The sequence below is a fragment of the Mesorhizobium sp. WSM4310 genome, assembly GCF_007003935.1.
Lineage (GTDB): Bacteria > Pseudomonadota > Alphaproteobacteria > Rhizobiales > Rhizobiaceae > Mesorhizobium.
In genome coordinates, this window is sequence record NZ_VFTA01000002.1 from 283,200 (window position 1) to 337,395 (window position 54,196).

Genomic DNA, 54,196 nt, shown 5'->3' on the forward strand with positions numbered 1-54,196 from the left:
GCATCCGGTCGGCATCGTGCTGGCGGCGGTCCTGTTCGGCATGCTCTATCAGGGCGGCGCCGAACTCGCCTTCGAGATGCCGGCGATCAGCCGCGACATGATCGTCATCATCCAGGGCCTGGTGATCCTGTTCGCCGGCGCACTCGAACACATGTTCAGGCCTTACATCCAGGCGCTGTTCGCCTCGTTCAGTCCGAGATCGGTCGGCATGGAAGCGGTCAAGGGAAAGGGCGCCTGAGATGGATGTCTTTATCGCCATCGTGCAGATATTGGACTCGACCATCCGCTTGTCGGTGCCATTGCTGCTCGCCTGCCTCGCCGGCCTCTTTTCCGAGCGCTCCGGCATCTTCGACATCGGGCTGGAAGGCAAGATGCTGGTCGGCGCCTTCGCCGGCGCCGCCGCAGCTTCCGTGTTCCATTCGGCCTTTATCGGCCTCGGCATGGCGATCCTGATTTCGGTCGCCTTCGCCATGGTGCACGGCTTCGCCTCGATCACCCACCGCGGCAACCAGATCGTTTCCGGCGTGGCGATCAATTTCATCGCCGCCGGATCGACCATCATCCTCGGTCAGGCCTGGTTCCAGCAGGGCGGGCGCACGCCTGCTCTGCAGCCGGGCGAGCGGTTCGACGCGATTGTCTGGCCCGGCGCCGAGGCGGTCAGGGACGTGCCGATCATCGGGCCGATCTATGCGGAACTGATCTCGGGCCATTCGCTGCTGGTCTACCTCGCCTTCCTGATGGTGCCGTTCACCTGGTGGGTGCTGTTCCGCACCCGCTTCGGCCTCAGGCTGCGTGCCGTCGGCGAGAACCCGGCCGCCGTCGACACCGCCGGCATTTCGGTCGCCTGGCTGCGCTACCGCGCCCTGATCTGCACCGGCATCCTCACCGGCGTCGCCGGCGCCTATCTGTCGATGGTGCAGAATGGCGGCTTCGTGAAGGATATGACCGCCGGCAAGGGCTACATCGCGCTGGCCGCGCTGATCTTCGCCAAGTGGAAGCCGGTCAACGCCATGTTCGCTTGCCTGCTGTTCGGTTTCCTCGACGCGGCGGCGATCCGCCTGCAGGGATCACCCTTGCCGATCATCGGCAAGGTGCCGGTGCAGTTCATGCAGGCCTTGCCCTATATCCTCACCGTCATTCTGCTCGCCGGCTTCATCGGCAAAGCCATCCCGCCGCGTGCCGGCGGCGTGCCCTACGTCAAGGAACGCTAATGCATGTCGCCCAAAAGTGACCTCGGTTTTGGGCGAACGACATGCATAAAACAGAGAGTTAAAGCGCATCGCCTGAATCCGTTTCGACGCGACGCGCTTTAAGGGTTGACGGCCCGGCGCGTGCCTCGCGCCGGGTTTTGGACACGATCATCGGAGAGAACAGCTGAAATGTCGCATGATCTGTTCGAAGCGGCCAGAGCCGCCATGGCCAAGGCCTATGCGCCCTACTCGAAATTTCCGGTGGGCGCGGCCTTGCGCACCGAGGACGGACGCGTCTTCACCGGCGCCAACATCGAAGTCGCCTCCTATCCGGAAGGCTGGTGCGCCGAGACCACCGCGCTCGGCCACTACATTATGGGCGGCGGTGGCAAGATCGTCGAAATCGCCGTCCTTGCCGAACGCATGGCCAAATGCTCGCCTTGCGGCGGCTGCCGCCAGCGGCTGGCCGAATTCTGCCAACCGGACACAAAACTCTACCTCTGCGACAATACGGGCGTGGCCGAGACCGTGACCATGGGTGACATGCTGCCCTATGGTTTCCGCGGCGACATCTTGAAATGAGGAATTGGCTCAAATGAAGAGCGGGCTGCAATGACCGAAAAGGCGGTGGACCATCTGATCGAAAGGCTGGACGGCCTGGCGCCGTCGACGGCACTGGTGCTGGGATCGGGCCTCGGTGTCCTTGTCGACCGGATCGAGCACCCGATCCGCGTCCCCTATGCCGACCTGCCCGGCTTTCCCAGGAGCGGCGTCAGCGGCCATGCCGGCGAAGTGGTGGCAGGCCTGTTTGCCGGCACGCCGGTGCTGATGCTGTCCGGCCGCGCCCATTACTACGAGCACGGCAACGCGGCGGCGATGCGCCCGGTGCTGGAAGTGCTCGCCGGCATCGGCATCACCAAACTGATCCTCACCAACGCCGCCGGTTCGGTCGACCCGGACATGCCGCCAGGCTCGGTGATGATGCTCACCGACCACATCAATTTCTCCGGCAGCAATCCGCTGATCGGCGAGCCCAGCGACCGCCGCTTCGTCGGCCTGACCGAAGCCTATGATGCCGGCATCCGCAAGGCGATCGAACGCGCCGCCAAGGCAACCGGCACCGCGCTGCACAAGGGCGTCTATATGTGGTTTTCCGGCCCGTGCTTCGAAACGCCGGCCGAAATCCGCATGGCGCGCATCATGGGCGCCAACGCCGTCGGCATGTCGACCGTTCCGGAAGTCATTCTCGCCCGTTTCCTTGGCCTGCGCGTCGCCGCCTGTTCGGTCATCACCAATCTGGCGGCCGGCATGACCGGAGCCGAGCTTTCGCACCAGGAGACCAAGGACATGGCGCCGGTCGGCGGGTCGCGGCTGGCAACGGTCCTGCACAGAGTGTTCCGCGACGGACTGCTGGAGAGCTGATGCTTCCGCAGGAAATCATCCGCCACAAGCGAGACGGTCACAGGCTCTCGGCCGGTGAAATCGCTGCCTTCATCGGCGGCGTGACCTCGGGCGCCGTCACCGATGGCCAGGCCGCGGCTTTCGCCATGGCGGTGTTCTTCAACGGCATGAACCGCGACGAGGCCGTGGCGTTGACGCTGGCCATGCGCGATTCCGGCAATGTGCTCGACTGGTCGGACCTGCCCGGCCCGGTCACCGACAAGCATTCGACCGGTGGCGTCGGCGACAATGTCTCGCTGATGCTGGCGCCGATCGTCGCCGCCTGCGGCGCCTATGTGCCGATGATTTCGGGCCGCGGCCTTGGTCATACCGGCGGCACTCTGGACAAGATGGATGCGATCCCCGGCTACATCACCCAGCCCGATCTCGCGTTGTTTCGCCAGGCGGTGCTGGAAACCGGCTGCGCCATCATCGGCCAGACCGCCGATCTGGCGCCCGCCGACCGCCGGCTCTATGCCATACGCGACGTCACCGGCACCGTGGAGTCGGTCCCGCTGATCACCGCCTCGATCCTGTCCAAGAAGCTGGCCGCCGGTCTGGGCTCGCTGGTGCTCGACGTCAAGGTCGGCAATGGCGCCTTCATGGAGAAGTCGCGCGACGCGACCGCGCTCGCCAACAGCCTGGTCGAGGTCGCCAGCGGCGCCGGACTGAAGGTCTCGGCGCTGATCACCGGCATGAACGAACCGCTGGCCTCGGCCGCCGGCAATGCCGTCGAGGTGCGCAGCGCCGTCGATTTCCTCACCGGCCGTCTGCGCGACCGGCGGCTGGAGGATGTGACGCTGGCGCTGGCCGCCGAAATGCTGCAGTCGACGGGACTGGTGTCGTCCAACCAGGATGGCTTGCGGCGCGCCACCGAGACGCTCACCAGCGGCCGCGCCGCCGCCACCTTCGCCCGCATGGTGGCGGTGCTCGGCGGCCCCGCCGATTTCATCGAGAAGCCGGAAAAATATTTGGCCGTGGCAGCCACGGAATTCGCGGTCAGGGCGACGACGGACGGTTTCGTCACCGGTATCGCCACCCGCGACATCGGCCTTGCGGTGGTTGGCCTGGGCGGCGGGCGCACGAGGCCTGACGACAAGATCGACCCCAGCGTCGGCATCACCAGGCTGCTGCCCATAGGCGCGGAAGTCCATGCCGGAGACCCGCTGGCACTGATCCACGCCCGCTCGCCCTCCGATGCCGAGGCGGCCGCCGCCACCGTGGTTTCGGCCTATGCGATTGGGCCGTCAAAGCCGGCCGCCGACAAGTCGGTCATCCGGCGGATACTTCCGCGCGGCTGACTACTGAACGAGCAGCAGCGTGCCATTCTCGGCCTGGAATTTGCCAAGCCGATTGAGGAAGCTCATACCGATCAGGTTGATGTGCAGCGCCTTGTCGTCGAGCACGATGGTCTGGACGTCATTGACCGTGATGCTGCCGATCTGCAGCCGGTCGATCATTGCCACGGCGGCCTTGATCGAGCCATTGGCGGTGCTGACCTCGTGACTGAAGTCGGAAGGGTTCAGCGACAGGCCAATCCTGCGTGCCGTCGAGGTGTTGATGGCGACCAGCGTGGCGCCGGTATCGATCATGGCGTCGACCTGACGTCCGTTGAGCTTGAAGGCCGACGAAAAGTGTCCGCGCTCGTCCGCCGTGACGACGACCTTGCGGCCGAGCGCCAACGGCGCCGCCGGCTTGTCGGGCACCGATGCCAGATTGACGTCCTGTTGGGTTTCGATCGCGGGTTTGCTCGTCGCCGTCGATTTCAGCAGGTTTTCGATGATTTGCGGGTTCGACCGATACACAACCGGTATCGATGCCGATGTACCGGCGAAAACGCCAAGGATGAGAAGCTTGCGCAGCATGGATCGGCCTTCGTGAGAGCCAATCGTTTAGCCCCGGCATGGTATTTGCCGCTTTAACGGGGGCTAAAACCGCGCCGTTGCGTAAATATTCGGTAAACAGTACGAGGCAACTTGGCCTGCTGCTATTTCGTCCCGTACATGCGGTCGCCGGCGTCGCCGAGGCCGGGCATGATGTAGCCCTTCTCGTTGAGCTGGCGGTCGATAGAGGCCGTGAAGACCGGAACGTCCGGATGCGCCTTGGTGAAACGCTCGATGCCTTCGGGCGCCGCCAAAAGGCAGAGGAAGCGGATGTTGGTGGCGCCGCGCCCTTTCAGTTTGTCGATCGCCGCGATCGCCGAATTGGCCGTCGCCAGCATCGGATCGACGACGATCACCAGCCGGTCGGCGAGATCGCTTGGCGCCTTGAAGAAATATTCGACCGCCTCCAGCGTCTCGTGGTCGCGATAGAGGCCGATATGGGCGACGCGCGCCGCCGGCACCAGGTCGAGCAGGCCTTCCAGCAGACCGTTGCCGGCGCGCAGCACCGAAGCGAACACCAGCTTCTTGCCCTCCAGCGTCGGCGCTTCCATGGTCTCGATCGGCGTTTCGATGGTCGTCGTCGTCAGCTCGAGATTGCGCGTGACCTCGTAGCCGAGCAGCAGCGATATCTCGCGCAACAGCCGCCTGAAACCGGCCGTGGACGTCTCCTTCTTTCGCATGATGGTCAGCTTGTGCTGGACAAGCGGATGGTCGACGACGGTGACGCCCTTCATGATGTTCTCCTGATGCGTGTCGCCCGGCGCGCGGACGCGCTTCAGGCAGCTGGAACGACCCTAGCGACTATGGACCGGCCAAGGAACCGCTTGGCCGTCATCGACCACAGCTTTGTCGGAAGAAAGTCAGCGCGCCGCGCCGTTCAGCCGGGCAAGAAGTGCCGCCTTGGTCTTCCTGTCGACAAAGGCGGCTTCGATGGCGGTTCTGGTGACGGCGGCAAGCGCCTTTTCGTTCATGGCAAAATGCTCCGCCGCGATATCGTATTCGCGCTTGATCGAGGTCCAGAAATAGGGCGGGTCGTCGGAGTTGAGCGTCACCTTGCAGCCGGCGGCCTGCAAGGCGGGAAACGGATGGTCGGCAAAACTGTCGAACACCTTGAGCGCGATGTTGGAGCCGGGGCAGCACTCCAGGACGATGCCTTCGTCGGCGATGCGCCGGACAAGATCCGGGTTCTCGATAGCGCGCACGCCGTGGCCGATGCGCGAGGGGCGGATATGGTCAAGCGCCGCCTGGACCGTCTCCCAGCCCGTCAGCTCGCCGGCATGGATGGTGATGCCGAGCCCGGCCTCGCGCGCGATCTCGAAAGCCCTGACATAGTCCTCCATCTCGCCCACGCGTTCGTCGCCGGCAACGCCGAAGCCAGTGACCAGCGGATTCCCGCAGCGCGCCGCGAAGCGTGCCGCCCGTTCGATCGATTCCACGCCGACATGGCGCACGCCGGTGACGATCATGCGGCCCTCAATGCCGGTCTTGGCCTTGGCGCGCAGCATGCCTTCGCCCAGCGCATCGGTATAGGCCTTGGGCGAGAGCCCGGCTTTCGTCGCATGGTCCGGCGAGGTGAAGACTTCGGAATAGATGGCGCCATCGCGGGCAAGACTGGTCAGATAGTGATCGGCCAGCCGCGCGTAATCCTCTTCGGTGCGGAACAGATCGGCGGAAAAATCGTAAGCCGCGAGGAAGGACGTAAAATCGTGCCAGACGAAGGAACCGTTCTGGATATAGGGCGAGGCATCCTCGCCGTATTTCTGCGCCTGGCGGATGACGAGCTCTGGCGCCGCTGCCCCTTCAATATGGCAGTGCAGTTCCGCTTTCAAAGGCATTCAAACATCCCGTCGGTCAGTCCAGGTCTTGAAAACCCACCACCTGGAAGCGCGGCTGAACACCGCGCCTTAAACAATAGCGCCCACAGCATCGATCGGCTATGGTCCCGCCGGTTTTATGACGGATCAAAAAAATGTCAGTTGAGAGAACCACGGCCGCGGGCGGCATGGAAACCTCCTATGGTTTCAAGCGTGTGGGGGAAGGCGAGAAGCAGTCCCTGGTCAACGATGTTTTCCACAAGGTCGCCAATCGCTACGACCTGATGAACGACCTGATGTCGGCAGGCCTGCACCGGCTGTGGAAGGATGCCATGGTCACCTGGCTCAACCCGCCGAAGCGGCCGGGCTGGAAGGTCCTGGATGTGGCCGGCGGCACCGGCGACATTGCCTTCCGCATCGTCGATGCCAGCCATGGCAGCGCCCACGCCACCGTGCTCGACATCAACGGCTCGATGCTCGCTGTCGGCCGCGACCGGGCCGAAAAGAAAGGCCTGTCCGGCAACACCGATTTCGTCGAGGCCAATGCCGAGGAACTGCCCTTCACCGACGCCACCTTCGACGCCTACACCATCGCATTCGGCATCCGCAACGTGCCGCGCATCGATGTCGCGCTCGCAGAAGCGTTCCGCGTGTTGAAGCCCGGCGGCCGGTTCCTGTGCCTGGAATTTTCCGAGGTCGAGATGCCGTTGCTCGACAAGGCCTATGAAGCCTGGTCGTTCAATGCCATCCCCAAGATCGGCAAGATGGTTACCGGCGACGGCGAGCCCTATTCCTATCTGGTTGAATCGATCGCGAAATTCCCCAACCAGCAGAATTTCGCGGCAATGATTTCCCGCGCCGGTTTCGACCGTGTTTCCTTCCGCAACTATTCCGGCGGTATTGCCGCGCTTCATTCGGGCTGGAAGCTTTGAGGCTGGCCCGCATTTCCCATTCTCGATATGGCTCATGCCGGCCTCAAGAACCGGCCTTGGTGCGGCCATGAGCAGCGTCGGCGCCGGTTTCAGGCTCGCGCGGGCCGGCTGGGTGCTGGTGCGCGAGGGCGTCATCGCCGCCCTGCCGGGCGAGGAACTGTCAGGCCTGCCGAAATTCGGCTGGCGGCTGGCGCGGCTGTTCACCCGCCGCCGCGCGCTCGCCTATGAGCGCAGCGACCGGCTGGCGAAGGCGGTGGTCCGGCTCGGCCCGTCCTATGTCAAGCTCGGCCAGTTCCTGGCAACGCGGCCCGACGTCGTCGGCAACGATATGGCGCTCGATCTCGCCATGTTGCAGGACAAGATGCACACCTTCCCGAGAACTGAGGCGGTAGCGGCCATCGAAGCCTCGCTCGGGCGCAAGGTGAGTGATCTCTACGCCGAGTTCGGCGACCCCGTCGCCGCCGCTTCGATCGCCCAGGTCCATGCCGCCGAAGCCATCCATGATGGCGCTGCCGCCAAGGTCGCGGTGAAGGTCATCCGGCCCGGCGTGCGCCGCCGCTTCTTCCAGGATCTCGAAAGTTATTTCCTCGCCGCCCACCTGCAGGAGAAATACATCCCCTCCTCGCGCCGCCTGCGGCCTGTCGAGGTGACCGAGACGCTGGCGCAGACAACCAAGATCGAGATGGATTTGCGCCTCGAGGCGGCGGCGCTCTCCGAACTTGGGGAGAACACCAAGGACGATCCGGGCTTTCGCGTGCCATCCGTCGACTGGGAGCGCACCGGCCGTGACGTTTTGACCATGGAATGGGTCGACGGCGTCAAGATGAACAACATCGCAGGCCTGGAGGAGGCCGGCCACGATCTGAAGGCGATCGCCGCCAATCTCGTCCAGTCATTCCTGCGCCATACGCTGCGCGACGGCTTCTTCCACGCCGACATGCATCCGGGCAATCTGTTCGTCGAGGAGGACGGCACCATCGTCGCCGTCGATCTCGGCATTGCCGGACGTCTCGGCAAGAAGGAGCGCCGCTTCCTCGCCGAAATCCTCTACGGCTTCATCATGCGTGATTATCTGCGCGTCGCCGAAGTGCATTTCGAGGCCGGCTACGTGCCGCGCCAGCACAATGTCGCGGCCTTCGCGCAAGCGATCCGCGCCATCGGCGAGCCGATCCACGGCCAGCCGGCCGAGACCATTTCCATGGCCAAGCTGCTGACGCTGCTGTTCGAGGTGACCGAACTCTTCGACATGGCGACGCGGCCGGAACTGATCCTGTTGCAGAAGACCATGGTCGTGGTCGAGGGCGTGGCGCGCACGCTCGATCCGGGCTTCAACATGTGGAAGACCGCCGAGCCGGTGGTCGGCAGCTGGATCGCAGGAAACCTTGGCCCCCGCAGCATGATGATCGATGCGCGCGACGGCGCCAAGGCGCTGCTGACGCTCGCTCGCCAGGCGCCGGAGCTTGCCGCGCGCACCGACCGGCTGTCGCGCGAGATCGACCTGATGGCCGAGCACGGCCTGCGTTTCGACGAGACCACGGCGCGTGCCATCGGCAAGGCCGAGGCACGCTACAGCCGCTCCGGCCGCGTCGCGCTGTGGGTGATCGCGCTGACGCTGGTCTGTATCGCATGGAAGATTCTTTAGACCTGAAAAAACGAAGGGTGAGCCCGCAACTTGCGGCAAATTGATTGCATTGCTATCATCGCCTTCGGCCGGCATGAGCAAAGTGCAATCACATGGCAAGCATCACGATCCGCAACCTTGACGATGAGGTCAAGGAGTTGCTGCGCCGATTGGCGGCGGAAAACAACCGCTCCATGGAGGAGCAGGCCAGGGTGATGATCCGGGCCGCCGTCGACGGTCAGATCGGATCCGGCCGCATCGACCAGATCGAAAACACCTTGCGCGAACTGACCAGCATGCACAGTGCGGCGACCGCGGTTGCGGCCCCTGCGGGCAAGATCCTTCCGCGGGGCACGCTTTCCGGCAAGCGCATCCTGCTTATCATCGGTGGCGGCATCGCCGCCTACAAGGCGCTGGACCTGATCCGCCGGCTGCGCGAGCATGGTGCGGCAGTAAGGGTGGTGATGACTGCCGCAGCGCAGGAATTCGTCACCACGCTGTCGGTTGGCGCGCTGTCGGCCGACCACGTCTTCACCGAACTGTTCGACCGCAATGACGAGCACGATGTCGGCCATATCAGGCTGTCGAGGGAGGCCGATCTTCTGGTCGTGGCTCCCGCCACCGCCGATCTGATGGCCAAGCTCGCCAATGGTCACGCCAACGATCTGGCCTCCACTGTGCTGCTGGCCACCGACAAGCCGGTACTGATGGCGCCGGCGATGAATCCGAAAATGTGGTCGCATCCGGCCACCCGCCGCAACCGCGCGACCTTGGGCAAGGACGGCGTCACTTTCGTCGGCCCTGCCAGGGGCGAGATGGCCGAAAGCAACGAGGCCGGTGAAGGCCGAATGGCTGAACCGCTGGAGATCGTCGCCGCAGTCGAGGCGCTGCTCGATGCCGGCCCCAAGCCGCTGGCGGGGCGTAGGATCATCGTCACCTCCGGCCCGACGCATGAGCCGATCGACCCGGTGCGCTATATCGCCAACCGTTCCTCCGGCAAGCAGGGCCACGCCATCGCCGCCGCATTGGCAAGGCTTGGCGCCGATGTGCGCCTCGTCTCCGGTCCCGTGAGCATCGCCGACCCGGCTGGCGTGAAGACTATTCATGTCGAACGTGCGCAGGAAATGCGCGATGCGGTCGAACAGCTTTTGCCCGCCGATGCCGCGGTGTTCGTCGCCGCCGTCGCCGACTGGCGCAGCGAGAATTCGGCCGGCGAAAAGATCAAGAAGGTGGCGGGCCAAGGACCGCCGGTGCTGCGCATGGTGGAGAACCCCGACATCCTGGCCGGCGTCGGCCATCACAGCCAGCGACCCGGCCTGGTCGTCGGCTTCGCCGCCGAGACGCAGGATCTCTTGCGCAATGCCCAGGCCAAGCTCGCGAAGAAAGGCGCCGATCTGATCGTCGCCAACGATGTGTCGCACGAAAGCGGCATCGGCCCTTCAGGCGTCATGGGCGGCGATCGCAACCGGGTGCGGATCGTGTCGAAGGCCGGCGTCGAGGAATGGCCCGAAATGACCAAGGACGAGGTGGCGGCGCGGCTCGCCACCCTCATTGCCGAGCGGCTGAAAACGATCGTCGTTTGACGTGTATTGGAGCAATTCCAGGAAAAGTGTGAGCGGTTTTCCCTGGAAAAGCGCGCAGCGCCTTCCCTAGGGAATTGCGAACATCAAAGACTACACGCGACGCCAGCTGGACGCCGCGCATCAGATTCCGGACTGAGCGGTCAGTTTGACAAGAGCTCCGCCGTACGGGCGAGCGCGCCGCCGAAACCGTTGAGCGGAATGGAAAAGCTCACCGCTTGTCCCGTATCCGCCGCGAAGGCGTCGATCTTCAGCGTCGTGCCATTCTTGAGCAGCGGCGTGACATTGGCGTCGAACGCCACCGGCACCAGGCAACCGACGGCCTGGCAAGTGTTGAATGCCAGGCTGCCGTCCAGCTTCTGGTCATCGATGGTCAGGGTGACGCCTTTGGCGAGCGCCAGCCCAAACGGCAGGGCAAGAGTGCCTGTCGCCTCGTCGCCGGTCTTGCTCGACAGCTCGATCGCCAGCAGCCGCTGGTTGCTCTGTTTGTTGAACTGTTGGTGCGACAGGCTGCAGACCTTGTTCGTGCCCGATATCTGGCAATTGACCGTCCAGTCGCCATGGGTTTCGGACAAGGCCGATGCCCCGCCCGGCAGTTGTGGCGCATCGGCCGCGGCGGGCGGAGCCGCCACCTTGTCGCCTTTGGTCTGCGCGGCCACGGCCGGCACACCGGCGATGCAGGCCGCACCCAGCATCGCAACCAAATACGCGTATTTCCTCATCAAGACCTCTCCCGCCCGGCTCCGCCTCGAGCCAGCCTGGAAACTGACCTTGAGAGGCGCGCTGACTGCATTCTGTTTGACCGTTTCCCCGAAGACGCCATTGTCCCTGGCGGACATGCCGGCGCCATTCAGCTCGAGGCCGGCGCCGACCCGATAGAGCGGCGAATCGATCGCTTCCGTCAAGTGCAATGCGAGGTTGCCGGGCAGATTCTCCGCCACCGCGAAGCGGCCTTCGATCTCCGCTCCTTGTGTTGGAGAAGAACTCTGCCCCCGGGCCTTCCATAGAGGCGATGCTGGCGCGATGTCCGTGCCGGTCTCCAGCGCTGGCGTCGCCTGCAATCCGTGGCCGCTGGCCGGATGGCCGGGACAGGGCGGGGTCACGATTGATTTCAAGGCGATCGATGGACCGCCATGGCATCACCGGACAAACACCCTATATTGCGGGAATGAACAGGATTTTTAGCAAGAATGTGCCGATGTCGGCGCGCCGACTATTGATGAGACTTGCGTCGGCGGTGCTGGTCGCTACTTTTTTAGCCGGCTTTGCGCTGCACGCTTCCGCGCAGGTGGCCAATCCCGCGATCAACAGCAACGCGCCGATCCAGCAGAACGATCTGCAGGCCTTGCAGAGCCGCATTCAGCGACAGCAATTCCAGCAGCAGCAACAGCAGTACCGCGACCAGGACCGCGTGATCGTCCAGCAGCCACCGCCGGTCGTGCCACGGGTCCGGCCGGGCTGCCAGACGCAGATCATCGGCAGCACGGCCGTGAGCAATTGCCGCTGACAGGCGGGCTTCTTTTATTTAGCCGACTTACATGGTAGGGGACCTTGAGGGTGCCCCTGCGGCAGTTTGGGTTTGCAAAGGCGCCGCGTCACGCTATGGGGCACTGACCGACTGGACTATTGCAGATGAAAACCACGAAGAAGAAGGCCGCACGCCGGGCCAAGAAAGGGGAAAGAATCCGCCAGGTGGCGGCGATCCCCTTTCGCTTGACCGCGGATGGGAGTTTCGAGGTGATGCTGGTCACGTCGAGAACGACGATGCGCTTCATCGTCCCCAAGGGATGGCCGATGAAAGGCAAGAACGGACGCAAGGCCGCCACCATCGAGGCGATGGAAGAAGCCGGCGTGCTTGGCAAGACCCTGAAGCAGCCGGCCGGCACCTATTCCTACTGGAAGCGGCTGGCCAACCGCTTTGTCCATGTCGATGTCATCGTCTACCTGCTTGAAGTGACCGAGGAACTGGCCAACTGGCAGGAGGCCAAGCGGCGACAGCGGGCATGGCTGACGCCGGCCGACGCGGCGATGTTGATCGACGAACCGGATCTTTCGACGCTGGTGAAGACCCTGACACTTCCCCAGCCCACGCCGACCGATGCAACCTGAGGACAATTCCTCAGCCGCTCCTACCACCCTTTTCGGGAAGAGGGCGTACCGGCATGCCGGTATAGACCCACAACCATTCGCGCGGCAGCGGCCCCTTGTTGCGCTCGCTTTGCTGCGACTGTTCCCAGGCGTGCGCCAGGATGCCGACGGAACGTGACAGCACGAAGAGCCCGCGCGTCAGCGGCGGCGGGAAGCCGAGTTCGCATAGATGACGGCCGTGGCGCCATCGATGTTGAGCGGTATCCCCTTGCCCTTGCGGCGTGCGACCTCCGCCTCGATCGCCTCGGCGATGTCGGCGAACCCTCCATTGACGACTCCACGCGCGGCAAATTCGCGGGTCAGTTCCGGCAGGCGCGGTGCGCGCGGATCGACCGGGTGAAAGCGGTGGCCGAGCCCTGGCACATAACCCCTTTCCTCGACGAAGAACCGGTCGAGCCGTGCCGAGACCGCCTTCCCCAACGCCGCCCCGCCATCGATCGCCTTGGCGATATTACCGTAGAAGGACAGCGCCTGTTCGCCGGCGCCGCCATGCACGTCGCCGAGTGCATTGCCGACACCGCAGGTTGCCGCCATGCGGGCGATTGCGATCGACGACGCCTGCGGCCCATGGTCGACGGCAGCGCCCAGCGCGATGCCGAGCAGTGCGGCCTGGTCGCTCTATCAGCGTTCGGTCGTGGCGGTCGACATCCTGCTGCCGATCATGCGCGACCTTTCCGAGCACAGCTGGGAGAGTGTTGCCTTCTATGTCCGCTTGGGCGACGTCCGCACCTGTCTCTACCGCGTCGAATCCAAGCACCCGATCCGCTACACCATACGCGAGGGCGACCTGTTGCCTTTGCTCGTCGGTTCGGGCGGACGCGTGCTTGCGGCATTTTCCGGCGAGGCAGGCGAGCCCTATGAGACCATACGCCGGACCTGCCTCGCCGTCGGGGACCGGGACCCCGAGACGGCGGGCGTCTCGGCACCGGTGTTCGGACCGGGACGCGTCCCGCTCGGCGCTTTGACGCTGGCTGGGCCGAGCACGCACGTCGATGCCGCCTTCCTTCAGCGCATGAAACGGCCGCTGCTCGAGGCGGCGGCCCGCGCCACTCGAGCCTTCGGCGAGGATGCCTCGATGCTCGAAAAGGCACGTCTTGCAGCGGAGGCCCTGCCCTAACCCGCGCGGTTATAGGCCGAAAAGGACTGATAAGCTTCGAATACAAGCCGATTCAAGTTCAAACAGTCAATTGACGCCGCGTAATATTCAGTCACCCAACTCAAGAAAAGGCTTCAAAGCGAACGGAGCTATTTATTGGCTGTTAAGTCCCTCGTGATAAGCGGTTGTCGTCGCCATTTGCGCGACATGAGGGGCAGAGAATCGTCTTAACCGACGGGTGAAACAGTCGGACAGACGCGCTGACAGGATCATGGCACGTCCGTGAATTCGAAGACGCCATCATCGCTGGACGCCAGCCCCCGTCTTCTCGGGCTCGTCTGGCCGTTCATCGCCGTCGTCCTCGTCCAGGCGCTGGTCGCCAGCCTCAGCCTGTACACGCTTTCGGCGGTTCGCGCCTATGTCGGCGGGGAAAGCCAGTGGTCCAAGGGGCAAAAGCACGCCATCTATTTCCTCAGCCTCTATGCGGATACCGGCAATGAGGCGTTCTTCACCGAGTATCGCGAAGCGATCGCCGTTCCGCTTGCCGACCGCTCGGCCCGCCTGGCGCTCGAGCAGCCCGAACCCGATGCAGAGGCAGCGCGCACAGGCTTTCTGCAAGGCAGAAACCACGCGGACGACGTTGCCGGGCTGATCTGGCTGTTCCAGAATTTCCGGAAGTTCAGCTATCTCGATACCGCTATTCGGCACTGGGCGGCGGCCGACACAATGATCCTCGCCATCCAGCGGCTCGGCGATACGATGCATGCGACACTCGGCAAGGGGCCGGCGTCGACAGCCGAGATCAGCGCCTGGAAGGCGGAAATTCATCGGCTCGATCGTCAGGTCACTCCATTGTCCAAGGCCTTCTCGGACAGTCTCGGCGAGGGATCGCGCTTCATCCAGATGCTGCTTACCTTTGCCAATCTCGTCACTGCCGCATTGTTGATCCTGCTTGCCGTGTGGCGCACGCGCAAGCTCCTTGCGCAGCGCCAGGCCTTCCAGCTGGCGCTCAATGCCGAGCGCGAGCGCGCCCAGATAACACTGGCTTCGATCGGCCAGGCCGTCGTCAGCACCGGCCGCGACGGGCGGCTCGACTACATGAATGCGGTTGCCGAGAAACTGCTGGCCTGCCCGCTCGGCGCTGCAAGGGGCAAACCCATCGCAGCATTCTTTCGCCTCATCGACAAGGGCACCGGCGTTGAAGAAACGCAGTTGGTCGAGCGTCTCCTGGCCGGCGAAGCGCGCCGTTCCAGCGCCCGTCCACAATTGCTGCAGCGGCCGGACGGCTCCGTTGTTCCCGTCGCATTGACCGGCGCACCGTTGCTCGTTTCCGGCGAGGTCGTCGGCGCCGTGCTCGCCTTCCACGACATGACGCGCGAAGAGGATTACATCGAGCGGCTTTCGTGGCAGGCCTCGCATGATGCGTTGACCGGGCTCGCCAACCGGCGCGATTTCGAAAGCCGGCTGGAAAGGACAATCGTCGAATTGCAGGGCCAGCCCCGGCAGCACGCCTTGATGTATCTCGATCTCGATCAGTTCAAGCTTGTCAACGATACGTGCGGCCATGCGGCGGGCGACCAGTTGCTGCGCCAGATCTCGGCGCTGCTGACCTGCGAATTGCGGCCGGGCGACGTGCTGGCACGATTGGGCGGGGACGAGTTCGGCGTGCTGCTCGTCGATTGTGAAGCCGACGAAGCGTGCGACATCGCCGAACGGCTGCGCGCGGCTGTGCAGAATCTGCATTTCGCCTGGGATGGCAGGACGTTCAACACCAGCGTCAGTATCGGCATGGTGGAGATCGCCAATGCGCAGGTGACGATCGCGGAAACGCTGCGGGCCGCCGACGTCGCCTGCTACATGGCCAAGGACAAGGGCCGCAACCGCGTCCAGGTCCACAACGAGGGCGACGTGGACTTGCGCGAGCGTTTCGGCGAGATGGCCTGGGTGCAGCGTCTGCACGCCGCGCTGGTGCAAGACCGTTTCCGGCTTCATGCGCAGGAAATCTGGCCGCTCAACGACGACATCGTCGAGGTGGGAGCGCATATAGAGATCCTGTTGCGGCTGACCGACGAAGACGGCAGCTTCGTCACCCCGCAGAGTTTCATTCCCGCGGCCGAGCGCTATGGCCTGATGCCGTCGATCGACCGCTGGGTGGTGCGCAACACCTTCCGCATCCTGGCCGCCCGGCAGGCCGATCCGCGCACGCCGCCCATCGCAACATGCGCCATCAATCTTTCCGGCGCGACGTTCGGCGACGAAAGCTTTCTCGGCTTCCTGGGCGAGCAATTCCTCATCCATGGCATTTCGCCTGCCATGATCTGCCTGGAGATCACCGAAACCAGCGCTATCGCCAATCTCACCAACGCCATGCGTTTCATTGCCGATCTGCGCGGCTTGGGCTGCCGCTTCGCGCTCGACGATTTCGGCTCCGGCATGTCGTCCTTCGCGTATCTGAAGCACCTGCCGGTCGACTACCTCAAGATCGACGGCAGCTTCGTCAAGGACATGCTGGACGACCGCATCGACCGCGCCATGGTCGAGATGATCCACCACATCGGCAAGGTCATGGGCAAGCGTACCATCGCCGAGTTCGTCGAGAGCGACGGTATCGTCGCCGCGCTGAAGACCATCGGCGTCGACTATGCCCAGGGCTATGGGATCGCCAGACCGACGCCGTTCGATGCCTCGACGGTGCTGCTAGGCCGAGGCGTCACGCCGGCCGCCGAAAGCGTCGATCCATGGGCCGATCTGGCGCGGAAGCTGCGCCGCAAGGCGGGCTAGTCTACCTGATCTGCAATCCAGGTTCAGGACAGCCGCTCCAGCAGCACGGTCGGCGCGTCATGATAGGTGGTCCGCAACACCTCGCGATAGCCGACCTTATCAGCGACATTCAACGAGGCGGTATTCTCGGGATCGATGATGCAGACGGTTTTCACCCGTCCGAAGGTTTCTTCGCCCCAGGCCAGCACACGGCCGACGACCTCTGTGGCAAGGCCCGCCCCGTGCACTTCCGGTGCCAGCGCCCATCCGGCCTCTGGAATGCCTTCGATCGACGGTTCCATGTCGCGCTTCAGATCGTGAAACCCGGCCTCGCCGACGAAGCGGCCCGTCGCCTTCTCCTCGATCGCCCAGAAGCCGTAGCCGAGCAGCGACCACAGGCCGGCATGACGCAGGAAGCGCATCCAGCTTTCCTCGCGCGTGCGCGGCTTGCCGCCGATGAAGCGGGTGACGGCGGGGTCGCCCCACATCGTTGCATAGGCGTCGAAATCCTCCAGCCGGTGTGCCCGCAGAATGGTTCGCTGCGTTTCGATGACGGGAGTGACGGTCACTTTGCGGTTGTTCATTGGATTTGCCTTGCTGATCTTGTCCGCGCTTAGCAAATTGCCCCTGCGGTGCAAGGGCCAGCGGAAGACGCGCCATCATCCAGAACAGCGGCCGAAGCAGATCTTCAGCCGCGCCAGGCCATGTTCATGTAGACACCGCCACGTTGCAATTCGTCCAGCATCTGGTCAGCCGCTTCTGCCTGGTGTCCGGGCGCTTGGCGCGGGCAATCCAGCCGAGATAGTCGTTCTTCTGGTAGTCCGGCCGGGCCTCATAGGCAGTCTTATCAGCCCGCGTTCCGTCAAGACGGCGTGGATCAGGTCAGACATCGGATTCAGGGGGCGTTTCAGTCCGGTCATGCCTGCGAACCTGCCTGGACCGAGCGTCAACGCCGCCTATGACCAGGGAGCAGCTTTCTATGGGAATTCTGCCCGACGGTGTTAATTTCCCGGCAGGCTGATTCAGCACATTTGCGGCGCGACCTTTTCAGACGCGGGGCTGGTGCTCAACCCAGGAAGAAACATGGACACGACCGACCTTGTGCTTGCCATTATCCATCATCTGCTGGTGTTTTCCCTGGCAGGGATCATCGGCGCCGAATTCGTGCTGATCCGCGGCGACCTGCCCGCCGTAACCCTCAAGCGACTCGCCGGCATCGACCGCCACTATGGCATCATCGCCTCACTCATCATCATCGTCGGGATCGGCCGTGTCCTCTGGGGCCTCAAGGGATGGGAGTTCTACATCTACAACTGGATGTTCTGGGCCAAGATGGCGGCATTCGGCATTGTCGGCCTGCTTTCGATCATCCCGACCGTGCGCTTCATTTCCTGGAACCGGCAGGCCAGCGCCAATCCCTCCTTCGCCGTGCCGGCGGGCGAACTGGCCTCGGTAAAGACCTATATCCGCGCCGAGGCCTTCGTCTTCCTGCTGATCCCGGTGTTCGCGGCGGCGATGGCGCGCGGTTACGGCTACCAATAGATCTGGAATAGAACGAGAGCGGACAGAGGTCCGCAATCGGCATTTGCCGAACCCGCTCGACGATCGACCGTTTCGGATCCGGCCTTCTGGCTCGAACATCTATCCGTTGCATGCCGGCTGCCGCGGATATCCCGGTTTGCCATTTGAGTCCGATTGCAATCTATTGGCCTGCGCTGGTTGTTGTTTCATTCGCGGCCGGCATTGAGAGGAGTTCCGCGCAGCGGTTATTCATATCCCGGGAGGAGAATTACGATGCGAAAATTTGTTGCCGCTCTGGCCGCCGCTGCGGCCCTCACGCTTTATTCGTTCGCCGCCGACGCACAATCCTATCCCGAACGCACCATCACCGTTGTCGTGCCGTTCGCGGCCGGCGGTCCGACCGACACCGTCACCCGGCTCGTCGCGGAAGCCGTGTCGAAGGATCTCGGCCGGCAGGTCATCGTCGAGAATGTCGGCGGCGCCGGCGGTACGCTCGGCGCGGGCCGCGTCGCCAATGCCGATCCCGACGGCTACACGCAGCTCCTCCATCATATCGGCATGGCGACGAGTGCCACGCTCTACAGAAAACTCGCCTACGACACGCTGAACGCCTTTGAATATGTCGGCCTGGTGACCGAAGTGCCGATGACCATCGTCGGCCGCAAGGAACTCCCGCCGACCGATCTGAAAGGGCTTGTCGACTACGCCAAGGTCAACAAGGACAGCATCACCGTCGCCAATGCCGGCATCGGTGCGGCCTCGCATCTGTGCGGCATGCTGTTCATGAGCGCCATCGGCACGCCGCTGGTCACCGTGCCCTACAAGGGCACCGGCCCGGCCATGACCGATCTTCTCGGCGGCCAGGTCGACATCATGTGCGACCAGACGACCAACACCACCAAGCAGATCCAGGGCGGCACGATCAAGGCCTATGCCGTCACCTCGCCGGAGCGCCTCGACGTGCTGAAGGATGTGCCGACGACGATCGAAGCCGGCCTCCCCGCGGTGCAGGTCGGCATCTGGCACGGCCTCTATGCGCCGAAGGGCACGCCGGCCGAGATCACCGACCGCCTGTCGAAATCGCTCCAGGTCGCCTTGAAGGACCCGAACGTCATCGCCCGCTTCGCCGAACTCGGCACCAGGCCGTCATCGGAGGCCGACGCGACGCCGGCGGCGCTGAAGGCAAAGCTGGAAAGCGAGATCGCGCGCTGGAAGCCGATCATCGAAGCCGCCGGCCAGTACGCCGACTGATGGCTTGAACCGGGCGCCAGCGGCGCCCCGTTCGCTTCGATCCGTTTTCACCTGCAACGGCATGCCCGCTCCAAGGGTCAGGAAGGACCGCCATGAAACCTTTCGCAATCGACAGGACCAACGGCCTGTGCGCCGCGCTGTTCATCTTCTTCGGCGCGTTTTTCGCGCTGCAGTCGCTCAGCCTCGAAATCGGTACCGCGCTGCGCATGGGACCGGGCTATTTCCCGCTGGTCCTGGCGATCGTGCTGATCCTGCTGGGCGCCATCATCCTGGTCCAGGCGATAAGCGTTGAGGGCGAGCCGATCGGCCCCATGGCGTGGCGCGGCATGTTGTTCATCCTGCCGGCGCCGATCTTCTTCGGCCTGACGGTGCGCGGCCTCGGTTTCGTGCCGTCGATCTTCCTGACGGCGCTGATCGCCGCTTTCGCCAGCTGCCGCATGAAGGCGCTCACCGCGCTCGTGCTGTCGGCTGGCCTGACGCTGTTCTCGATCCTCGTCTTCAGCTACGCGCTCGGCCTGCCCTTCCAGCGCTTCGGCCCCTGGCTGCCCTCATAGCTGGCATTGTGAGGCGCTGACATGGACTTGCTCAACAACCTCGCGCTCGGCTTTTCGACCGCCTCGACGCCGGCCAATCTCGGTTTCTGCCTGATCGGCGTCCTGCTCGGCACGCTGATCGGCGTCCTGCCCGGCATCGGCGCCACCGCAACCATCGCCATGCTGCTGCCGATCACCTTCCAGATCGGCGACCCGGTTTCTTCCCTCATCATGCTCGCCGGCATTTACTACGGCGCACAGTATGGCGGCTCGACCACCGCCATTCTCATCAACATGCCCGGCGAATCCTCGTCGGCCGTCACCGCCATCGACGGCTATCAGATGGCCCGCCAGGGCCGCGCCGGGGCGGCATTGGCGATCGCCGCGATCGGCTCGTTCTTCGCCGGCACGGTGTCGACCTTCCTCGTCGCCGTCTTTGCCCCGCCGTTGACGGCGATAGCCCTGCGGTTCGGCGCGGCGGAGTATTTTTCGTTGATGATCGTCGGCCTTGTCTCCTCCATCGCGCTTGCTCACGGCTCGATCGTCAAGGCGCTGGCGATGGTCGTGCTCGGCCTGCTGCTCGGCATCGTCGGCACCGACATCTACACCGGCGCGCCACGCTTCACGCTCGGCATCCGCGAATATGCCGACGGGCTGAATTTCGTCGCGGTGGCGGTCGGCGTCTTCGGCATCGCCGAGATCCTGCGCAATCTTGAAAACGAGCATGAGCGCTCGGTGCTGATCAGCAAGGTCTCCGGCCTGATGCCGACCCGCGACGACTTCAAGCGTATGGCAGCACCCATCGTGCGCGGAACCATCATCGGTTCGGCGCTCGGCATCCTGCCCGGCGGCGGCGCGGTGCTTGCGGCCTTTGCCTCCTACACGGTCGAGAAACGCGTGTCGAAAACCCCGCAGGAATTCGGCAAGGGCGCCATCGCGGGCGTCGCCGGACCGGAATCGGCCAACAATGCCGGCGCCCAGACCTCCTTCATCCCAATGCTGACGCTGGGCATTCCGGCCAATCCGGTGATGGCGCTGATGATCGGCGCCATGATCATCCAGGGCATCGTACCCGGCCCCAATGTCGCCACCGAGCAGCCGGCGCTGTTCTGGGGCGTCATCGCCTCGATGTGGATCGGCAATCTGATGCTGATCATCCTCAACCTGCCGCTGATCGGCCTTTGGGTGAAGCTCCTGACGATCCCCTATTACGTGCTTTTCCCGATCATCATGGCGTTCTGCTCGATCGGCGTTTACAGCGTCAACACCAATGCTTTCGATCTTTATGCCGTCGCCTTCTTCGGCCTGCTCGGCTATGTCCTTACCAAGCTGCGCTGCGAACCGGCTCCCCTGCTGCTCGGCTTCGTGCTCGGCCCGCTGCTCGAGGAAAACCTGCGCCGCGCCATGATCCTGTCGCGCGGCGACCCCAGCACCTTCGTGACGCGGCCGATCAGCGCCGGCCTGCTACTGGTGGCGCTGGCCGTGCTCGTCATCGTCTTCCTGCCCTCGGTCAAGAAGAAGCGCGAAGAAGTGTTCGTGGAGGAGAGTTGAAGCCCGGTCAGCTTTGGGCCTGAACCGCGTCCAGCGGATCGAGCGGAGCGATCGGCACCAACGGCGCCGGAATGCTGGTCGTCTTCTCCTCAGCCTTGCAGATATCGGCGATGACGCAAGCCGGGCAGTCCGGCTTGCGCGCCTTGCAGACATAGCGGCCATGCAGGATCAGCCAGTGATGCGCATGGCGCATATATTCGTCCGGGATGATCTTCAGCAGCCCTTGCTCGACCTGTTCGGGTGTCTTGCCGGGCGCCAGGCCGAGCCGGTTGCCGATCCGGAAAATATGCGTGTCGACCGCCATCGTATGCTGGCCGAAGGCCATGTTGAGCACGACATTGGCGGTCTTGCGCCCGACGCCCGGCAGCTTCACCAGTTCGTCGCGGTTGTCGGGCACTTCCCCGCCATGGTCACGGATCAGCGCTTCTGAAAGCGCGATGACGTTCTTGGCCTTGTTGCGCCACAGACCGATGGTCCTGATGTAATCGCCGACCTTGGCCTCGCCCAGCGCCAGCATCTTCCGCGGCGTGTCGGCGGCTTTGAACAAGGCCCTTGTCGCCTTGTTGACGCCGGCATCCGTCGCCTGCGCCGAGAGCACCACCGCCACCAGGAGCGTAAAGGCGTTGACATGTTCGAGCTCACCCTTCGGCTCCGGCCGCTGCACGGAAAAGCGGCGGAAGATCTCGTGCACTTCCGCCGGACTGTAGCGTGACGTCCGCCGCACCGGCCGTGGGCGCGGCCTAGCGTTCGAGCCGTCACGTCGGCCGGCTGGCAGGTCTTTTTCGGGCATGGAAGAATCTTTGGACTTGGGGCTCGCCATTTCCCTCCTATAATATCCTGTCATGAGCGACACAAACGCCTCGTTCCAGGCTGACGAGCCCTTCTTTCACGCATTGCTGACCCCGCACCGGTCGTTGGGCAGGACGGGCTTCCTGGTCCTGATGGGCGCTTTGTCGTTCGGCTGGCTGGCGACCGGCGCGTTCTTCCTGTCGCGCGGCGCATGGCCGGTATTTGGCTTCTTCGGTCTCGACGTGGTCGCCGTCTACATCGCCTTCCGGGTCAACTACCGCGCCGCCCGCGCCCGCGAGGAGGTATCGGTCTCGCGTACCACCCTCGACATCCGCAAGACGGCCCCTTCCGGAAAATCGGAAGCTCACCGCTTCAACCCGTTCTGGGCACGGTTTTCGGTCGCCCGCCACGCCGAGATCGGCATCACCAAAATGACGGTCGAAGGCCAAGGCCGGAACGTGCCGATCGGCGGCTTTCTCGATCCCGAGTCCCGCGAGAGCTTTGCCACCGCCTTTTCGCGCGCGCTGGCGACCGCCAAGGCGCGCTGAACGGCTCTTTGTTTTGACGCAATTCCGGACGGAAAACCGTTCACACTTTTCCTGGAATTGCTCTAGAACCGATAGCGCAGAAGCCTGCCGACCTTGCGCAGCGCCGGAATGTGTTTCCACAGGCGAACGAAAAGTTTGGCGGACCAGCCCATGCGGGCGGCGTGTTCGGGCATGTAGGCGGAAATATCCTCGACGAACCGCAGTTTCGGAACCGCCAATTCCAGCTCGTGCGGATCATCGATCGCCCAGTGAACCTCTGCGCCAGTCGCCTTGATGGTGGGATTGAGACGAAGCAGCGTCAGACCGAAACGGCTGTAGGCGTCGAACATCAGCTCGCCGCCGGCAAGGTGCGAGACAAGCCGCGAAACCAGGCGCAGCCCTTCGTCTGCGGGAAGATAGGGCGTCAGCCCTTCCGCCACCACGATGGCCGGGCGGTTGCGGGGCACTTCGGCCAGCCAGCCGGGCTCGGTCACCGACGAAGCGATGAGATGACAACGGTCGCGGGACGGGTAAAGTTTTCGCCTGAGTTCGATGACCTGGGGATAGTCGACATCGAACCAGTCCACGCCTGGCGGCGGATCGACACGGAAGATGCGCGTATCGAGCCCGCAGCCCAGATGCAGCACGATGGCGCCGGGATTCCTCGCCAGAAAATCCTCGACACGAACGTCCAGCGTCTTGGCCCGGATCGCCAGGCCGATGCCGAGATTCTCGTCGACCTTGAGCCTGGAGAAATCATAGTCGATCTTGTGCACCGCCTCGTCGGCGAAATGATCCCCAAGCAGTGAATGGGGCAGCCGGCTCTCCAGCGCCTTGCCGTACAGCGTCATCAGCAAGGTTTCCTTTGCCCCGGTCAGATGCACTTTCTCGCCAGTCATGAGCGACTCCTGGCATGAGCATGATCCCGAAAAGTGGATACCGGTTTTCGGAAAAGATCATGCTCGAACACAAAGAGAGAGCCCCGTCCCGACCCATCGGGATGGAACAGGCTCTCGAAACCCCGAGTCTATCTGGGTATGCGCGGCAAGAAGGCAAGTTTCGGGTGGCGATCGCCGCCCCGAGGGGCGATATTCCTGGCCAAGGAGACAGTTCGATGAGCACACAGACAGCCGTCCTCAAAAAGGACGTCACGCCGCAAGGCAGCGACTACGAGATCGTGCGCCGCGCCATCGAGAAGATCAGCCTCGACTATCGCGACCAGCCTTCGCTCGAGGAGCTTGCCGAGGAAGTCGGCGAGACGGCGACCGGCCTGCAAAAACTCTTCACCCGCTGGGCCGGCCTGTCGCCCAAAGCCTTCCTGCAGGCGGTGACGCTCGACCACGCCCGCCGGCTGCTCGATTCCGGCATGCCGCTGCTCGAAACCTCGTTCGAACTGGGCATGTCCGGCCCTGGCCGGCTGCATGACCTGTTCGTCACCCATGAGGCAATGTCGCCGGGCGACTACAAGACACGCGGCGCCGGCCTCACGATGCGCTACGGCTACCATCCCTCGCCTTTCGGCACCGCCCTGATCATGGCCACTGACCGCGGGCTTGCCGGCCTCGCTTTCTGCGACCCCGGCGAGGAGCGCGCCGCCTTCGCCGACATGTCCAGCCGCTGGCCGAACGCCATCTATGTCGAGGACCTGGCCGCGACCGGTCCTTACGCCGCGCGCATCTTCGATCCGACGCTGTGGCGTCCCGACCAGCCGCTGCATGTCGTCATGATCGGCACCGACTTCCAGGTTCGCGTCTGGGAGGCGCTGCTGCAGATCCCGATGGGCAAGGCCCGCACCTATTCCTCGATCGCCGCCAGCATCGGCGCGCCAAGCGCCAGCCGCGCGGTCGGCGCCGCCAATGGCGCCAACCCGCTCTCCTTCGTGGTGCCTTGCCATCGCGCCATCGGCAAGTCCGGCGACCTCACCGGCTACCACTGGGGCCTGACCCGCAAGCGCGCCATCCTTGGCTGGGAGGCGGGCCAAGTGTCGTCGTAAATATCGTTTTTCCAGTTTCCGGCGAATAAATTTACAGATCTTGGATAGCAGAAAGTATTACTTGGATTCTATCGGAAATTCACGTTACAACCGGTGACAACCTTCGGTTCTTTATAAGATGTTATTTCCGCGAATTATTTAAGTTTACGCTAAATTAACCACGATAAAGCGATCATGACTCCTGTTAATTCGGGCGATCCGACTTAATAGGAGGTCTCGATGAAGTTGTTTCGCACCGCCTTCGGTGCAACCCTGCTGGTCGCGTGTCTGGGCCAGCCTGCATCGGCTGCGACGCAAAATGTCATTTTCAATGGCACGATCACCCCGACCTGCACGCTTGTCATTGCCACCAATGGCACGATGACGGTCAGTCCCGACCTCCAGACCCTCAGTTCCCACAACAGCGGCGGCTCTGCCGGAACCGTCACGCTGACGACGACAGGCGGCGTGTCGCTGAGCGTCGATCCGGTTACCACCACGACAGTGCCATCGGCCGACACGACGTCGACCACTTGGACGCCAACCTACTCTTCCGCCGGTGCGCACTCCATCGTCGAGACCGGTTCCGCTACCGCCATCAGCACACCCGGCGCCGACCTCGTTTCGGTCCATCTCGCCGGCACCAAGGGCGGCAGCAACCGCTTCGCCAACGGCAACTATCAGGCAACGGTAACGCTTCGCTGCGAGTAGCGCCCGGGGAAGGAGGCATCCTTGACACCTTTTCGAACCCTGGCGACGGCGCTGGCCGTCGGCCTGATCCCTGCTGCCGCGGCGGCGCAGTCGATGTCGCCGATGCGCGGCGAGGTCAACAGTTTCACCGACGTCTTCGCGGTCCGCGTCTTCCCGGCCAATCCATACGACCAGAAGATCAAGATCGAAATCCACGTCTACGATCAGGATTTTCAGCCGGTGGACGCCAGGATATCACCGGCTGCCTTCCAGCTCGGCGCCCAGGCCTCCCGTCCCGTCCTTGTGGTCGTGCCCTTCGGCGGCGCCGCCGAGCGTAAAGTGCGTATCTGTACGGAAAGCATCCCCTTCCCCAACCAGCAGACGCAGATAAGGGCGCAGATATGCGGAAAGTTCTTTGGGCACCGCAAGTCCTGACGCTGGCACTCGCGGTTGCTGTCACAAGCACCGTTCCAACTCAGGCCCAGGACCAGATCTACAATCTCAACCAGAACGAGAACGGCTTCAATTTGCCCGGTGTCACCTTGCCCCAGGGCCAGGACGAGGTCCATGCCGCGGACGGCACCACTTGCCGTTCCGCCGTTTCCGGTTCTGGTGCCTATGTCGATCTCGGCGTTATCAGAGGCAACAACCAGACGGACAATGGCGTCGCCACCTACGGCCGGGTGGTGATCCCGATCGGGCGTACGCCGAAACGCCTCGACTGCAGCCGGCTGTATGAACTGGAGGTCCAGCGCCTGCAGATGGAGCTGAAACTGCTCAAAATGGGCCTCGGCGGCGACGGCCCGACAGGAAGCGTGGCCACGAGCGCTCCCGCGACCGCGGCCGCATCACCTGGATGGGCCAACGAAGGCTGGACCATCAGGACCGGAAACAGCGATGGCAAGAAGAAGAAGAAAAAATAGCCCCGCGCTGCTTACCATAGCAGCCCTTGCCGGCTTCAGCCAGCCCGCACCGGCGGCGATCATCGGCACCTGCACCATCATGGTCGGGGCATCGGGGACGATGACCGCAAATCCTGCCATAAGCATACTGGGTTCCAAACAGGCAGGCGGATCGAGCGCCAGCGCCACCGTGGTGGCGAGCTCGCTTCTGTGCACCCTGCTCAACCTGCTGGACTGCTATTCGGTTTCGGCGCCGGCGCCTGCCGCATTCTCGTCCGCGCCGAGCGGCGGCGGCACCAACGTCACCTTCGCCTCGGTCTTCCGGCTCGATGGCACGGGGGTCGACATCAACGGAAGCGTGCCGCAAAGGGTCACCAACGGCACCCACGCCCTGCAGGTCGATCTCACCGCCACCAAGTCGAGCGGCGTCTTTCCCGCGGGCACCTATCAGGGCATCGTCACCGTGCGCTGCGAGTGAGGCGACAAATCGCCTTTTGATATCCACATGGTCTGGCAACTCATCGCATGAAGCGCTAGCTTCCCGCACAACCGGGGTGACGGCGCATCGATACGATGCACCGGCGCAGCTCGTCATCTCGATCCACATTGTGGATCTCGATCCACATCGTGCTTTCCGAAAGTCGATCCTGATTTCCGGCCAGCGCTGGCAGGGAGGCACTTTCTTGATAGTCGTCATCGGCTCGATCAATCTCGACCTTATCGCCAAAGTCGACCGCTTGCCGAGCCCCGGCGAAACGGTGAGCGGTTCCAGTTTCGCCACGGCGCCGGGCGGCAAGGGCGCCAACCAGGCGCTGGCTGCCGCGCGCGCCGGCGTCCAGGTGCGCATGGTCGGCGCCGTCGGCAAGGACAGTTTCGCCGGCGAGGCACTGGCGTTGCTGCGCGAGGCCAGGGTCGACCTGTCGGGCGTGGGCGAAACCTTTGCCTCGACCGGAACGGCGCTGATCATGGTCGGCGCCGATGGCGAGAACATCATCGCCGTGGTCCCCGGCGCCAATGCGTCCGTGGTGCCCGGCGACCTTTCCAAGGCCTTCCTCCAAAAGGGCGATGTCGTGCTGCTCCAGCACGAGATCCCGCTGGTGACCGTCGATACGGCACTCGACCAGGCACGGGCGGCCGGTGCCATCACCGTGCTCAACACCGCTCCTTTCCAGGGCGACGCGGCGGCTTTCCTCGGAAAGACCGATTATGCCGTCGCCAACGAGACCGAGTTCGACCTCTATGGCGAGGCGCTGGCGCTGAACGGCCGCGACCGCGCGGCACGCATGCGCGACTTCGCCGCGAAAACCGGCCGCACCATCGTCGTCACCCTCGGCGGCGACGGCGTCATGGCAGCGACACCGAGCGAGTTCCTCACCCTTGCGGCCATGAAGATCACGCCTGTCGACACGGTCGGCGCCGGCGACACCTTTTGCGGCTACTTCGCTGCCGGCCTGTCTGCCGGCCTAGCCCTCGACAAGGCACTGGCACGCGCCGCTGCGGCGGGCTCGCTCGCATGTCTCAAGCCCGGCGCCCAGCCGGCGATCCCGCTGGCCAAGGATGTCGATCAAGCCTTGCTGGAAACCCATTGAAAGTGATGCGCCCCGGGACGAAACATGCCGTGCCGCCGGCCGGTGATATCTGCCGCCTGTCCGCCATCGACCTTGCCGGCGCGATCCGCCGCAAGAAACTGTCCGTGCGCGAGGTGGTGACGGCCTTCCTCGACCGCATCGAAGCGGTCAACCCGCTGGTCAACGCCATCGTCTCGTTGCGCGACCGCGACGATATCCTGCGCGAGGCCGATGCAGCCGATGCCAGGCAAGCGAGCGAAACCGGGACTCTCTTCGGCCTGCCGATCGCCATCAAGGACCTCGCCTCGACGACCGGGCTCAGGACCTCCTTCGGCTCGCCTATCTTTGCCGATTTCGTGCCGCAGGAAGACGATTTCTTCGTCGAGCGCATCCGCAACGCCGGCGCCATCATCATCGGCAAGACCAATGTTCCCGAATTCGGGTTGGGATCCAACACCTACAACAACGTCTTCGGGCCGACGCTGAACGCTTTCGATCCGGCGCTCACCGCCGGCGGCTCGAGCGGCGGCGCGGCGGTGGCGCTGGCGCTCGACATGGTGCCCGTCGCCGATGGCAGCGACTTCGGCGGCTCGCTGCGCAATCCGGCAGGCTGGAACAATGTCTACGGCTTCCGGCCATCGCAAGGGCTTGTGCCCGCCGGACCCGATCTTGAGGTCTTCCATGCGCAGATGGGCGTCGAGGGCCCGATGGGCCGCAACGTCGCCGACATGGCGCTGCTGCTCGACGTGCAGGCGGGCTACCATCCGCAGGCGCCCCTGTCCTATGAGAAACCGGGTTCGTTCCTCGAAGGGCTTGCACCGCCATCGACTGGCGGCCGCGTCGCCTGGCTCGGCGACCTCGGCGGCCATCTGCCAGTCGAACCTGGCATCCTCGATCTGTGCGAGGCGGCTCTCGGCCGCTTCGCGGATGCATCCTTCCCGGCGGAACCCTTGCTCCCGGATTTCGACTTCGAAGCGCTGTGGCAGGCCTTCGTGACGCTGCGCCAGGCCAGCAGCGGCTGCGCCCTCAAGGTCCATTACGACGATCCTTCCAAGCGCGGTCTGCTGAAGCCGGAAGCCATATGGGAAATCGAGAACGCCATGCGGCTGACGGCGCCGCAGATCCGCGCGGCCTCGGTCGTGCGCACCTCCTGGCATCGGATACTGCTGTCGATCTTCGACCGCTTCGATCTCGTCGCCCTGCCCACCGCGCAGGTCTTCCCCTTCGAGGTCGGCATGCACTGGCCAAGCGAGGTCGCCGGACGGCCGATGGACAGCTATCACCGCTGGATGCAGGTTTCAGCCTTCGCCACGCTGGGCGGCTGCCCGGCGGTCAACGTGCCGGTCGGCTTCGACGACAAGGGCCGGCCAATGGGCATGCAGCTGATCGGCCGGCCGCGCGGCGACCTCGCCGTACTGAGGGCCGCCGCCGCCTATGAGGCGACGCTGCCCTGGCAGGCCGGCGCCTGACGCACGTGCAACGGCCCGGCGTTTCGCGTCAGGCTTGCGCGGAGGTTACCCGCATGCATTAATTGTGGCCTGCCACGCCGCATTGGCGGCATTTTGAGGAAGATCATGTCGCTGGAACTTTACGCCGCCTATGTTCTCGCCTGCATCGTTATCATCCTGGTGCCGGGACCGACGGTCACGCTGATCATCGCCAACAGCATCCGGCACGGAACCCGCGCCGGTCTGGCCAATGTCGCCGGCACGCAGGCCGGGCTTGCCATCATGATCGCCATTGTCGGCATCGGCCTCAACACGCTGATCGCGGGCATGGGTCACTGGTTCGAATGGGTCAGGCTGATCGGCGCCGCCTACCTGATCTGGATGGGCGTGCAGATGTTCCGCTCCAAGGGCACGCTGAATGCCGACGGAACCGCCAGAAAGCCGCGCGGCGGTTTCTTCCTGCAGGGCCTGCTGGTGGCGCTCAGCAATCCCAAGACGCTGGTGTTCTTCGGCGCCTTCTTCCCGCAGTTCATCGCGCCGGAAGGCAACTATTCGCTGCAGATCGTCGTCATGGGCCTCACCGCCATGATCTTCGCCGCCGTGTCGGATTCGACCTACGCACTCGCCGCCGGCCGCGCCGGGCGCCTGCTGTCGGCCCGCCGCATCAAGCTCATGTCCAGGATCAGCGGCAGCTTCCTGGTCGGCGGCGGCCTGTGGCTGGCGTTTTCGAGGTCGAAGTAACGGCGACCGCGAGCCGGGCGACGCGAAGAGTTGCAGCGCCCTCGCATAGCAACCGATTGAAAGTCTGCTCTCCCACCACCACATGAATCTCTGTCGGGGGATTCATGCCTGTCTTTTGGACTTGGGATGGTTTGAAGAGGAATGCGCCTGGCGTGATCCTCTTCATCGGTGCGTTTGCGATTATGCTCATGTTGGCGGCGAACAAATGGGCCAACGACGCAAGCCCGATTCGGTCTGTCGGTGCCATCGATGCAACGATCAAAAGTGTCCAATGGAGAGACGGTAAGTACATCCTCCATGTGCTTGTTCTCAACGATGGCTCGTCTGTGCTCATCGACGACGACCGCCCGCATCTGACTGGGTCAGATGCGAGCATCGAACGCGTCACGCGCGACAATGGCGTCGTCTTCTACCGGTTTCCCGAGTGAGACATGCCCAGAAGCTCTATGCCTCTGGGCAAACCGTCTGCATCGATCGGCGGAAGTGTTACAGCCGGCCCAGCCGCTCCACCAGCAGCGCGAAGAAGCCGTCATGGTCGATGTCGCGCATCACCATGGCATTCTTTTCCCGCTTGGTGACGCCCCACCAGTCGATCACGGTCATGCCCATGGTCAGTTCCGAGGCGGTCTCCACGCTGACATTGCAGTTGCGGCCCTTGAACAGGTCCGGCTTCAACAGGTAGGCGATGACGCAGGGGTCGTGCAGCGGGCCGCCATCGGTGCCGTATTTGCCCTCGTCGTAACGCTCGAAGAATTCCAGCATCTCGGCGGTCGCGATGCCGACCTTGGTGCCGAGCGCGCGGAAAGCCTGCGTGCGCTTGGTGGTGGTCAGCGCCTTGTGGGTGACGTCGAGCGGCATCATCACGATCGGGATGCCGGCCTTGAACACCAGATCGGCGGCCTGCGGATCGACATAGATGTTGAATTCGGCCGCGGGCGTGACGTTGCCGCCCTCGAAGAAGCCGCCCCCCATCAGCACGATTTCCTTGATGCGCGGCGCGATCCGCGGTTCGCGGATCAGCGCCAGCGCGATGTTGGTCAACGGCCCGAGCGGGCAGAGCGTGATGGTGCCGCTCTCTTCCTTCATCAGCGTCTCGACGATGAAGTCGACGGCATACTGCTCCTGCAGCTTCATCGTCGGTTCGGGCAGCTGCGGCCCGTTGAGGCCGGTCTTGCCATGCACTTCCTCGGCGGTGACCAATGTGCGCGCCAGGGGACGGATAGCGCCGGCATAGACCTTGACCTCCGGGCGGCCGGCCAGTTCGCAAATCTTGCGGGCATTCTTCTCGGTAAGCTTCAGCGGCACGTTGCCGGCAACGGCGGTGATGCCGACGATCTCCAGTTCGCTGCTGCCGAGCGCCAAGAGAATGGCGACGGCATCGTCCTGGCCGGGATCGGTGTCGATGATGATCTTGCGTGGTTGGGGCATTTCAATTCCTTGTTTGGGAGGCCGTGAGCTCACCGGATCGATCGCACGCCTGAAGGACGACCCCGGCGCTTCTCCTTGCATCCGCGCGTCGTTTCAAGCGCCATGTCGATTATTCCTGTGAGTCCAAGGCCTGGTCTTTTTGGGCGGGTCTTGTGGTGGCTTGAACTTGATCGCGGGGCGGACCATATCAAGGCCATCGGGAAAAATGCCATCCGGGTTTTTCCAGTTTATGTCGCTCTTGAGAGGACAGTGTAACATGAGCCGAATGACGCCTTTCTCCAGCCCGCTTCTCCTTGGTTTCGATGCCATGGAAAAGACCTTGGAGCGTCTGGCGAAGTCCGGTGATAGCTACCCTCCCTACAACATCGAGCGCCTCAGCGGTGCCGACGGCAAGGCCGAAAGGCTGCGCATCACACTCGCCGTCGCCGGTTTCGCCGAAAGCGATCTCGATGTGACAACGGAGGAAAACCAGCTGGTCGTGCGCGGCCGTCAGACCGACGACACCGAGCGCGAATTCCTTCATCGCGGCATCGCCGCGCGCCAATTCCAGCGCTGTTTCGTGCTGGCCGACGGCATGCGTGTGATCGCGGCGGAGCTGAAGAACGGCCTTTTGTCGATCGACCTCGATCGGCCGGAGTCCGAACGGCTGGTACGGAAAATAAATATATCGGTGAAAGACTGATCTTCACCGACGGCTCTCATGCGGGATGGCCTTGAGCGGCGTCCTCGCGCCAAGGAGGCTTGAAATGACCAGAACTGACGAGAATATCACCATGACCAGCGGTGAATTCGCCCATCTCGGCGAAGGCTCGGTCGCTTATCTGCGCAAGGTCTCGAGCGATGAGTTGCTCGGCCGCTTCCCCAACATCGGTGAAATCGCGCCCGGCCTGGAATTGTGGGCGCTGTTTGCCGCCAATGGCCAGCCGATCCTGCTTTCCGACGCGCGTGACCGCGCGCTGGCCGGCGCCATGGAAAACGACCTGACCACCGTCGCCATTCACTAAAAGCGACCGGTTGGCTGACACGAAGAGGGCCGCCCGCGGCGGCCCTTGGCAAGTCTTTTCAAAATCCGGCTTCAGGCGGCGTGCGAGGCCTGCGTGTCCGACAGCAGCGCGTGGATCGCCGCAGCATCGCGCGTCCCCCTGATCTTGGCCACCGTGTCGGCGTCGCGCAGCACGCGCGCGATGCGCGACAAGGCCTTCAGATGATCGGCGCCCGCCCCTTCCGGCGCCAACAGCAGAAACACCAGATCGACAGGCTGGTCGTCCAGCGACTCGAAATCGACCGGCGTTTCCAGCCGGGCGAAAACACCGGCGATGCGCTTCACGCCTGCGAGCTTGCCATGCGGAATGGCGATGCCATTGCCGACGCCCGTCGAGCCCAGCCGCTCACGCTGCAGGATGGTGTCGAACACTTCCCTCTCCGGAATGCCCGAAATCGCCGCCGCCCGTTCAGAAAGCAATTGCAGAAGCTGCTTCTTGGAGTTCGCCTTCAACGCCGGCAAGATCGCCGGAACGCTGATAAGATCGCTCAGATCCATGCTTGAAAATCCCTTGTTCGCCTGCCGTGGCCAGTCCCCACCCCTCGTGCGGCTGGCTTTTATCCCTGTGCGACCTTGGTCGTGGACGGGTCGATCCAGCCAATGTTTCCGTCGGGCCGGCGATAGACGATATTGAGATGATCGGTTCCGGCGTTGCGGAAAACGAACACCGGACTGTCCTTGGTATCGAGTTCGATGACCGCCGAGGCCACCGACATGGTCTTCAGCGTCATGGTCGATTCGGCGACGATGGCCGGCGCGAAATCCTCCGGCATCTCCTCGTCGTCGTCGGCAAGCGGCGCCATCACCGTATAGGCGATGTCGGTCAAATCGCCATTGCCTGAATTGTGCGATTTGAGACGGCGCTTGTAGCGCCGAAGCCGGGTCTCCAGCCGATCGGCCGCGGCCTCGAAAGCCAGGGTCGGATCCTGGGCATCGCCGGTGGCCTGCAGCGAGGCGCCGGAATCCAGCCGGATCATGCAATCCGCCGAATAGCGCGAGCCCGATTTGATGACGGTGACGTGTCCCGCAAAGCCGCGATCGAAATATTTGCCGATCGCTTCGCCGACACGATCGTTGATGCGTGTGCGGAACGCATCGCCGATATCCATGTGTTTTCCCGATATGCGCAGATTCATCTGAAAACTGACCTTCCTTGCTCAGGCTTCAAACTGGCCCGAGTTTATACTCGTGATCCGTGCGCACAAGCTTTGCGGCGTCACTCGCGCCGATTTAAATCCGAACTTTCCGGTTGATCACAAGCCGCCTTTTTGACCATCCCGAGGCCATTGTCGTGACGGACCATCCGCTAGCGGGCATCGGGCCCGTCTCATGCGGGCGGGCTTCTAGCCACTTCCCCGCGGCTTGTCAATGAAGCTCGGCAGCTGTGGAAAATCGCAGGCGCCTAGCGCCCGGCGCTGGCGAGCGCCCGCTTCTCGCGCCGGCGCTGCACCGACGACGGAATATTCATGCCTTCCCGATACTTGGCGACCGTGCGCCGGGCGATATCGACGCCGCTCTCCTTGAGCATGTCGACGATCGCGTCATCCGAAAGTACATCGATAGGTTTTTCTTCGTCGATCAGCTGCTTGATGCGATCACGCACCGCTTCCGAGGAATGCGCGTCGCCGCCGCCCGACGCGGCGATCGAGGCGGTGAAGAAATAGCGCAGTTCGAACACGCCGCGCGGGGTCAGCATGTATTTGTTTGCGGTAACGCGGCTGACGGTCGATTCGTGCATGCCGATCGCGTCGGCCACCGTGCGCAAATTGAGCGGCTTCAGCTGGCGCACGCCGTGGACCAGGAATGCATCCTGCTGGCGCACGATTTCCGAGGCCACTTTGAGGATCGTCTTTGCCCGCTGGTCGAGGCTGCGCGTCAGCCAGTTGGCGTTCTGCAGGCATTCGGCCAGGAAATCCTTTTCCGCCTGGTTCTTCGCATGCGGCGACACCTGGGCGAAATAAATATGGTCGACCAGCACGCGCGGCAGCGTCTCGGCGTTGAGTTCGACGGTCCAGCTGCCGTCATTGGCCGCGCGCACCTCGACATCGGCGACGATGGCGTCGCTAGCGCCGCCCGAAAACGCCATGCCCGGGCGCGGATCGAGTGCCCGGATTTCGGCCAGCATGTCGAGCAGATCCTCCTCGTCGACGCCGCAAATCCGCTTCAGCGTCTGGAAATCACGCCGCGCCAGGAGCTCGAGATTGGCGACCAGGGCCTTCATCGCCGGGTCGAGACGGTCGCGCGCCGCAAGCTGCAGCGAAAGACATTCGGCAAGGTCGCGGGCGAACAGGCCGGTCGGCTCGAAGGTCTGGCACACCGCCAGCACCTTGGCCACGCTCGCTGCGTCGGTGCCCAGACGCGCGGCGATCTCCTCGATATCAGCCCTGACATAGCCGGTTTCGTCGAGGCCATCGGCGAGTTCGCCTGCGATCAGCCGCGCCGCGAGATCGACGAAGGCGAGGGCGATCTGCTCGCCGACATGGTCGCGCAAGGTGATGGCGCTCGCCGCCATGTCGCCGGCGTCGAGCCCCTCGGACGAGGAGCCGCCGCCATTGCCGGATGCCGATTTCCATTGCGCCGTCAGGTCGGGTCCGAGCCGCTCGCTGATGCCGGGATCGTCGGGAAACAGGTTCTCCAGCGACGTATCGAGTTTTTCCGATATCGCCTCGGCGCTCCACCCCGCCTCGTTCTCGAACCAGTCGCCCTCGGCGGCCGCTTGCGGCTCTGCCTCGATCTTCTGCACCTGGTCGCTCGCGGCGTCGTCCTGCGGCTCGGCGCGCTCCAGAAGCGGGTTGCGCTCGATCTCCTCGTCGATGAAGTGCTCAAGCTCGACATGGGTGAACTGCAGCAGCCGAATCGACTGCATCAGCTGCGGCGTCATCACCAGCGACTGGGACTGTCTGAGCTGTAATTTCGCCGCCAACGCCATGGTTCGGTTTCAAACGCCTCCTCTACGCGTCCGCGCCTCCCGAAACGAATTCGGCAGCCGGCCATAAAAACTGGCCCGGCTTTTGCTTGTCAAGGCAAAGCCTAGCAAAAGCCGCTTACCGGAGCGTTATCTCGGAGCAAAATCGCGAAAAATCAGCCCGCGACACGCAAAAAATCGTGCCAGGAAACAAATTTCACGCCTAAGGCAAATTTCCGGAAACGATCCTCCGGCCGGAATTGCATGAGAAAAAAGGTCAGAGCGTAAAGCCCTCGCCGAGGTAAAGCCGCCGCACATCCGGGTTCGCCACCACCTCGTCGGCGCGGCCATGGGTCAGCACCTGGCCGGCATGGATGATGTAGGCACGGTCGATCAGCCCGAGCGTCTCGCGCACATTGTGGTCGGTGATGAGGACACCGATGCCGCGCGCCGTCAAATGGCGCACAAGCTGCTGGATATCGGCGACGGCGATCGGGTCGATGCCGGCAAAGGGCTCGTCGAGCAGCATGTAGGCCGGGCGCGTCGCCAGCGCGCGTGCGATTTCCAGGCGCCGCCGCTCGCCGCCGGAGAGCGACATGGATGGCGCCTTGCGCAGATGGCTGATGTGGAATTCCTCAAGCAGTTCGTCGAGATTGCGCTCGCGCACCTTGCGATCCTTTTCGACCACTTCGAGCACGGCGCGGATATTCTGCTCGACATTGAGGCCTCGGAAGATCGACGCCTCCTGCGGCAGATAGCCGATACCGAGGCGCGCGCGACGATACATCGGCATCGAGGTGACGTCGAAACCGTCGATCTCGATCGTGCCTTCATCCACCGGCACAAGGCCGGTAACCATGTAGAAACAGGTGGTCTTGCCGGCGCCGTTTGGGCCGAGCAGCCCGACGGCCTCGCCAGCGCGCACGCCGAGCGTGACGCCGCTGACCACCTTGCGGCCCTTGTAGCTCTTGGTCAGGCCCTTGGCGATCAAGGTTCCCTTGAACTTCGTCTTGTCGACGGTGATCGTGGCCGGAGCCGAAACCTTGGCTGCGGCACGTCCCGGAAGACGCGCCGTCAGCGATGACAGGCTGGCCATCAGGGGTTCGTCGCTCCCGCCTTTGGCGCATCCGATTTCGGCGGGGTCATCGACATGATGACACGTCCCCCGCAACCATCGACATTGGCCAGGCCAGTCTTCATTTGCACGGTCAGCTTGCAGCCCTTGAGCACGTTGGGGCCCTGCGACAGCACCACTTCCTTGCCGGACAGGACCAGCACCTGCGTCTTCATGTCGAAGGTGCCATTGTCGCCGGTCGCAACCTGGTCATCCGACTTGATGTAGACCTTGCTGCTGACTTCGAGGTGATCGATATTGGCGGAGCCGGTCATCGCGGCACCCGCCGCTTCGGTACCCTTGGCGGCCGCGTTGGGATCCTTGACGTAATACACCATCATCTTGCCGGCCTTGAGCAGGGTTGGCCCCTGGACGACGGTGACGTTGCCGGTGAACACGGCAACGTTCTCGGCCTGCCGCACCTCCAGCTTGTCGCTTTCGATCTGGATTGGCTTGTCGCCGGACAATTTGAGCCCGGACACCTGGCTGCTGGCACCCGACTGCGCCACCGACGGCACAAGGCCCAGCAGGAGCAGCACCGAAGTTGCGGCCGCAAGCCGTGTCGAACTATTGTGCCACATTCGATTCTTCGCCCTTTGCCTCAGCCGCCTTCACGCTGGCGGGATCGATGTTGACGCGCACCCTCTTCTCGAACACCAGGATCTTGCCATTGTCCTGGACCGACAGGGAATCCGCTGTGATTTGCGACCCGCCACTGCTGACGTCGACGGGGTCGTCCGTCTTCATAGTGCCTTTGCCCATGTCGAGGAAGACCGATTTGAACTTGGCTTGCATGCCGTCGGTCGTGGTGATCATGACGTCGCTGGTCATTTTCATCGTATTGCCGTCGCGATCGTAGATACCGTGCGAGGCTTTGATGGCAGCGACATTGTCCGGCCCGACCGGCACCTTGGCGTCTATGCCTTCGAGCTCGATGATGCCTTGCGTGCTGACATCCTGGATCGCCCGCAGGGCTGTCATCGAATAGGGCTGCTTCTGCTTGGTGAAACCGTTGAGCTTGGGATTGGCCATCACCAGCTTGCCGTTGGAAAAGGCGGCGCCTTCCGACTGCACCGCGACCGAGACGGGGGCGGCCAGATAGGAATAGATCGGGAAGGCGACGGCGATCAGCGCCGCGACCAGGGGCACGGCGAATTTGAGCACGCGCACGCGCCGCGAATGACGTTGGGCGCGGTCGAACGCATCGCCCCTCGTCCAGCCATCCGCCGGGGGAGCCAACGCCGTCTCGGGGCTGGTCGGTTCATTCGATCGCGCTAACATGACTGCTTTCTTCTAGACCCTGCCCGCCAAGGAACACCGCCTATAGGTGGGGGGCCGGCACTCTCAAGCAAGCACAAGCCCACGAAAACCGCAAAAATGTGACAACTGTGGTTGTACAAACGAAAACGAGGTCGGCACAACAGCCGGTACTTCATAGCAGAAATGGGCGCGCCTGCGCCTTTTTTTCATCACCGCTGTTCTTCCCCTTACCTCGCGTGCCTTGCACAGGCCAGTCACAAAAAGGACAGTGTTTGGATCGCCGCGGGCGATTGCCGCGCCACAGGCAAGCGGAACTGCTTCCCGATGACGACATCATGGTCTAAAAGCGTCTCTTCCCGCCGACTGTGAGGCTGACCATGGCATTGAGAGCCGACGACCTGATCGACCGCCGCCGTTTGCGGCGCAAGCTGACATTCTGGCGTGTTGCGGCCATCGGCATCGTGGCCCTCGGAGTGATCGCGCTGTCGGCCTGGTTCTATCGCGACGATCTCGGCGGCTCGGCTGTCGACCATATCGCCAAGGTCAGGATCGAAGGCACGATCACCGAGGACGAGGACCTGATCAAGCGTCTGGAAGACATCCGCAAGTCGTCGAAGGTGAAGGGCGTGATCCTCGCGATCGATTCACCCGGCGGCACCACCGTCGGCGGTGAATCGATCTATGAGGAGGTGCGCAAGGTAGCCGCCGACAAGCCGGTTGTGGCCGAAGTCGGCACGCTCGCCGCATCGGCCGGCTATATGATCGCAAGTGCGGCCGATCACATCGTCGCCCGCAAGACCTCGATCGTCGGCTCGATCGGCGTGCTGATCCAGTATCCCGACGTCAGCGGCCTGATGGACAAGCTCGGCATCAAGCTGGAGGAGGTGAAATCCTCGCCGCTCAAGGCTTCGCCTTCTCCTTTCAAGCCGACCAATGACGACGAGCGCGCCATGGTCCGCAAGCTCATCCTCGACAGCTACGACTGGTTTGTCGGCATCGTCGCCGAACGCCGCAAGATGACCCACGAACAGGCGCTGGCGCTGGCCGACGGATCGATCTTTACTGGCCGCCAGGGTGTCACCAACGGGCTGATCGACGCCGTCGGCGGCGAAACCGAGGCGATCGACTGGCTGGCGACCAAGGGTGTCGACGCCAAGCTCAAGGTGGTCGAATGGAAGGATACGGAGCGGCGCGGCAGCTTCCTGTGGTCAAAAGCCATGGTAAAAACGGTGGGCAGCGCGCTTGGCCTGCCGGACTACAGCAGTGATGTCATCCACGAACTTGGCGCCGACCGCTTGTTTCTTGACGGCCTCGTTTCTGTCTGGCACCCTTGAGCGCGGTTTGGGACAGCTGAAAAAGCCAATAAAATCATCCTCATAATTTCGACCGAACTGCTTTCACGGGGACCCGTCTGATGATCAAGTCCGAACTTGTGCAGATTATTGCCACGCGCAATCCGCATCTTTTCCTGCGCGACGTCGAAAACATCGTCGGCGCGATCTTCGACGAGATCACCGACGCACTCGCCGAAGGCAACCGGGTCGAGTTGCGCGGATTCGGTGCCTTTTCGGTGAAAAACCGTCCCGCCCGTACCGGCCGCAACCCGCGCACCGGCGAATCCGTCGAGGTCGAGGAGAAATGGGTGCCGTTCTTCAAGACCGGCAAGGAACTGCGCGAAAGGCTGAACGGCGGCAAGTAGGCGCAGCGCCAACTTCCGACGGAAAACATAATGCTCAATCGTTTCATGCTCATCGTGGTCTTCGTGCCCCTGGCGATCATCCTGATCGCGCTGGCCGTCGCCAACCGCGAACTCGTCGCCTTCACGCTGGATCCGTTCAATCCCGGCAATCCGAAGCTGACGCTCACCTTGCCGCTGTTCATTTTCCTGTTCCTGGCGCTTGCCATCGGCATGATCGTCGGCAGCCTGGCGACCTGGGTCAAGCAGGGCCGCTACCGCAAACTGGCGCGCCAGCGCGGCGTCGAGGCGGAAAACCTGCGCCAGGCGGTCAGCCGCGCGCCATCAGCGCCGCAGGGATCAGCCCAAGGACAGGCCCAAGGGTCGGCCCAAGGGTCGGCATTGCCAAAGCCGACCAGTTGATGGGCCGGCCGGCGCCTTTCGTTCCGCGGAGCTGTTCATGCTGACCATTTCGGCCGCCGAGGTCGACCGCGCGCTGACCTTTCCCGGACTGGTCGAGACGTTGCGCGCGGCATTCCGCGAAGGTGCGGTGCAGCCGGTCAGGCATCATCACGCTGTCGAACGGCCCGATGGTGCCGCCTCGACCTTGCTGCTGATGCCGGCATGGACCGATTTCAACGCCGCCGGCACGTCTTCCGGCGGCCATATCGGCGTCAAGATCGTCACCGTCTCGCCCGACAACAACGCCATCGGCAAGCCCGCCGTGATGGGGCTCTATCTCCTGCTCAATGGCGCGACAGGCGAACCGGAAGCCCTGATCGACGGCCAGCGGCTGACGCAATGGCGCACCGCCTGCGCCTCGGCGCTGGCGGCTTCCTACCTTGCCCGCGACGACGCCTCGCGGCTGCTTGTGGTCGGCGCGGGCGCCCTGTCGCCGTTCCTCGCCAAGGCGCATTCGGCCGTGCGGCCGATCAAAACCATCCGCATATGGAACCGCACCCCGGCAAACGCCGAGAAAGTCGCGGCCGATTTGCGCGCCGATGGCTTTGCGGCCAGCACCGCGACCGACCTCGATACCGAGCTTGGTGAGGCCGATATCGTTTCCTCGGCGACGATCACCACCACGCCGCTGATCAAGGGCGCTCTGTTGCGGCCAGGCACCCATGTCGACCTGGTCGGCGGCTTCACCCCGACGATGCGTGAAAGTGATGACGACGCCATCGCCCGCGCCCGCGTCTATGTCGACACCCGCGCCGGCGCCACCAAGGAAGCCGGCGACATCGTCCAGCCGCTGGCCTCGGGCGTGCTGAAGACGGACGCCATCGTCGCCGACCTGCACGAACTGGCGCGCGGCCGGAAAAAGGGCCGAGAGAGCGCCGACGAGATCACGCTGTTCAAATCGGTCGGCGCGGCACTCGAGGACCTCGCCGCGGGCATTGCCGTCTACAAGGCTCTCAGGCCCTAGCTTCTGCAAGTTTCCTTGCAGCACCCATCGCCTCTGCGATCAGACGAAAATCGTGATCGGTGATTTCGAACAGGCCAAAGCGCAGCTGATATCCCCAGTTCGACTTGCCGGCGGTGAAGTCCAGCCGTTCGAGCAACGGCTTGATCGGCGCTTCTTCAGCCGCCATCCACTCGACATCGCGCCGGAACGGCGTGAAGCCGCCGCCCATGTCGCCCTGATAGGGTTCTCCTTCCCGCACCGTGCCGATTGCCGTGAATGCCTGCAGGCCGTCTTTTTCGCGCAAAACTGTGGTCGGCGAATAGTAGACGATGCCGTCGCCGGGCTTGACGCGACGCAGCGGCGCCGCCTTGCCGTGATTGACCTGCATGAAACCGTCCTTTCGGCCGCGCCGGACATGTTCGGCCGACGCAACGGCGATCCAATACGCGCTCATTTCTGCTCTCCATCGGCCTGTTGCCCGTCGGACAGCCAGTAGACGCGCAGGCGGTGGTTGTCGGGATCGAGCGCAACGAAAGTGCGGCCGAAATCCATGTCGGTCGGCGTCTGCAGGATCTTCAAGCCACGTCCGGACCAGTCGGCGTGGGTTGCGTCGACCGCATCCGGCGTCTCCAGCGCAAACACGATCTCGGCGCCGCCACCGGCCGCGGCCGCCGGCTCGACCGTATGGCGCGACCACAGGCCGAGCTTGAAGCCGTTGTCGAGCACGAACAGCACGAAGGTCGGCGCGCTTTCGAGCGGCTCGCGCCCCAGCAGCGCGCTGTAGAAGGCACCGCTCTTGAGCGGCTGGTCGACATAGAGAATGACGAAATTCGGGCTTGCCATGACTGCTCTCCAAGCTGTTTCAACGTTTCGACTTGGCTGATATAGGGCAAGCTACTGTCAGATTCTGGCAGTAGGCATCATGGCCCGCGCGGCTTGTCGAGCGTTGCCCGCCACTCCTTGAGCAGCGCCTGGCGGCGACGCGGATAGCGCGCATCGACGGCGTCGAGGCCGGATATGCGATCGGCGCGAAAATGCCGGAAATCCTGTCGCATCTCGCACCACGCCACCACCACCCGCACCTTGTCGAAGAAGCCGAGCGCGAACGGCCAGACGATACGTTGCGAAGCAGCACCACCGGCATCGCGATAGAGAAAACCGAGCTTGCGTTCGTGGCGGATGGCCTGCCGCACGACGCCAAGATCTATGCCTTCAATGGCCGTCATCTGCGGCCCGACCAACAGGGTCGAGGCATCGAGATCCTCGCGCAGATCCTCCGGCAGCACGGCCGCGATCTTGGCCAGCGCATTGGCGGCAGCGGCCGCAAGACGCTGGTCCGGCTGCTTGGCAACCCAGCGCGAACCGAGCACGATGGCTTCGATCTCCTCGTCGCTGAACATCAGCGGCGGCAGCATGAAGCCGGGCTTGAGCACATAACCCAGCCCTGCCTCGCCCTCGATCGGCGCGCCCTGCCCCTGCAGCGTGGCGATATCGCGGTAGAGCGTGCGGATCGAAATCCCGAGCTCATCGGCCAGCGCCTGCCCGCTCACCGGCCGGCGGTGCCGGCGCAGCGACTGGATCAGGTCGAGCAGGCGTTCGGAGCGGGACATCAATGGCAATCCGTTGGCGACGAACGATAGGGCCGCCATGCTTGGCGCCGCAAGCGGCTTGATGGCTCGGAACTCCTCGGACGAGGGACCGTTGTTCCGGCATGCAGATATACGGTTTCCTGCTGTTCTGGTCTGTGCTGACTGCCATGGTCGCCGCACTCAGCCTCGGGCCGTCTTTCGCCCACGTCCTGGAATCGGCACCCCGGCTCACCCAGTGGTCGCCGGCCCTTTGGCGCGAGACCACCGTTTTCAACGGCCAGTTCCTGCTCTTCGCGGTGATTGGCGCGCCGCTGGACATCGCGGCAATCGCCTGCCCCGGACTGCTGGCCTGGCTGCTGCGCGAGGATCGCCCGGCGTTCTGGTTCGCGCTCGTAGCCGCCTTGCTCTACGCGCTGTCGCTCGTGTTATGGTTCGTTCTCGTCAAACCGGCCAATGATGTCCTCGCCACCTGGGTGCCGGGCCCGATCCCGGATGGTTTCGAAGCCATCCGGCTGCGTTGGGAAACCGGCCACATGGCCGTCACGGCATTCAAAACCGCCGGCTTCATTTCGCTGGCTCTCGCCCTGCTTGCGATCAGGCGCGGCTGAACCGCCCGCCACCGCTCCGCCGTCGCAATGTCGCGCGGGTTTTGTTGCGCGGAAGGGCATAGCTGTGGCAGAAGCGGGCCGAACCGCCGGAGATGCTGCTTCTTGAAGTCTTTTCGCGACAAACGCCGCGACGGCCGCCCGCCCGCGAAAGACGGCGCGCAACAGGCGCGTGCGCACGACAATCGTGGTGCGGCAAGGTCGGAGGCAAGGCCACGGGAAAAGCAGGCCGGCAGCCCGGACAGCCAGCCCGCACCGAATTCCGCCCCGCGCATCCTTGCCCGCCGTGACGGCGCCCTGCCCGCCGAGCAGCTTCCGCTGATTCTCGAAGTAGCGCCGAATGCCGATTATGCGCTGCTCGACAGCGGCGCCGGCCAGAAACTCGAACAATATGGCCCCTACCGCATCGTGCGGCCCGAGGGCCAGGCGATCTGGCAGAAGGCCTTGCCGGCGAGGGACTGGGAGCGTGCCGACGCCATCTTCACCGGTGACACCGACGAAGAGGGCATCGGCCGCTGGCGTTTCCCGAAGATGCCGCTCGGCGAGACCTGGCCGATGAAGCATGACGGCATCGATTATCTCGGCCGTTTCACCTCGTTTCGCCATGTCGGCGTCTTTCCCGAACAGGCCTCGCACTGGGACCACATGGCCGGGCTGATCGCGGCGGCCAGGCGGCCGGTCAAGGTGCTGAACCTGTTCGGCTATACCGGCCTCGCCTCATTGGTGGCGGCCCGCGCCGGCGCCGAGGTCACCCATGTCGATGCCTCGAAGAAGGCGATCGGCTGGGCGCGTGAAAACCAGGAGATGGCCGGGCTGGGCAGCAAGCCGATCCGCTGGATCGTCGACGACGCGGTGAAATTCGCCGAGCGCGAGGAGCGCCGCGGCAGCCGCTATGACATCATCCTGTTCGACCCGCCGGCCTATGGCCGTGGCCCCAAGGGCGAGGTCTGGCAATTGTTCGAGGATCTGCCTGCCCTGACCGATCTCTGTCGCGCGATCCTGACGCCGAAGCCGCTTGCCGTGGTGTTGACCGCCTATTCGATCCGCGCCTCCTTCTTCGCCATCCACGCTTTGATGCGCGACACGTTCGCCGGCATGGGCGGCAGGGTTGAATCGGGTGAGCTGATCATTCGCGAAAAGTCCGCTGGCAGGGCGCTTTCGACCTCATTGTTTTCGCGTTGGGTGGCCTGAATGAACGAACGGCATGTGGGCGCACCTGGCCAGGTGAAGGAAGTCACCAGCCTCGCCAATCCGCTGATCAAGGACATCAAGGCACTCGCCCTGAAGAAATTCCGCGACCAGCAGAACGCCTTCATGGCGGAGGGGCTGAAGCTGGTCATCGATGCGCTCGACCTGGGCTGGCAGATCAGGACGCTTGTGTTCGCCAAGGCCGGGCGCGGCAACCCGGCGGTGGAAAAGGTCGCCGCGCGCACGGTTGCCGCCGGCGGCACGGTGCTCGAAGTCTCGGAAAAAGTGCTTGTCGCCATCACCCGCCGCGACAATCCGCAAATGGTGGTCGGCGTCTTCTCGCAAAAATTCCTGGCGCTGAAGGACATCCGCGCCGACAATGGCGATGTCTGGGTGGCGCTCGACCGGGTGCGCGACCCCGGCAATCTGGGCACCGTCATCCGCACCGTCGATGCCGTCGGCGCCAAGGGTGTCATCCTGGTCGGCGACACAACGGACCCGTTTTCCGTGGAGACGGTGCGCGCCACCATGGGTTCGATCTTCGCCGTGCCGGTGGCGAAGGCAACGACCGAGGCCTTCCTTGCCTGGCGCGGCGGATTTTCTGGCCTTGTCGCCGGCACGCATCTGAAGGGTGCGGTCGACTACCGCTCGGTCGATTTTTCCCGTGGGCCTGTGCTGCTGATGATGGGCAATGAGCAACAGGGCCTGCCTGAAAGCCTGGCAGCGAGTTGCGACCGGCTGCTCAGGATCCCGCAAGCGGGCCGCGCCGATTCGCTCAATCTCGCCGTCGCCACCGGCATCATGCTGTTCGAGATCCGGCGCGGCGCGCTGAGGCTCGAACCAATCGCCGACCAGCAATGAAGGTTGCCCGCCCGTGAGATCATGGTCCCCCTACGCGCTGCTCGTCGTCGCGGCCATCGCGCTCGATCAGTGGATCAAGCATCTGGTCGAGGCCGGCCTGCCCTTCCAGGAAAAGCTCGATCTGGTGCCGTTCCTGGCGCTGTTTCGCACCTACAACACCGGTATCGCCTTCTCGATGTTCTCCTCCTTCGGCGATACCGGCCTGGTGGTCATCGCCGTTATGGTCGTGGCTTTCGTGCTCTACCTCGCCACCCGCACGCCATCGGGCCATGTCATCGCCCGCACCGGCTTTGCCCTGATCACCGGCGGCGCGCTGGGCAATCTGATCGACCGTGCCGTCTACGGCCACGTCATCGACTACATCTTGTTCCACACGCCGGTCTGGTCCTTTGCCATCTTCAACCTCGCCGACGCCTTCATTTCCGTGGGCGCGGCACTGGTCGTCTTCGACGAACTCATCGGCTGGCGTCGCGAGCCCAAAGCTTCGAACGCCAAATCTTCCAAAGATTGACCCCACGCGGCCATCGCCGCACAGTCAAGGACGCCAAGCAAGTTCGCGGAGAAAAAGATGTCCGAAACCTTCAAAGCCATCCTCGTCTCGCGCGACGCCGACAAGAAACAGTCGGTCGCCGTGACGGATCTCACCGAAGCCGACCTGATGGAGGGTGACGTCACCGTCGCGGTCGAGGCGACGACGGTGAACTACAAGGATGGGCTGGCCATTACGGGCAAGGCGCCGGTGGTCCGCCGCTGGCCGCTGGTGCCGGGCATCGACTTCGCCGGAACGGTCATCTCGTCCTCCAATCCCGACTGGCGCAAGGGAGACAAGGTCATCCTGAATGGCTGGGGTGTCGGCGAGACGCATTTCGGCGCCTATGCCGGGCGTGCCCGCGTCAAGGGCGACTGGCTGGTTCCGCTGCCGGAAGGCATCAGCGCCCATGACGCGATGGCGGTCGGCACCGCCGGCTATACCGCCATGCTCTGCGTCATGGCGCTGGAGCGGCACGGCATCCTGCCTGATCGCGGCCCGGTGGTGGTGACGGGTGCAGCCGGCGGCGTCGGTTCGGTCGCGGTCTCCATCTTGTCCAGCCTCGGGTACCACGTCATTGCGTCGACCGGACGCAATGCGGAAAGCCCCTATCTGATAAATCTCGGCGCCGCCGAGGTGATCTCGCGTGACGAGCTCAGCCAGCCCGCCAAACCGCTGGCCAAGGAACGCTGGGCCGGCGGCATCGATTCGGTCGGCAGCCACACGCTGGCCAATGTGCTGTCGATGACCTCCTATGGCGGCGCGGTCGCGGCCTGCGGCCTGGCCGGCGGCATGGATCTGCCGTCGAGCGTCGCCCCCTTCATCCTGCGCGGCGTCTCGCTGCTCGGCATCGATTCGGTGATGGCGCCGAAGGCCGTGCGCCTCGAGGCCTGGCGGCGCATCGGCACCGATCTCGACCTGCAGAAGCTCGCCAGCCTGTCCACGACCATCGGCTTCGACAATATCATCGATGCCGCGCGCGACATCGTCGACGGCAAGATCCGCGGTCGCGTCGTCGTCGACATGTAAGCCCGCCTCGCGGGCTCCAGCCAGCGGATGGATCGCCTAATCCGGTGGCGAATCCGCCGCTGCCGGGACAAAAACGCCTATCCGCTAAAATTCGAACGATCCGCCGCAATTTTCCATAATCTCTGTCTGGCAAGGGTTTCGCATGATCGCGGAATCCGACAGCCGACAGGCAAACAAGGGCGACGATGTCGATGCGGTTGCGGGGCCCCCCCCCCCCCCCCCCCCCCCCCCCCCCCCCCCGCTGGTGCCCGAGCAACAATTGGTCAGGCGGGAAGGCCTGCCGCTGCTCACCTTCGTCGCCATCCTGGTCCTGGCGGGCCTCGCGCATCTGACCGGGGCGCCGATCTTCATCAGCCTCGCCTTGCTGGCAACCGGCCTCGCCGGCCTGGCCATGCATTTCCATGCCAGACGCAGCGCCCACCGCACCGTGGTAATGCTGGACGAGACCACCGCCCGAAGCCGCGCCGAAATCGAGACGCTGGCCGACCGCATGTGGGAAATGCAGGAAAGCGAGGAGCGCTTTCGCGGTCTCATCGATGCGCTGGGCGACCTCGTCATCCATCGCGATCGCGACGGCCACATCGTCTATGCCAACAAGGTGTTCGCCGATCTGGTCGAAGCCGATCAGCGCGATCTTGCCGGCAAGACCCTGGCCGAACTTGGCATCGAGGTCGGCATCGTCCCCGATGCCGCCTTTTCCGACCATGAGTGCCTCAGTTCCACCGATGTCGCCATCCGCACGCCAAGCGGCCCGCGCTGGTTCTCCTGGATCGAACTGTCGGTGCGCGACAAGGACAGCGGCACGGCATCGCATCGCGCCATCGCCCGCGACATCACTGCCCGCAAGCGCGCCGAATCCTCGCTCATCACCGCGCGCGAGCGCGCCGAATACGCAAGCCAGGCCAAATCGCGCTTCCTCGCCACGGTCAGCCATGAAATCCGCACGCCGATGAACGGCATCATGGGCATGGCCAGGCTGCTCGCCGACACCAGCCTATCGCCGGAACAGCAGACCTATGTCGGCGCCATCTCGACCTCGGCCAGCGCCCTGCTCGCCCTGATCGAGGACCTGCTCGACTATTCCAAGATCGAGGCCGGTCGCTTCGATCCGGAACCGCAGCCCATGTCGGTGCGCGAGATCGCCGACAACATCATCGAATTGCTCGCCGCCCGCGCCTTCGCGAAGGGTATTGGCCTCGGCTGCCACGTCGAACCGGATGTACCGCAATTGATCACAGCCGATCCAGGCCGGGTCAGGCAGGTGCTGCTCAATCTGATCGGCAACGCCATCAAGTTCACCGACGGCGGCGGCGTGCTGGTCAGCATCGCGCGCGCCCGCACCGAGACCAGCGACCGCATCTGCTTCACCATCACCGACACCGGTCCCGGGCTGCGCGAAGAGGACATGGAGCGTATCTTCGAGGAGTTCGAACAGGCCGACGGCACCTCGACGCGCGCACATGGCGGAGCGGGGCTCGGACTTGCCATCTCCAAGCGACTGGTGGCTGCCATGGGTGGCACGATTTCGGTGTCCAGCCGGCTTGGCCAAGGGTCGGAATTCGTCTTCGAAATCCCGGCCACGGAGGCCACCGAGGCGCCTCAGGGCCGGCAGAACGTGCTTGCCGGCAGGCGCGCGGTGATCCTGTCCAGGAACGCCGTCGAGGCAGACGCCATCGCCCGCACCATCCGCGCCAATGGCGGCGCGGCCGCCATCGCCACCACGGTGGCACAGGCCGCCTCCTTCGCCGATGGCTGCGACGTGGTTCTGGTCGACGCGGCCATGGAGGAGAGCGATGGGAGAGTGCTCAAACGGTTGCGCCAAGTCGGCTTTTTGGATTGCGAAGCCGTTACGCTGATCGCACCGACCGACCGCGGCCTGCTTGGCGAATTCCGCGCCAGCGGCTACGCGACCTTCCTGGCCCGGCCGGTGCGCGGTGGAACACTTTTGCGTGTTCTTTTGACCAGCCATGCGCCGGCCCTTGCCCAGCCGCAGCCGGAAAAGCGCCGCACCCCTGCGCTGCGCGCTTCAAGCGACCGCCAGTTGGGCTTGTCCGTGCTGATCGCCGAGGACAACGACATCAATGCCATGCTGGCCCGCGCCACGCTGTTGAAGGCGGGGCACCGCGTCAAGGTAGTCGGCAATGGCAAGGCCGCCGTCGAGGCCGTCACCAGCGCCGGGCACAAGCACCGCTTCGACGTGGTGCTGATGGACCTGCATATGCCGGTCATGGACGGGCTGGATGCCATTGCCGCGATCCGCCGCCATGAGGAAGAGACATCGGCGCCGCCCGTGCCGATCATGGTGCTGTCGGCCGACAGCCAGGAAAAGACGCGCCATGCGGTGCTTGCCCATGGCGCCAGCGGCTTCGTCACCAAGCCCCTCGACCCGGATGCGCTCGTCAACGCCGTCGAGGGCCAGGTTGCGGCCTGATCCGCTTTTTTCCAGCTGGGCGGCTGATGCACGCCAACCCAAAGAGGCCCCGATTTATCGAGGGCGACCCCCATGAAAACAAGGGTTTGAAGCGCGGCGAGTTGATCCGTGCAAACGAAAGGCGCCTCGCTCCTCCTCACCTAACGTAGCCGGTTGACCGTTTTCGCCAGCCGACGAAGTATTGCCCGCGACGCCTTATCACGGTACTGTCACAATCCTGTTGCACCTACACCGTATCCCCGTGCCAAGAGGGATGGCTCGAAGGAGAATCACTCGTGCATACAGTTATGCCGGAATGTGACACTCGGCCGAACGCCAGCAGCGCCTTGCTCGGCGGGCGTAATGTCGATTCCGTCGTAAAGGGCGCAGCACTCGGCCGTATTGGCAATCTCGAAGTGCGGCTCGCCCGCAACGAGGCCGAGATCGCGGCCGCGCAGGAAGTGCGCTACCGCGTATTCTATGACGAGCTTGGCGCCCGCAAGGACCTGTTCCAGGCGCAGGACCGCCGCGACGCCGACCGATTTGATCCGCTTTGCGATCATCTGCTCGTCTTCGACAATTCGATTTCCGGCCCCGAACACCGCCGCATCGTCGGCACTTACCGGCTGCTGCGGCAAGAAATCGCGGCCGCCGCCGGGGGCTTCTATTCCGAAGGCGAATTCGAGCTGACCAAGCTCATCGCCCGCCATCCCGGCCAGCGTTTCCTCGAGCTCGGCCGATCCTGCGTTTTGCCGGAATACCGCTCGAAGCGCACCATCGAGGCGCTGTGGCAAGGCATCTGGGCCTATATCAATCACTACGAAATCGGCGTGATGACCGGCTGCGCTTCCTTCCACGGTACCGTGCCGGCGGCGCATGCCGAGGCGCTCACCTATCTCGCCCATCACTGCCGCACCAATTCGGCCTGGGACGTGCGCGCGGTGTCCGGGCGCTATTGTTCCATGGACCTGATGCCGATCGAGGCGGTCAACACCAAGGCGGCGATCGCGGCGATGCCGCCTCTGGTGAAGGGCTATCTGAGGGTCGGCGCCCGCATCGGCGACGGCTGCGTCATCGACTGCGAATTCTCGACCGTCGATGTCTTCGTGGTGATGCCGGTCAAGGAGATCGGCGCCCGCTACGTCAATTACTATGGCGGGGAAGCGCAGCGCTTTGCGGCGTAAGGGCAGCAGGCAAGACGCTACGATTCACGCTTCGCTGACTACTCACTACTGACTACTCCCTATTCCCTTCCTTACGGAATATCCTCCGGCCGCCGGCCTGGCCGGCTCCTGTATGACGGAAACGACCAGCCGAAACGCAGCGCGCCGCCGCGCACGGCGAGCGCCACGACGAAGCCGGCCAACCCCGAGACGATCTGGGGCAATCCGGCGACGTCGCCAAATGTGAAGATGGCGGCGCCCGCCAGAGCGGCCGTGACGTAGATCTCCGGCCTCAGCAGCACCGATGGTTCGCCGGCAAGCAGATCGCGCAATATGCCGCCGAAGGTCGCGGTCAGCATGCCAGTGATGATAGAAACCACCGGCGAACCGGTGATTGCCAGGCCCTTGGCCGCACCCATCACTGAAAAAGCGGCCAGCCCGATGGCGTCGAGCCACAACAGCAGCTTGTAGCGGGATTCGACGCGATGCGCGGTGAAGAAGACAAGGATCGCCACCACCGCGCAGATCAGCACATAGTCGCGGTTTCCAACCCAGAAGACCGGCACGTTGAGGATGAGGTCACGAAACGTGCCGCCGCCAATGCCGGTGACGCTAGCAAGGAACAGGAAACCGATAATGTCGAGTTGCTTTCGCGAAGCAGCCAACGCCCCGGTCGCCGCAAAAACAGCGACGCCGGCATAGTCGAGAAGGGCGATGGGATGCATGGCGGTAAGGGAGTAGGCTTAGGGATTAGGAATTGGGCTTATGCATAGCACGAAGCCGCACGATTGATACGACTGCCTTATTCCCTACTGCCCTACCCCTAACTACGCATCCTTCTCCGCCTGCTCATTCACCGGCCCCGGCTCGACCGGCGCCTCGGCGGCAATCTTCGGGCCGCCCTTGGCGACGCCGACCATGGCCGGACGCAGCACGCGCTCGCCGATCGAATAGCCCGGCTGCACGACCTGGACGACGGTGTTGGCCGGGACATCGGGATTGGGCACTTCGAACATGGCCTGGTGGAAATTGGGATCGAACTTCTCGCCTTCCGGCGCGAGCTTCTTGACCCCATGCCGTTCCAGCGCCGACAGCATCGCGCGCTCGGTCAGGTCGACGCCTTCGATCAGCGCCTTGAAGCCGGCGTCGCCCGAGGCCTTCGCCTCCGCCGGAATGGCGTCCAGCGCGCGGCGCAGATTGTCCGAGACCGACAGCATGTCGCGGGCGAAATTCGCAACCGCATAGGTGCGCGCGTCGTGTACGTCGCGCGCGGTGCGGCGGCGCAGGTTCTCCATCTCGGCCGCGACGCGCAGCGCGCGGTCCTTCAGCTCTTCATTTTCCTTCAGCAGTCGCACAAGCGCTTCATAGTCGCCATCGATGCTGCCTTCCGTCCGCTCGGCATTGGCCTCGGTCGCCTCGGCTTCACTGGGCGCGCGTTCGTCTTTTGCCTGGTCGCTCATAGCCGTTTCCCGTCATCTCGAATGGTATGGATTTTGTGCCCGATATCGAGGTTTGGCAGCCAAAAATCAAGGGGTAAGCGATCATTGAGCCTTGGGCCGGACCTGGGTCGTGATCAATGGCGATGCTTAGATTTTAATTCAAAGTTTACCGTACTTGCCGGCTTAGCTTGCCACGGAAGCGTGATGCGGGAACCATTCCCCTACTGGAGGAGTTTCGGAGCCGACACAGGATTTGACATGATGACCCGCAACAAGGCTGAAAAGGCAGAAAGGCTCGCCGCAGAAGTCAGGCGCCAGTTCGGTGCCGAGGCGATGACGCGTTTTCTGCGTACCTTGCCGGCCTTCCGTATCGAAACCGATACTCACGAACGCTTCAGGCAATTGCTCGACCGCCTCGATCGGGTCGAGGATGGCGGTACCAGATTGCGGCGGCAGTAGCTCTTTACGCGACAATTACGCGCAGTAATTTTGCGTGATGGCTGCCTTGCGGTAGCCACATGCCGTGCCTATGCTTCCTGATGAACATGATTTCCCCCGATGCGGTCGCCAACAGCAAGCGTGCCTGGTTGAAGGTCCTGGCGCGCTACAAGAAGCCGGACCGGCGACGCAGCGCCGTCGAACTCGCCATCACCCTCATCCCGTTCGCCACGCTGTGGGCGCTCTCCTCGGCTGCCTATGCCTATGGCCATTGGTGGGGGCTGATCCTGATCCTTCCGGCAGCGGGGTTCCTGGTGCGCATCTTCATGATCCAGCATGATTGCGGCCATGGGTCCTTCTTCGCCAACCGCTATGCCGACGACTGGATCGGCCGCGCGCTCGGCGTCCTGACGCTGACGCCCTACGATTGCTGGCGGCGCGCCCACGCGACACATCATGCCAGCGCCGGCAATCTCGACGAGCGCGGCATGGGTGACATCACGACGCTGACCGTTGCCGAATACCGGCAATTGTCCTGGCGCGGGCGCCTCGCCTACCGCCTTTATCGCCATCCACTGGTGATGTTCGGGCTTGGACCCATCTGGCTGTTCATCTTCTCGCAAAGGCTGCCCATCGGCATGATGCGCGGCGGCCTGACGCCCTGGGTGTCGTCGATGACCACCAATCTCGCCATCGCGCTAGCGGCGGCCCTGCTTATCTGGACCGTCGGTCCCGGTGCGTTCCTGGTCGTCCATCTGCCGATCGTCATTCTCGCCGGCTCGGCAGGCATCTGGCTGTTCTACGTCCAGCACCAGTTCGAGGAGACGGAATGGGCAAAGGATGACGACTGGGAGTTCCAGCATGCCGCCTTGCATGGCTCGTCCTATTACGACCTGCCGCCGGTGCTGAACTGGTTCACCGGCAATATCGGCGTTCATCACGTCCACCACCTCTCCGCCAAGGTGCCTTGCTACCGGCTGCAGGAAGTGCTGCGCGACTATCCGGAACTGCGCGGCATCGGTCGCGTCACGCTGCTCGACAGCCTGCGCTGCGTCAAACTGGCATTGTGGGACGAGAATCGCCGGAAGCTGGTGTCGTTCCGCGAGGCACGGGCGACGATGTAGAACGACGACCGCCGCGCCGTGGCGCGGCGGCGGAAGCAAACCCCTGTTCAGGCGGCCTGGCGCTCTTCGCGCATCAGGATCTCGCCATGGCGGATTTCGGTGCCAAGCACCTTCAGGCACTCACGGATGAAGTTGGACAGGCCCGGCCAACCCTTGGCCGACACCAGATTGCCGTCGACATGGGCGCCGGTCGGCGCGACGTCGATGTAGATGCCGCCGGCGAGCGTCACTTCCGGCTCGCAATAGTGGAGCGCCGCCACTTCCCTGCCCCGCACCACACCGTCGACCGCAATCAGGATCTGCACGCCATGGCAGATGGTGAAGATCGGCTTGCCGGCCTCGTGGAAATGCCGCACCAGCGCCTGCACCCGCTTGTCGATGCGGATGTATTCGGGACCGCGCCCGCCCGCCGCGTAGACGGCGTCATACTTGGCCGGGTCCACCTCGGAGAACGTCTTGTTGAGGATGTAGTCGTGGCCGGGCTTTTCCGTGTAGGTCTGGTGGCCTTCAAAATCGTGCAGCGAAGTCTTGAGGATATCACCGGCCTTCTTGTCCGGGCAGACGACATGCACGATGTGGCCGACGGCATGCATGGCCTGTTCAAAGACGAAAATCTCATACTCCTCGCTGAACTCGCCAACGAGCATCAATATCTTCTTGCCAGCCATTCCTGGTTCCTCCCTTGTGGCCATATTTATTTCGGGTCGCGAAATAATGTTCTCTATCCTAAGGGCAGGAGGGTCGCAGGGAAAGCGCAAATCGCCAAATTGGTATGACCAGTTTTCCGCCTTCTCGTCCGAAGGCGCTTCTCGGCAGACGAAAATAGCTTCGCTGGTTCGACCAGAGCCGCGGTCAGGCGGCGGCCTTGATCATGTCGGCCGCCTTCTCGGCAATCATGATGGTCGGAGCGTTGGTGTTGCCGCCGATCAGCGTCGGCATCACCGAGGCGTCGACGACCCGCAAGGCTTCAAGCCCGTGGACCCGCAATTGCGGATCGACCACCGCCAGGTCGTCGACGCCCATCTTGCAGGTGCC

General features: G+C 63.7%; 62 protein-coding genes and 2 pseudogenes (2 of these 64 only partly in view). 41 read left to right on the forward strand and 23 right to left on the reverse strand.

Annotated features, from left to right (window positions below; all coding sequences use genetic code 11):
• The 5 genes from FJV80_RS04380 to deoA form a co-directional block, all read left to right on the forward strand.
• Window positions 1-238: the final stretch of an ABC transporter permease gene (locus FJV80_RS04380; protein WP_142875640.1), read on the forward strand. 902 nt of this gene lie to the left of the window's left edge; the window shows 238 of its 1,140 coding nt (coding positions 903-1,140); its start codon lies beyond the left edge, outside the window; it ends in the stop codon at window positions 236-238.
• A gap of 1 nt (window position 239) precedes the next feature.
• A complete protein-coding gene (locus tag FJV80_RS04385; protein ID WP_010911455.1) occupies window positions 240-1,211 on the forward strand; it encodes an ABC transporter permease in 972 nt (323 codons plus the stop codon).
• A gap of 168 nt (window positions 1,212-1,379) precedes the next feature.
• Complete coding sequence (gene cdd / locus FJV80_RS04390; RefSeq protein ID WP_095772514.1) at window positions 1,380-1,772, forward strand: cytidine deaminase; 393 nt, start codon at window positions 1,380-1,382, stop codon at window positions 1,770-1,772.
• 30 nt (window positions 1,773-1,802) lie between these two features.
• Window positions 1,803-2,612 carry a purine-nucleoside phosphorylase gene (locus tag FJV80_RS04395; RefSeq protein WP_142875641.1) on the forward strand — a complete coding sequence of 270 codons (810 nt, stop codon included), beginning with the start codon at window positions 1,803-1,805 and terminating at the stop codon, window positions 2,610-2,612.
• Entirely contained in the window at window positions 2,612-3,931 is a 1,320-nt protein-coding gene (gene deoA, locus FJV80_RS04400) for a thymidine phosphorylase (protein ID WP_142875642.1), read from the forward strand. The genes FJV80_RS04395 and deoA overlap by 1 nt, the downstream gene beginning before the upstream one ends.
• On the opposite strand, the gene FJV80_RS04405 is transcribed toward deoA, so the two are convergent.
• The 3 genes from FJV80_RS04405 to FJV80_RS04415 all read right to left on the reverse strand — a co-directional run bounded on the left by FJV80_RS04405 (window position 3,932) and on the right by FJV80_RS04415 (window position 6,348).
• Window positions 3,932-4,495, reverse strand: a complete 564-nt coding sequence (locus FJV80_RS04405) for a TIGR02281 family clan AA aspartic protease (RefSeq protein ID WP_142875643.1) — start codon at window positions 4,493-4,495, stop codon at window positions 3,932-3,934.
• A 122-nt stretch (window positions 4,496-4,617) separates the two neighbouring features.
• Entirely contained in the window at window positions 4,618-5,247 is a 630-nt protein-coding gene (upp, locus tag FJV80_RS04410; protein WP_010911460.1) for a uracil phosphoribosyltransferase, read from the reverse strand.
• A 126-nt stretch (window positions 5,248-5,373) separates the two neighbouring features.
• On the reverse strand, window positions 5,374-6,348 hold the full coding sequence (locus FJV80_RS04415; RefSeq protein WP_095772511.1) for an adenosine deaminase: 975 nt from the start codon (window positions 6,346-6,348) through the stop codon (window positions 5,374-5,376).
• A gap of 134 nt (window positions 6,349-6,482) precedes the next feature.
• Here FJV80_RS04415 and ubiE point away from each other — a divergent pair, with 134 nt between their 5' ends.
• From ubiE to coaBC, 3 genes are all read left to right on the forward strand, one after another.
• Window positions 6,483-7,259, forward strand: a complete 777-nt coding sequence (gene ubiE, locus FJV80_RS04420) for a bifunctional demethylmenaquinone methyltransferase/2-methoxy-6-polyprenyl-1,4-benzoquinol methylase UbiE (RefSeq protein WP_095772510.1) — start codon at window positions 6,483-6,485, stop codon at window positions 7,257-7,259.
• A 67-nt stretch (window positions 7,260-7,326) separates the two neighbouring features.
• Window positions 7,327-8,901 (forward strand): 2-polyprenylphenol 6-hydroxylase, encoded by a 1,575-nt coding sequence (gene ubiB / locus FJV80_RS04425; protein ID WP_095772725.1) that lies wholly within the window; start codon window positions 7,327-7,329, stop codon window positions 8,899-8,901.
• Between the two features lie 92 nt (window positions 8,902-8,993).
• The gene (gene coaBC / locus FJV80_RS04430; protein ID WP_210251479.1) at window positions 8,994-10,463 is read left to right on the forward strand and encodes a bifunctional phosphopantothenoylcysteine decarboxylase/phosphopantothenate--cysteine ligase CoaBC; all 1,470 of its coding nucleotides are present in this window, start codon (window positions 8,994-8,996) and stop codon (window positions 10,461-10,463) included.
• 140 nt (window positions 10,464-10,603) lie between these two features.
• Here coaBC and FJV80_RS34915 read toward each other — a convergent pair whose 3' ends face one another.
• Entirely contained in the window at window positions 10,604-11,563 is a 960-nt protein-coding gene (locus tag FJV80_RS34915; RefSeq protein WP_246688896.1) for an invasion associated locus B family protein, read from the reverse strand.
• Window positions 11,564-11,583: 20 nt separating this feature from the next.
• Between FJV80_RS34915 and FJV80_RS04440 the strand changes: the two genes are divergently transcribed.
• Together FJV80_RS04440 and FJV80_RS04445 are read left to right on the forward strand one after the other, a co-directional pair.
• Complete coding sequence (locus FJV80_RS04440) at window positions 11,584-11,967, forward strand: hypothetical protein (protein ID WP_246688897.1); 384 nt, start codon at window positions 11,584-11,586, stop codon at window positions 11,965-11,967.
• Window positions 11,968-12,092: 125 nt separating this feature from the next.
• Window positions 12,093-12,569: an NUDIX hydrolase gene (locus FJV80_RS04445; RefSeq protein WP_142875644.1), complete on the forward strand. Its 477-nt coding sequence runs from the start codon at window positions 12,093-12,095 to the stop codon at window positions 12,567-12,569.
• A gap of 10 nt (window positions 12,570-12,579) precedes the next feature.
• Here FJV80_RS04445 and FJV80_RS04450 read toward each other — a convergent pair.
• Window positions 12,580-13,223: pseudogene (locus FJV80_RS04450) on the reverse strand (citryl-CoA lyase); the annotation flags it as partial.
• Here FJV80_RS04450 and FJV80_RS04455 point away from each other — a divergent pair.
• Both FJV80_RS04455 and FJV80_RS04460 read left to right on the forward strand, forming a co-directional pair.
• Complete coding sequence (locus FJV80_RS04455) at window positions 13,141-13,725, forward strand: hypothetical protein (protein WP_246688898.1); 585 nt, start codon at window positions 13,141-13,143, stop codon at window positions 13,723-13,725. The pseudogene FJV80_RS04450 and the gene FJV80_RS04455 sit on opposite strands and share 83 nt — an antisense overlap.
• Window positions 13,726-13,986: 261 nt before the next feature.
• A complete protein-coding gene (locus tag FJV80_RS04460) occupies window positions 13,987-16,485 on the forward strand; it encodes an EAL domain-containing protein (RefSeq protein WP_142875645.1) in 2,499 nt (832 codons plus the stop codon).
• Window positions 16,486-16,508: 23 nt separating this feature from the next.
• Here the strand turns inward: FJV80_RS04460 and FJV80_RS04465 are convergent, their stop codons facing one another.
• Together FJV80_RS04465 and FJV80_RS35685 are read right to left on the reverse strand one after the other, a co-directional pair.
• The gene (locus tag FJV80_RS04465; protein WP_095787049.1) at window positions 16,509-17,048 is read right to left on the reverse strand and encodes a GNAT family N-acetyltransferase; all 540 of its coding nucleotides are present in this window, start codon (window positions 17,046-17,048) and stop codon (window positions 16,509-16,511) included.
• 124 nt (window positions 17,049-17,172) lie between these two features.
• Window positions 17,173-17,265, reverse strand: a pseudogene (locus FJV80_RS35685) (hypothetical protein); the annotation flags it as partial.
• A 282-nt stretch (window positions 17,266-17,547) separates the two neighbouring features.
• Here FJV80_RS35685 and FJV80_RS04475 point away from each other — a divergent pair.
• The 4 genes from FJV80_RS04475 (at window position 17,548) to FJV80_RS04490 (ending at window position 21,320) form a co-directional block, all read left to right on the forward strand.
• Entirely contained in the window at window positions 17,548-18,006 is a 459-nt protein-coding gene (locus tag FJV80_RS04475; RefSeq protein WP_095787051.1) for a DUF2214 family protein, read from the forward strand.
• A gap of 252 nt (window positions 18,007-18,258) precedes the next feature.
• Window positions 18,259-19,236 carry a tripartite tricarboxylate transporter substrate-binding protein gene (locus tag FJV80_RS04480; protein ID WP_142875646.1) on the forward strand — a complete coding sequence of 326 codons (978 nt, stop codon included), beginning with the start codon at window positions 18,259-18,261 and terminating at the stop codon, window positions 19,234-19,236.
• Between the two features lie 92 nt (window positions 19,237-19,328).
• On the forward strand, window positions 19,329-19,790 hold the full coding sequence (locus FJV80_RS04485; RefSeq protein ID WP_142875647.1) for a tripartite tricarboxylate transporter TctB family protein: 462 nt from the start codon (window positions 19,329-19,331) through the stop codon (window positions 19,788-19,790).
• 21 nt (window positions 19,791-19,811) lie between these two features.
• Window positions 19,812-21,320: a tripartite tricarboxylate transporter permease gene (locus FJV80_RS04490; RefSeq protein ID WP_095772502.1), complete on the forward strand. Its 1,509-nt coding sequence runs from the start codon at window positions 19,812-19,814 to the stop codon at window positions 21,318-21,320.
• 7 nt (window positions 21,321-21,327) lie between these two features.
• Here the strand turns inward: FJV80_RS04490 and nth are convergent, their stop codons facing one another.
• The gene (gene nth, locus FJV80_RS04495) at window positions 21,328-22,140 is read right to left on the reverse strand and encodes an endonuclease III (protein ID WP_142875648.1); all 813 of its coding nucleotides are present in this window, start codon (window positions 22,138-22,140) and stop codon (window positions 21,328-21,330) included.
• Window positions 22,141-22,162: 22 nt separating this feature from the next.
• Here nth and FJV80_RS04500 point away from each other — a divergent pair, with 22 nt between their 5' ends.
• Window positions 22,163-22,657: a DUF2244 domain-containing protein gene (locus FJV80_RS04500; RefSeq protein ID WP_095787054.1), complete on the forward strand. Its 495-nt coding sequence runs from the start codon at window positions 22,163-22,165 to the stop codon at window positions 22,655-22,657.
• Between the two features lie 62 nt (window positions 22,658-22,719).
• On the opposite strand, the gene FJV80_RS04505 is transcribed toward FJV80_RS04500, so the two are convergent.
• On the reverse strand, window positions 22,720-23,535 hold the full coding sequence (locus tag FJV80_RS04505) for a class I SAM-dependent methyltransferase (RefSeq protein WP_142875649.1): 816 nt from the start codon (window positions 23,533-23,535) through the stop codon (window positions 22,720-22,722).
• 215 nt (window positions 23,536-23,750) lie between these two features.
• Here FJV80_RS04505 and FJV80_RS04510 point away from each other — a divergent pair, with 215 nt between their 5' ends.
• From FJV80_RS04510 to FJV80_RS04550, 9 genes are all read left to right on the forward strand, one after another.
• A complete protein-coding gene (locus FJV80_RS04510; RefSeq protein WP_142875650.1) occupies window positions 23,751-24,629 on the forward strand; it encodes a bifunctional helix-turn-helix domain-containing protein/methylated-DNA--[protein]-cysteine S-methyltransferase in 879 nt (292 codons plus the stop codon).
• A gap of 219 nt (window positions 24,630-24,848) precedes the next feature.
• Window positions 24,849-25,319, forward strand: a complete 471-nt coding sequence (locus FJV80_RS04515) for a hypothetical protein (RefSeq protein ID WP_142875651.1) — start codon at window positions 24,849-24,851, stop codon at window positions 25,317-25,319.
• Between the two features lie 21 nt (window positions 25,320-25,340).
• The gene (locus FJV80_RS04520; RefSeq protein ID WP_095772496.1) at window positions 25,341-25,733 is read left to right on the forward strand and encodes a hypothetical protein; all 393 of its coding nucleotides are present in this window, start codon (window positions 25,341-25,343) and stop codon (window positions 25,731-25,733) included.
• Window positions 25,700-26,221, forward strand: coding sequence for a hypothetical protein (locus FJV80_RS04525; RefSeq protein WP_095772495.1), 522 nt, complete (start codon window positions 25,700-25,702; stop codon window positions 26,219-26,221). Before FJV80_RS04520 ends, FJV80_RS04525 begins: the two co-directional genes overlap by 34 nt.
• Window positions 26,196-26,678, forward strand: coding sequence for a hypothetical protein (locus FJV80_RS04530; RefSeq protein ID WP_095787058.1), 483 nt, complete (start codon window positions 26,196-26,198; stop codon window positions 26,676-26,678). Before FJV80_RS04525 ends, FJV80_RS04530 begins: the two co-directional genes overlap by 26 nt.
• A gap of 205 nt (window positions 26,679-26,883) precedes the next feature.
• On the forward strand, window positions 26,884-27,789 hold the full coding sequence (locus FJV80_RS04535) for a ribokinase (RefSeq protein ID WP_142875652.1): 906 nt from the start codon (window positions 26,884-26,886) through the stop codon (window positions 27,787-27,789).
• A gap of 2 nt (window positions 27,790-27,791) precedes the next feature.
• A complete protein-coding gene (locus FJV80_RS04540) occupies window positions 27,792-29,237 on the forward strand; it encodes an amidase (protein ID WP_095787059.1) in 1,446 nt (481 codons plus the stop codon).
• Window positions 29,238-29,342: 105 nt separating this feature from the next.
• Entirely contained in the window at window positions 29,343-29,957 is a 615-nt protein-coding gene (locus FJV80_RS04545; protein ID WP_095787060.1) for a LysE family translocator, read from the forward strand.
• 152 nt (window positions 29,958-30,109) lie between these two features.
• Window positions 30,110-30,385 (forward strand): hypothetical protein, encoded by a 276-nt coding sequence (locus tag FJV80_RS04550; protein WP_246688899.1) that lies wholly within the window; start codon window positions 30,110-30,112, stop codon window positions 30,383-30,385.
• Window positions 30,386-30,443: 58 nt separating this feature from the next.
• Here the strand turns inward: FJV80_RS04550 and FJV80_RS04555 are convergent, their stop codons facing one another.
• Complete coding sequence (locus FJV80_RS04555; protein WP_095772490.1) at window positions 30,444-31,385, reverse strand: nucleoside hydrolase; 942 nt, start codon at window positions 31,383-31,385, stop codon at window positions 30,444-30,446.
• Between the two features lie 256 nt (window positions 31,386-31,641).
• On the opposite strand from FJV80_RS04555, the gene FJV80_RS04560 reads away from it, so the two are divergent.
• Window positions 31,642-32,067, forward strand: coding sequence for an Hsp20 family protein (locus FJV80_RS04560; protein ID WP_013893014.1), 426 nt, complete (start codon window positions 31,642-31,644; stop codon window positions 32,065-32,067).
• Window positions 32,068-32,131: 64 nt separating this feature from the next.
• A complete protein-coding gene (locus FJV80_RS04565; RefSeq protein ID WP_032920755.1) occupies window positions 32,132-32,389 on the forward strand; it encodes a DUF1150 family protein in 258 nt (85 codons plus the stop codon).
• A 71-nt stretch (window positions 32,390-32,460) separates the two neighbouring features.
• On the opposite strand, the gene ptsN is transcribed toward FJV80_RS04565, so the two are convergent.
• From ptsN to lptC, 6 genes are all read right to left on the reverse strand, one after another.
• A complete protein-coding gene (gene ptsN, locus FJV80_RS04570; RefSeq protein WP_019861194.1) occupies window positions 32,461-32,925 on the reverse strand; it encodes a PTS IIA-like nitrogen regulatory protein PtsN in 465 nt (154 codons plus the stop codon).
• Window positions 32,926-32,984: 59 nt separating this feature from the next.
• Window positions 32,985-33,563, reverse strand: coding sequence for a ribosome-associated translation inhibitor RaiA (raiA, locus tag FJV80_RS04575; protein ID WP_095772489.1), 579 nt, complete (start codon window positions 33,561-33,563; stop codon window positions 32,985-32,987).
• 266 nt (window positions 33,564-33,829) lie between these two features.
• A complete protein-coding gene (rpoN, locus tag FJV80_RS04580) occupies window positions 33,830-35,356 on the reverse strand; it encodes an RNA polymerase factor sigma-54 (RefSeq protein ID WP_142875654.1) in 1,527 nt (508 codons plus the stop codon).
• Window positions 35,357-35,609: 253 nt separating this feature from the next.
• Entirely contained in the window at window positions 35,610-36,428 is an 819-nt protein-coding gene (gene lptB, locus FJV80_RS04585) for an LPS export ABC transporter ATP-binding protein (protein ID WP_010911489.1), read from the reverse strand.
• Window positions 36,428-37,027: an LptA/OstA family protein gene (locus FJV80_RS04590; protein WP_095772487.1), complete on the reverse strand. Its 600-nt coding sequence runs from the start codon at window positions 37,025-37,027 to the stop codon at window positions 36,428-36,430. Before FJV80_RS04590 ends, lptB begins: the two co-directional genes overlap by 1 nt.
• Complete coding sequence (lptC, locus tag FJV80_RS04595; protein ID WP_142875655.1) at window positions 37,014-37,727, reverse strand: LPS export ABC transporter periplasmic protein LptC; 714 nt, start codon at window positions 37,725-37,727, stop codon at window positions 37,014-37,016. Before lptC ends, FJV80_RS04590 begins: the two co-directional genes overlap by 14 nt.
• A gap of 356 nt (window positions 37,728-38,083) precedes the next feature.
• On the opposite strand from lptC, the gene sppA reads away from it, so the two are divergent.
• The 4 genes from sppA (at window position 38,084) to FJV80_RS04615 (ending at window position 40,807) form a co-directional block, all read left to right on the forward strand.
• Complete coding sequence (gene sppA / locus FJV80_RS04600; RefSeq protein WP_142875656.1) at window positions 38,084-39,040, forward strand: signal peptide peptidase SppA; 957 nt, start codon at window positions 38,084-38,086, stop codon at window positions 39,038-39,040.
• A gap of 80 nt (window positions 39,041-39,120) precedes the next feature.
• Window positions 39,121-39,405, forward strand: coding sequence for an integration host factor subunit beta (locus FJV80_RS04605; RefSeq protein ID WP_006200394.1), 285 nt, complete (start codon window positions 39,121-39,123; stop codon window positions 39,403-39,405).
• 30 nt (window positions 39,406-39,435) lie between these two features.
• Window positions 39,436-39,804 (forward strand): DUF1049 domain-containing protein, encoded by a 369-nt coding sequence (locus FJV80_RS04610; protein WP_095772484.1) that lies wholly within the window; start codon window positions 39,436-39,438, stop codon window positions 39,802-39,804.
• Between the two features lie 37 nt (window positions 39,805-39,841).
• Window positions 39,842-40,807 (forward strand): ornithine cyclodeaminase family protein, encoded by a 966-nt coding sequence (locus FJV80_RS04615; RefSeq protein WP_142875657.1) that lies wholly within the window; start codon window positions 39,842-39,844, stop codon window positions 40,805-40,807.
• Here FJV80_RS04615 and FJV80_RS04620 read toward each other — a convergent pair.
• The 3 genes from FJV80_RS04620 to FJV80_RS04630 all read right to left on the reverse strand — a co-directional run bounded on the left by FJV80_RS04620 (window position 40,797) and on the right by FJV80_RS04630 (window position 42,396).
• A complete protein-coding gene (locus FJV80_RS04620) occupies window positions 40,797-41,240 on the reverse strand; it encodes an EVE domain-containing protein (protein WP_095787065.1) in 444 nt (147 codons plus the stop codon). The genes FJV80_RS04615 and FJV80_RS04620 overlap by 11 nt on opposite strands.
• Window positions 41,237-41,629 carry a VOC family protein gene (locus FJV80_RS04625; RefSeq protein WP_142875658.1) on the reverse strand — a complete coding sequence of 131 codons (393 nt, stop codon included), beginning with the start codon at window positions 41,627-41,629 and terminating at the stop codon, window positions 41,237-41,239. The genes FJV80_RS04620 and FJV80_RS04625 overlap by 4 nt, the downstream gene beginning before the upstream one ends.
• 77 nt (window positions 41,630-41,706) lie before the next feature.
• Complete coding sequence (locus FJV80_RS04630) at window positions 41,707-42,396, reverse strand: YafY family protein (protein WP_142875659.1); 690 nt, start codon at window positions 42,394-42,396, stop codon at window positions 41,707-41,709.
• 146 nt (window positions 42,397-42,542) lie between these two features.
• On the opposite strand from FJV80_RS04630, the gene FJV80_RS04635 reads away from it, so the two are divergent.
• The 7 genes from FJV80_RS04635 (at window position 42,543) to FJV80_RS04665 (ending at window position 50,181) form a co-directional block, all read left to right on the forward strand.
• The gene (locus tag FJV80_RS04635) at window positions 42,543-42,983 is read left to right on the forward strand and encodes a DUF1772 domain-containing protein (RefSeq protein WP_246688900.1); all 441 of its coding nucleotides are present in this window, start codon (window positions 42,543-42,545) and stop codon (window positions 42,981-42,983) included.
• 102 nt (window positions 42,984-43,085) lie between these two features.
• Window positions 43,086-44,171, forward strand: a complete 1,086-nt coding sequence (locus tag FJV80_RS04640; RefSeq protein ID WP_095787068.1) for a class I SAM-dependent rRNA methyltransferase — start codon at window positions 43,086-43,088, stop codon at window positions 44,169-44,171.
• Complete coding sequence (locus tag FJV80_RS04645) at window positions 44,172-45,029, forward strand: RNA methyltransferase (protein WP_095772477.1); 858 nt, start codon at window positions 44,172-44,174, stop codon at window positions 45,027-45,029. It abuts the gene before it with no gap.
• Window positions 45,030-45,042: 13 nt separating this feature from the next.
• Window positions 45,043-45,540, forward strand: a complete 498-nt coding sequence (gene lspA, locus FJV80_RS04650; RefSeq protein WP_095772476.1) for a signal peptidase II — start codon at window positions 45,043-45,045, stop codon at window positions 45,538-45,540.
• 57 nt (window positions 45,541-45,597) lie between these two features.
• Window positions 45,598-46,587: an MDR family oxidoreductase gene (locus FJV80_RS04655; RefSeq protein ID WP_095772475.1), complete on the forward strand. Its 990-nt coding sequence runs from the start codon at window positions 45,598-45,600 to the stop codon at window positions 46,585-46,587.
• 142 nt (window positions 46,588-46,729) lie between these two features.
• Window positions 46,730-49,018, forward strand: a complete 2,289-nt coding sequence (locus FJV80_RS04660; protein WP_142875661.1) for a PAS domain-containing hybrid sensor histidine kinase/response regulator — start codon at window positions 46,730-46,732, stop codon at window positions 49,016-49,018.
• Window positions 49,019-49,305: 287 nt separating this feature from the next.
• Complete coding sequence (locus FJV80_RS04665; RefSeq protein WP_246688906.1) at window positions 49,306-50,181, forward strand: GNAT family N-acetyltransferase; 876 nt, start codon at window positions 49,306-49,308, stop codon at window positions 50,179-50,181.
• 71 nt (window positions 50,182-50,252) lie between these two features.
• Here FJV80_RS04665 and FJV80_RS04670 read toward each other — a convergent pair whose 3' ends face one another.
• Complete coding sequence (locus FJV80_RS04670; RefSeq protein WP_095772472.1) at window positions 50,253-50,885, reverse strand: trimeric intracellular cation channel family protein; 633 nt, start codon at window positions 50,883-50,885, stop codon at window positions 50,253-50,255.
• Window positions 50,886-50,987: 102 nt separating this feature from the next.
• Complete coding sequence (grpE, locus tag FJV80_RS04675; RefSeq protein WP_095772471.1) at window positions 50,988-51,620, reverse strand: nucleotide exchange factor GrpE; 633 nt, start codon at window positions 51,618-51,620, stop codon at window positions 50,988-50,990.
• Between the two features lie 237 nt (window positions 51,621-51,857).
• Between grpE and FJV80_RS04680 the strand changes: the two genes are divergently transcribed.
• Window positions 51,858-52,058 carry a hypothetical protein gene (locus FJV80_RS04680; RefSeq protein WP_095787072.1) on the forward strand — a complete coding sequence of 67 codons (201 nt, stop codon included), beginning with the start codon at window positions 51,858-51,860 and terminating at the stop codon, window positions 52,056-52,058.
• A gap of 80 nt (window positions 52,059-52,138) precedes the next feature.
• Complete coding sequence (locus FJV80_RS04685) at window positions 52,139-53,161, forward strand: fatty acid desaturase (protein ID WP_095787073.1); 1,023 nt, start codon at window positions 52,139-52,141, stop codon at window positions 53,159-53,161.
• 47 nt (window positions 53,162-53,208) lie between these two features.
• Here the strand turns inward: FJV80_RS04685 and FJV80_RS04690 are convergent, their stop codons facing one another.
• Both FJV80_RS04690 and FJV80_RS04695 read right to left on the reverse strand, forming a co-directional pair.
• Entirely contained in the window at window positions 53,209-53,829 is a 621-nt protein-coding gene (locus FJV80_RS04690) for a DJ-1/PfpI family protein (RefSeq protein ID WP_095772468.1), read from the reverse strand.
• A gap of 184 nt (window positions 53,830-54,013) precedes the next feature.
• Window positions 54,014-54,196 carry the 3' end of a GMC family oxidoreductase N-terminal domain-containing protein gene (locus FJV80_RS04695; protein WP_142875663.1) on the reverse strand. Its footprint extends 1,425 nt past the window's final position, so the window shows 183 of its 1,608 coding nt (coding positions 1,426-1,608); its start codon lies beyond the right edge, outside the window — the gene reads right to left on this strand; the stop codon is at window positions 54,014-54,016.

Bases quoted from the DNA above. Each gene is read 5' to 3' on its own strand.
- FJV80_RS04385 (WP_010911455.1), top strand. From the start codon at position 240: ATGGATGTCTTTATCGCCATCGTGCAGATATTGGACTCGACCATCCGC.
- cdd (WP_095772514.1), top strand. From the start codon at position 1,380: ATGTCGCATGATCTGTTCGAAGCGGCCAGAGCCGCCATGGCCAAGGCC.
- FJV80_RS04395 (WP_142875641.1), top strand. From the start codon at position 1,803: ATGACCGAAAAGGCGGTGGACCATCTGATCGAAAGGCTGGACGGCCTG.
- deoA (WP_142875642.1), top strand. From the start codon at position 2,612: ATGCTTCCGCAGGAAATCATCCGCCACAAGCGAGACGGTCACAGGCTC.
- FJV80_RS04405 (WP_142875643.1), bottom strand. From the start codon at position 4,495: ATGCTGCGCAAGCTTCTCATCCTTGGCGTTTTCGCCGGTACATCGGCA.
- upp (WP_010911460.1), bottom strand. From the start codon at position 5,247: ATGAAGGGCGTCACCGTCGTCGACCATCCGCTTGTCCAGCACAAGCTG.
- FJV80_RS04415 (WP_095772511.1), bottom strand. From the start codon at position 6,348: ATGCCTTTGAAAGCGGAACTGCACTGCCATATTGAAGGGGCAGCGGCG.
- ubiE (WP_095772510.1), top strand. From the start codon at position 6,483: ATGTCAGTTGAGAGAACCACGGCCGCGGGCGGCATGGAAACCTCCTAT.
- ubiB (WP_095772725.1), top strand. From the start codon at position 7,327: ATGAGCAGCGTCGGCGCCGGTTTCAGGCTCGCGCGGGCCGGCTGGGTG.
- coaBC (WP_210251479.1), top strand. From the start codon at position 8,994: ATGGCAAGCATCACGATCCGCAACCTTGACGATGAGGTCAAGGAGTTG.
- FJV80_RS04440 (WP_246688897.1), top strand. From the start codon at position 11,584: ATGGACCGCCATGGCATCACCGGACAAACACCCTATATTGCGGGAATG.
- FJV80_RS04445 (WP_142875644.1), top strand. From the start codon at position 12,093: ATGAAAACCACGAAGAAGAAGGCCGCACGCCGGGCCAAGAAAGGGGAA.
- FJV80_RS04455 (WP_246688898.1), top strand. From the start codon at position 13,141: ATGCGGGCGATTGCGATCGACGACGCCTGCGGCCCATGGTCGACGGCA.
- FJV80_RS04465 (WP_095787049.1), bottom strand. From the start codon at position 17,048: ATGAACAACCGCAAAGTGACCGTCACTCCCGTCATCGAAACGCAGCGA.
- FJV80_RS04475 (WP_095787051.1), top strand. From the start codon at position 17,548: ATGGACACGACCGACCTTGTGCTTGCCATTATCCATCATCTGCTGGTG.
- FJV80_RS04480 (WP_142875646.1), top strand. From the start codon at position 18,259: ATGCGAAAATTTGTTGCCGCTCTGGCCGCCGCTGCGGCCCTCACGCTT.
- FJV80_RS04485 (WP_142875647.1), top strand. From the start codon at position 19,329: ATGAAACCTTTCGCAATCGACAGGACCAACGGCCTGTGCGCCGCGCTG.
- FJV80_RS04490 (WP_095772502.1), top strand. From the start codon at position 19,812: ATGGACTTGCTCAACAACCTCGCGCTCGGCTTTTCGACCGCCTCGACG.
- nth (WP_142875648.1), bottom strand. From the start codon at position 22,140: ATGGCGAGCCCCAAGTCCAAAGATTCTTCCATGCCCGAAAAAGACCTG.
- FJV80_RS04500 (WP_095787054.1), top strand. From the start codon at position 22,163: ATGAGCGACACAAACGCCTCGTTCCAGGCTGACGAGCCCTTCTTTCAC.
- FJV80_RS04505 (WP_142875649.1), bottom strand. From the start codon at position 23,535: ATGACTGGCGAGAAAGTGCATCTGACCGGGGCAAAGGAAACCTTGCTG.
- FJV80_RS04510 (WP_142875650.1), top strand. From the start codon at position 23,751: ATGAGCACACAGACAGCCGTCCTCAAAAAGGACGTCACGCCGCAAGGC.
- FJV80_RS04515 (WP_142875651.1), top strand. From the start codon at position 24,849: ATGAAGTTGTTTCGCACCGCCTTCGGTGCAACCCTGCTGGTCGCGTGT.
- FJV80_RS04525 (WP_095772495.1), top strand. From the start codon at position 25,700: ATGCGGAAAGTTCTTTGGGCACCGCAAGTCCTGACGCTGGCACTCGCG.
- FJV80_RS04530 (WP_095787058.1), top strand. From the start codon at position 26,196: ATGGCAAGAAGAAGAAGAAAAAATAGCCCCGCGCTGCTTACCATAGCA.
- FJV80_RS04545 (WP_095787060.1), top strand. From the start codon at position 29,343: ATGTCGCTGGAACTTTACGCCGCCTATGTTCTCGCCTGCATCGTTATC.
- FJV80_RS04555 (WP_095772490.1), bottom strand. From the start codon at position 31,385: ATGCCCCAACCACGCAAGATCATCATCGACACCGATCCCGGCCAGGAC.
- FJV80_RS04560 (WP_013893014.1), top strand. From the start codon at position 31,642: ATGAGCCGAATGACGCCTTTCTCCAGCCCGCTTCTCCTTGGTTTCGAT.
- FJV80_RS04565 (WP_032920755.1), top strand. From the start codon at position 32,132: ATGACCAGAACTGACGAGAATATCACCATGACCAGCGGTGAATTCGCC.
- ptsN (WP_019861194.1), bottom strand. From the start codon at position 32,925: ATGGATCTGAGCGATCTTATCAGCGTTCCGGCGATCTTGCCGGCGTTG.
- raiA (WP_095772489.1), bottom strand. From the start codon at position 33,563: ATGAATCTGCGCATATCGGGAAAACACATGGATATCGGCGATGCGTTC.
- rpoN (WP_142875654.1), bottom strand. From the start codon at position 35,356: ATGGCGTTGGCGGCGAAATTACAGCTCAGACAGTCCCAGTCGCTGGTG.
- lptB (WP_010911489.1), bottom strand. From the start codon at position 36,428: ATGGCCAGCCTGTCATCGCTGACGGCGCGTCTTCCGGGACGTGCCGCA.
- FJV80_RS04590 (WP_095772487.1), bottom strand. From the start codon at position 37,027: ATGTGGCACAATAGTTCGACACGGCTTGCGGCCGCAACTTCGGTGCTG.
- lptC (WP_142875655.1), bottom strand. From the start codon at position 37,727: ATGTTAGCGCGATCGAATGAACCGACCAGCCCCGAGACGGCGTTGGCT.
- sppA (WP_142875656.1), top strand. From the start codon at position 38,084: ATGGCATTGAGAGCCGACGACCTGATCGACCGCCGCCGTTTGCGGCGC.
- FJV80_RS04605 (WP_006200394.1), top strand. From the start codon at position 39,121: ATGATCAAGTCCGAACTTGTGCAGATTATTGCCACGCGCAATCCGCAT.
- FJV80_RS04610 (WP_095772484.1), top strand. From the start codon at position 39,436: ATGCTCAATCGTTTCATGCTCATCGTGGTCTTCGTGCCCCTGGCGATC.
- FJV80_RS04615 (WP_142875657.1), top strand. From the start codon at position 39,842: ATGCTGACCATTTCGGCCGCCGAGGTCGACCGCGCGCTGACCTTTCCC.
- FJV80_RS04620 (WP_095787065.1), bottom strand. From the start codon at position 41,240: ATGAGCGCGTATTGGATCGCCGTTGCGTCGGCCGAACATGTCCGGCGC.
- FJV80_RS04625 (WP_142875658.1), bottom strand. From the start codon at position 41,629: ATGGCAAGCCCGAATTTCGTCATTCTCTATGTCGACCAGCCGCTCAAG.
- FJV80_RS04630 (WP_142875659.1), bottom strand. From the start codon at position 42,396: ATGTCCCGCTCCGAACGCCTGCTCGACCTGATCCAGTCGCTGCGCCGG.
- FJV80_RS04635 (WP_246688900.1), top strand. From the start codon at position 42,543: ATGGTCGCCGCACTCAGCCTCGGGCCGTCTTTCGCCCACGTCCTGGAA.
- FJV80_RS04645 (WP_095772477.1), top strand. From the start codon at position 44,172: ATGAACGAACGGCATGTGGGCGCACCTGGCCAGGTGAAGGAAGTCACC.
- FJV80_RS04655 (WP_095772475.1), top strand. From the start codon at position 45,598: ATGTCCGAAACCTTCAAAGCCATCCTCGTCTCGCGCGACGCCGACAAG.
- FJV80_RS04660 (WP_142875661.1), top strand. From the start codon at position 46,730: ATGATCGCGGAATCCGACAGCCGACAGGCAAACAAGGGCGACGATGTC.
- FJV80_RS04665 (WP_246688906.1), top strand. From the start codon at position 49,306: ATGCCGGAATGTGACACTCGGCCGAACGCCAGCAGCGCCTTGCTCGGC.
- FJV80_RS04670 (WP_095772472.1), bottom strand. From the start codon at position 50,885: ATGCATCCCATCGCCCTTCTCGACTATGCCGGCGTCGCTGTTTTTGCG.
- grpE (WP_095772471.1), bottom strand. From the start codon at position 51,620: ATGAGCGACCAGGCAAAAGACGAACGCGCGCCCAGTGAAGCCGAGGCG.
- FJV80_RS04680 (WP_095787072.1), top strand. From the start codon at position 51,858: ATGATGACCCGCAACAAGGCTGAAAAGGCAGAAAGGCTCGCCGCAGAA.
- FJV80_RS04685 (WP_095787073.1), top strand. From the start codon at position 52,139: ATGAACATGATTTCCCCCGATGCGGTCGCCAACAGCAAGCGTGCCTGG.
- FJV80_RS04690 (WP_095772468.1), bottom strand. From the start codon at position 53,829: ATGGCTGGCAAGAAGATATTGATGCTCGTTGGCGAGTTCAGCGAGGAG.